Source organism: Arcobacter sp. YIC-80, assembly GCF_044841725.1.
Taxonomy (GTDB): domain Bacteria; phylum Campylobacterota; class Campylobacteria; order Campylobacterales; family Arcobacteraceae; genus Arcobacter_B.
The window spans coordinates 634,384-692,054 of sequence record NZ_JBJBSI010000001.1 but is presented as its reverse complement, the minus strand read 5'-3'; the positions used below and the strand labels follow the sequence as shown (position 1 = coordinate 692,054).

The following is a 57,671-nucleotide window of genomic DNA, read 5'->3' as shown; positions in this document are numbered from 1 at the left end:
CAAAGTGAAGACCAGTTGTTGGTTCATCTAATACATATAAGGTATTTCCTGTATCTTTTTTAGATAACTCTTTTGATAGTTTGATTCTTTGAGCCTCACCACCTGATAGTGTAACTGCATTTTGTCCCAATGTAATATATCCTAAACCTACATCACAAAGTGTTTTTAGCTTTGCATGAATTTTTGGAACTTTTACAAAAAACTCTAAGGCTTCATCTACACTCATATTTAAAACATCAGAAATATTTTTACCTTTGTATAAGATTTCTAAAGTTTGAGGATTATATCTTTGTCCTTGACAGTCATCACACTTAACCATAATATCTGGTAAGAAGTGCATTTCAATTTTTATTTCACCTTCACCTTGACATTTTTCACATCTACCACCTTTTACATTAAATGAGAATCTTCCTATTTTATATCCTCTAAGACTAGCTTCTTTTGTTTTAGAAAATAGTGTTCTAATTTCATCCATTAATCCTGTATAGGTTGCAGGGTTACTTCTTGGAGTCCTTCCAATTGGGCTTTGGTCAAGATAGATTACTTTGTCAAGACTTTCTAAACCTTCAATCTCAACACCATCAACTTTTTTAACTTTTTTAGCATGATTTAAAAGCTCTTTTGCAACAGGAAGAAGAGTTTGTAAAATAAGTGATGATTTACCACTTCCTGAAACTCCTGTAATTGAACAAAGGTTTTTTAAAGGAATTTGAACATCTAAATTTTTAATATTATTAATAGTTACATTTTTAATTTTTATAAACTCTTCTTGTGGTCTATTATATACGTAATCTATTTTTTTCTTTCCTGTCATATATTGAGCTGTTAGAGTTTTTGCTTTTTGCATTTGTTTAAGTGTTCCTGCAAAAACAACTTCTCCTCCATATTTACCTGCATTAGGCCCAATATCAACTATAAAATCAGAAGCTTCAATTGTTTCTTTATCATGTTCTACAACTATTACAGTATTTCCTTTTTCTTGTAGGGCTTTTAGTGTTTTTATAAGTTTATTTGTATCTCTTTCATGTAAACCAATTGAAGGTTCATCAAGTACATACATAACTCCCGTAAGTCCAGAACCAATTTGAGAAGCAACTCTAATTCTTTGAGCTTCACCACCTGAAATAGTTCTTGCATCTCTTCCTAATGTAATATATCCAAGTCCTACATCATGCAAGAAGAAAATTCTTTCTTTTATCTCTTTCAAAATTGGTGCAGAGATCATTTTTTCTTGATCATTAAAATATTCAAAATTCTTATCATCTTGGAAAAAAGCATGAGCCTCTTCAATAGGTTTGTTTATAATATCTCCAATTGTTTTATTTGCTACATAAACACTTTGAGAAGAGGGTTTTAATCTATTTCCATTACACGAATCACAAACTTTTTCAGTCATATATTCAGCCATGTCTTTTTCATCTTTTATCATGTCGTAGGCAAGTTTTACAATTCCTTCCCATTTTCTAACTAAGTTGTGTCTTTTCCATGTAAATTTTGCTTCTTCAACTCCACCATGTAATACAGCTTTTCTTTGATGTTCTGGTAAATCTCTAAATGGAATTTTTACATCAATATCTGCCGCTTCACAGTATGCCATAAGCATTTTGAAGTAAAAACCTTTGTTGAAACCATAGATAATTCTAATAGCTCCATCTTCTAAAGGTAAGTCATCATTTACAACTTTTTTCATATCTAAAGCATATCTAATACCTAAACCATCACAAGAAGTACAAGCACCTTTTGGTGAGTTAAAAGAGAAAGATAAAGGCTCTAAAGGTTCAAACGAAATTTTACATGAAAAACAAGCCATGTGCTCACTATAATGTATATGTTTTTCAACTCCTACATCCTCATGGTTTAAAACTTCTATTTCAAGCTCTCCATAAGACTCTTTTAGTCCTTTCTCAACATCTTGGGCAATTCTATCTTTATTTTCTTCTTTTATTACAACTCTATCAATAACAACTTTAATAGTGTGCATTTTATTTTTTTCAAGTTCTATGTCTTCATCAAGTCTTGCCATAACTCCATCAATCATGGCTCTTACATAACCTTTTCCTCTAAGACTTTCTAGTAAATCAGTAAATGTTCCTTTTTTTCTATTGATAAGAGGAGCTAAAATTACAACTTTTGAGTTTTCAGGAAGTTTAAGTACTTGATCAATAATATCAGAAGCACTCATTTCTGAAATAGGCTCTCCACATTGATGACAGTGCTGTTTTCCTACTCTTGCATATAAAAGTCTAAAGTAGTCATAAACTTCTGTAATAGTACCAACAGTTGATCTTGGGTTTTTTGATGTTGTTTTTTGATCAATAGCAATTGCAGGTGTTAATCCCTCAATTCTTTCAACATCAGGTTTTCCAACTTTATCTAAAAATTGTCTAGCATAAGCAGATAAAGACTCAATATATCTTCTTTGACCTTCTGCATATAGAGTGTCAAATGCTAAGGTTGATTTCCCTGACCCTGAAAGTCCTGTAAATACAATAAGTTTATTTTTGGGTATTTCTAAATCAATATTTTTTAAATTGTTTTCTTTTGCGTTAAAAATTTTAATAGTATCTTTCATATATATAACCTTTGAAATTTTGAAGCTAGTATTATATGATAGATATGTATAATTATCGATAAAGGAAGTTTTATAAAATAAAATATATAATAGTAAAGAATAAATGAATGGTAGAAAATGAACTTAAACACTAAGATACAATGGTTTTATGCTTTGATAGCAATGATACCATTAAGCATTGCAATTTTTCAAATATTAGATTATTCAACATTTAAAGCATTAGGTATTACATCCTTACTTATATTAGTATGTTTTAGTATGTTTTTCTTTTTAAGAAGAAATTATTATTTTTCTTATAAAACTATTATATATTTTTATTTTATAGGTTTTGTTGGAGCATTTTTAGTAGCTTATTTTAAACAAGATTGGTTATTACTACCTATGGTTTTGGCTTTTTGGATATCTTTACTTAAAACTATTTCCTATACATCTGTAGGTAAAATCAACTCCTTGAAAATTTATAAAGAAGAACAAAATAGTAGCTTTTTTAAAAAGTTTTTTATCTCAAATACTAGAAGAACTCAAAATAAATTAATTTTAATTGATATCCTTATTACTATTATTTTTTTCCTTAGTGTTATTATTATTTATACAAGCTTAGCAAACATTTTTAAATAGTTATTAAACATAACTTAGTTATCGTATATTATATTAGTTATATAACATAATTTAAGGACTACTTTTGAATAAGTTTGTAAATAGTTTTACTTTTAATGAAAATGTTTTTTATTATTATGATTTAAAAAATATTTTTGATTCACATTTTGAATTAAAAAAATTACCAGTTTCACTTAAATTACTTTTAGAAGCAAATATCAGAAATGAAAATGAAGAAGAAGTAAAATATATAATAGATGCCTTTATAAAAAGAAATAACTTTAGAAAAATAGGTTTTTATCCAACTAGAGTTGTTATGGATGATTATCATGGCGTACCTATTTTAGTAGATTTAAGTTCCTTAAATGAAGATTTAGAAAACTACAAAAAAGAAGATTTTATAAGCCCTAAGATTCAAGTGGATTTAATTGTAAAAGATAGTGTAGATGATAAACAAGAAAAATCGATACAAAGAAATAAACAAAGACATCATTTTATAAAATGGTGCCAAAATAGATTTGATAATTTTACAGTTATTCCTCCTGGTTTTGGAGTTTATCATCAAGTAAATTTAGAATATTTATCTACAATAGTTAATATTAAAATGCAAGATGAAAATGTATTTATATATCCTGAAACTCTTGCAGGAACAGATAGTAAATCTACTATGATGAATGCTTTAGGGGTTTTATCTCTAAAGTTTAATACTTTAGAAACACAAGCTATACTTTTAAAGCCTTATTCTAAAATACATATTCCAAAAGTTTTAGGAATTGAAGTTGTAGGTTCTTTAGCTCAGGGAGTTAGTATTTTAGATACAACATTAAATTTGACGAACTTAATTCAAAATGAGGATTTAACAGCTAGTATTATAGAGTTTTATGGCCCAGGGTTAAAAAATATATCTGTAGAAGATAGAGCATATTTATCTGAAGTGGTTATTCGTAGTGGGGCTATATGTGGATATTTTTGTATTGATGATAATAGTATAGATTTTATTGAAAAAACAAGAGGAGTAGATGCTACTTTAATTAAGACTTATTATCAAAAACAAGGTATTTATAATGATTCTATTCAAAATTGGGAGTTAGATTATGATAAAAAATTTATATTTGAATTATCAAAAGTAAAACCTTTAGTAGTAGGGCCTAAAAATTATGAAGAAAGATATATAGTTGAAAATGTACCTTCTAAATTACAATCTTTTAAAATAGGAAACTTTGTAAAAGATAATGATATCGTCTTAGCAAATATAATTTCATGTACCTTTACTTCAAATCCAACTCTTTTAATTCAAGCAGCACTACTTGCTAAAAAAGCTTGTATGTTGGATTTAAGAATAAATAAAAATATAAATAGCACTTTGACCTTAGGTTCTATTATTATAAAAAACTATTTAGAAGAGTTGGATTTATTAAAATACTTTAAACAATTAGGTTTTAAGATTTTAGATGTTAATTATTTAAATTCATCAACAAAATTAGAAGAAATCAGACAAAGTGTAGTTTTAGATATTCAGAAATTTAATTTAAATGTATCTTCTGTTAATTCAGGTAAGGATTTAGAGTTAGTCTCTAGGGATTTAGTTAAATCAAATTGGTCAATGTCTCCTGCTTTGGTTGTTTCTTATGCCTTAAAAGGGAATATGAATTTTTCAATTACAAAAGAGCCTATAAGTACGGATATATTTTTGAGTGATTTATGGCCTAGTATCTCAGAAGTAAATGAAGAATTAGGAAAAATAAGCAGTAAAATGTACGCTGATGTATATAAAAATATATTTATAGGTGATGATTATTGGCAAAATATTAAGTGTGAAGATACGGATATTTATCCTTGGAATGAAGAATCAAGTTATATTCAAAAGTCTACATATTATAATAAAGTAGAAAATAAAAACTCTATTGCTAATGCAAGAATAGTTGCATTACTTTTTGATGATGTTTCAAGTGAGTTAATATCTCCAGAAGGAAATATCCCACCTTATTCTCCTGCTGCTTTTTATCTTTTAGATAAAGGCTTAAGACCTGATGAATTTAATACTTTTTCAAAAAGAAGGTCTAATACAGAGCTATTACAAAGGGGAGCTTTTTCGGATATAGAAGTTAAGAATAAAATAGTATTACCCAAAGAAGGTGGGTACACTAAAGATTTTGATTCTTATGAAGTATTACCAATTTATGAATATTGTCAAAGAATGAAAAAAGAAAATATTGATTTAGTGATTTTTGCAGGTGAAAACTATGGAGTAGGAAAGGGTACTGATTGGGCTGCTAAGGCTACAAATTTATTAGGTATTAACTGTATTATTGCAAAATCTTTCGATGAAAATCATAGATCTGATTTAGTGAAAATGGGTATCTTGCCTTTATGTTTTATCGATGATGATATTGATAGTTTAAAATTAAAAGGAAATGAAACTATTACAATAGATTGTGAAAATCTAACTTCAAATAGTAAAATAGATATAAAAATAAAAAGATTTGATGAGGTTGAGAGCATTGAAGTTCAAGTAAAACTTTTAAATGACTTAGAGTTAGAGTATTTTAGGAATAAAGGGGTTATAAATTACTTGTTGAGTGAAGTAGTGACAGGGGAGTGACTAATTCCCCCTTTTATTAATATAATTCAATTGCTAAAACTGAAAATATTAAAACTAACACTACTAATTTATACAACATTGAAACTCCTTTCAATGAACACTCCCACCCAACACTACCCGCAAAAAAAAAGGTAAGGTTTTACCCTTACCTTCAGTGTAAATCTAGTAGGTAGTCACTCCTACAAGAGTTTCAATGTATTGTATAAATTAGTGTAATTATACAAAAAAGTAATTAGAAAGTCAATTGGTTGTACTGATCCAATATATATTTAGAGAATAAGGAGCAGGCTATTAATTTCCACTTTTAGAAAAATCAAATTCAAAGAAATAGAGAAATAGGGGCAGGTCATGAATTTCCACTTTTCAAAACTAAATTCACAATTCAAAACCTGACCCTTTATACTGTAGGTTATGATTATTACTCTGGTGAGAATTTTATTACTTACCCAACGAGGTATAGGTTTCGCGGTAGGGAATGCTGATAAACAAAAAGAAAATGGAATGAAAGAAGAGGAAATATATGAATAATGTATCAAATGTTCTATTAGGAATATTTTTTATTTTTATGGGTGTTGCTATAAATTTTAATCCACATTTAATAGTAAATAAATTTAATCAGCCTATTGATCTATCATCTTATTATACAATAGGTTTTATAGTAGTAGGGGTTATTATAATAATATTTTATAGAAAACTAAAATAAAAATGATATTCATTCACTTCCAATTTCTAGTTTGGTAGTGTACATGGAAGAATAGTTACAAAAAAGAAGTAAAACAAGAATCTCAAACAATAGCAACATATACTTATGATGCATTAAATAGAAGAGTAAGTAAAACACTTATAAATGAGAATAAAACTATTACTTATATTTATCATAAAAATCAAGTAATACAAGAGTATGAAAATGATAATCTAACAAACTCTTATGTTTATGCAGACTATATAGATGATCCAATAGCATATAGCTATAACAGTAGTATTTACTACTATATTAAAGATAGACAATATTCAATAAAAGCATTAGTAAGTTCAAATGGAAATGTAGTAGAAAGATATTCTTATAGTTCATTTGGTAAAATAACTATCAAAGATAGTAATAACAATGTTCTTTCAAAATCAAAATATAATAATACAATCACATATACAGGAAGAAGATATGATGTAGAGACAGATATGTATTATTATAGAAATAGAATGTATTCAGCAGATTTAGGAAGATTTATATCAAAAGATCCTAAGGGATATGTAGATGGTATGAATCTTTATGCTTACGTGATGAATAATCCATTGAAGTATTTAGATCCTATGGGGACTATGGCTAGGGATACAAATACTAGTTTTATAAGTGGTTTTATAGATAGATCTAAAGATATAGTATCTAGTACAATAACAGGAATAAAAAATCTACCATCATCTCTTATGGGAGTAGGAAACTATTTAGCAGAAGTAAGTGGATTAAGAGATTTCCAAAGTTCATCAGTTGTAGAATCAAGCTTTATTCAAAATCAAGCACTTGATTCTACTAAAGAATTTTTAAGTATATTTGCTAATAATTATCTTACTGTAGATGGATTAACTGAAAAGTATAGTGAGGCTAAAAATTATATAGAACAAAGTCCTGGTGCTTTTGCTTCTGATGTAGTATTTATGGCTTTACCTATTCCTAGTAAGAGTTTGAAAGTTTTTGATGTTGGGGAATATAGTACTTTATTAAAAAATCATAAAGTTGAAGGTGGAACTGTTCATCATGTTGGACAAGGTGCTTTAATGAAAAAATATTTAGGAAATGACTATAACTATAAAGATGGAGCATCTATTATAGTTCCTAGAAAAGGACATACTCAGTTAAATGATTTTGGTGATAGATTAACTACAAAAACAAAGTTAGAAATTGTAAATCCTAATACAAAATCTCCTGTAAGATCCGTAATTGCAAGGGATATAAGTGAGTTAAGGAGAGTTTATCCTGAGATATCGAATAGGAAATTACAAGAGCTTATTCAGTTGAATAAAAATAAATATCCAGACTATATGAGGAAATAGCAATGAAAAATAAAGAATTTATAAATATAATTTTAAAAGAGGTTTTCTTTTCACAAAAAAATATAAATTTAGAAAGATTTTGTGATTTAGAGATTGATAAGACAAGGAATATCATTAGAAATATAAAAAAGATATTTAATAAGTTAGATGAAAAAGAAAAAGAAACATTTTTATTATATTTAAACATTAATACTGATGAAACAATTAGTAGTATATTATCAATAGTAGATCAATGGGGAGGTGGATATTATGATGATGGAAAATATAATGACGGTCATTTTGAGTTATATTATGTAAGTGATGAAGAAGGAAAATATAGTTATCGAGTAGATGAAGATTCTACAAGTTTATTTCTTGAAAAAATGGAAGAGATAAATGAAAACAAAGGTTAATTAATATATTTTTTCCTTGTTCCCATCGTCCCAATGGGAATGTATAGCTAAATAACAAACTCATATGTATATGGAGAATATATAGATGATGTCTTAGCCTATACAAATAATTCTAATACATACTACTATATCAAAGATAGACAATATTCAATAAAAGCATTAGTAAATTCAAATGGAGATGTAGTAGAGAGATATTCTTATAGTTCATTTGGTAAAATAACTATCAAAAATAGTAATAACAATGTTCTTTCAAAATCAAAATATAATAATACAATCACATATACAGGAAGAAGATATGATGTAGAGACAGATATGTATTATTATAGAAATAGAATGTATTCAGCAGATTTAGGAAGATTTATATCAAAAGATCCTAAGGGATATGTAGATGGTATGAATCTTTATACTTACGTGATGAATAATCCATTGAAGTATTTAGATCCTATGGGGACTACGGCTTATGAAAAGTTTGAAGATGAGTATGGAAGGGGAACAGTTAGTTATAGTATTAGTGGAGACACGGATAGTTATAATGTGACCTATGAAGATAATACAGGGTTTGGGAAGAATAATGATTACTTCTACTCTTTTGAATCTTCAGAAGTAAGAGTTAAAGAGAATAATAGTTATTTTGGAATTATAAATGATATATCTTATTCTTTTGAAATTAAAGATAGCCATTTGCCACAAGATGAGCGAAGTCCTGATAGATTAACAGCACATGTTGCATACAGACCATTAATGGATGTTCTTTTATTTGGTGAAAATAATCCCATTGATGAAAAGCTTAATACAGTGATAGCTCATGAACATATATGGTGGAATGATTTAAGTAATATTGGATTTCATAAGAATGATGCTGGAATTAGTGAAATTTTTAGAGAAGAAGATAAAGATATCTTTAAATATACAGTATGGAAAGATAAAGAATATGAAGGTAATGCTATGAAACAAGCTGTTAAAGTAACAAGAATAGGTATCTATGATCTATTGGATAGTCCTTTTGATAAATGTGATATTCAAAATAATTGTCAAGACTTTGTAGATAGAGTTGATAGAAACTATAATAAAATGGTAAATATTTATGAATAAAAATTTATTAATAAAAATAGTTGCCTTTTTTATTCCTTTGTATCTTATATTTGGGTTGGGGTATCTACCTAGCTTTTATGCTAAAGTAATGCATTTTAGATATTTCTTCTCTACTCCTGATGATTACTTTATAAAAGTAGTAGATGATAATAAATTTGATTTTTATACAAAAGATTATAGTAAAACATATAAATTAAATTATAAATATTTTACTCTTTATTCTATTCAAATAGAAGATAAAAATAAAAAAATATCCTCAGTTTTTTTTAATAGTAGGGAATATCAATTTGATGGAGAATTAATTGTTGAATATTTTTCTAAAGATATTCGAATAAGTAAGCAAGTTTTATCTAGTGTAAGTAGAGCATTTTATAGCAAAAATTCTTTAGAATATTTTTCTTCATTCGAGTTAACAACTTTTCCTATTCCAATAGCTAATAAATTTAAAGATTTAAGTATTAAACTTACTGTTCTTAAACCTATTAAATTTAATAGTGAAAATAAATTAAAACTGTCTATAGGGGCTACATTGAAAGAATAGATGTAATAACAATGTTCTTTTAAAATCAAAATATAAAAATACAATCACATATACAGGAAGAAGATATGATGTAGAAACAGAAATGTATTATTATAGAAATAGAATGTATTCAGCAGATTTAGGAAGGTTTATATCAAAAGATCCAAAGGGGTATGTAGATGGTATGAATCTATATGCTTATGTGATGAATAATCCATTGAAGTATTTAGATCCTATGGGGACTACGGCTTATGAAAAATTTGAAGATGAGTATGGAAGAGGAACAGTTAGTTATAGTATTAGTGGAGACACGGATAGTTATAATGTGACTTATGAAGATAATACAGGGTTTGGGAAGAATAATGATTACTTCTACTCTTTTGAATCTTCAGAAGTAAGAGTTAAAGAGAACGATAGTTATTTTGGAATTATAAATGATATATCTTATTCTTTTGAAATAGATTTGAATAATTCAAATAGATTAACGGCTCAAACAGCTTATAGAAGTTTAGCAGATATTCCAAATCTAGCTAGACCTATAGTAGAACACTATTTTCCTATATATGCTTGGGTAGCTGATAAGTTAAATATTGAATTAGCTCATCAGCATATGTGGTATAGTGATAATTCAAATATAGGGTTCACCGAGGAAGATGATATTAGTAAAACATTTGATGAACCATATACTATGAAAGAAGAATATTATAATTGGAGCGATGAAATTTTTGAAGGAGTAGCAATGAAAGAAGCTGAAAAGTAACTATATCAGGTGAATATAATTTAATTGGTAACCCTTTTAATAATTGTGATATACAAAATAATTGTCAAAGTTACATGGATAGATTAATTAATAATTATAAAAAAATGGTAAATGTTTATGAATAAATTAAAAAAAAAATTGTTCATAGTTCTACCTTTAATTGTTATATATATAGTATTTAAACAAGGTTATGTACCTAATTCAATTATATATTTTAGTGGGATTAAACATGCTTTATATACTCCGTCTGATTTTTATAATTATAATATTGAAGATGATAATTTTAATTTTTATAAAAAAGGATATTCTAAAAAATATGATATTGATTTTAAATACTTTACACGATATACAATACGTATGATGGATAAGAATAAAAGAATCCCTAGAAAAATTGATAATAAACAATATGAATTTCAAGGAATAATTAGAATTGATTTCTTTTTAAAAAATAAATTAATTAAAACTGATTATATGAATAATCGGAATCGTTGTATAATAGAAGATTCTTTATATTATAGTAGTTGTGAATTATTTGATTTTTTATTCCCTATAGAAAATACATACAAAGATTTAAGTATTAAATTAACAGTTATTGAACCCATAAAACTCTCTAATAGTAATGATTTATATCTTTATATTGGTGCAAGTAAAGTTTATAGATAAAGATAATAGATTAGTTAAAACAAAACTATCAAATGGAATAACACAAGATGTAAATTATGATGATAGATCAAGAGAAGAGAAAAGAGAATATACAAGAAATGGACAAATAGTATATTCTCAAACAACACAGTATGATTCAAACTCAAATGTTGTAAGAGAAGATATAGTAGAACAAAATACAAATATCATAAAAGAGTATTGGAGTGGTAACTTAAATTCAGACACGTAGTTTTCACTTTTAATAAATAAGGGTCAGGTCATGAGTTTCCACTTTTTAAAACTAAATTCACAATTCAACACCTCGTATCTACATGATATAATAAATTTAGAAGATGTTTTATTTCAAAGATTGATTAAAAGTGATAATAAAACCTAGAAAAAGGTAGATGTTATCTTCTATTCTTTTTTAGTAGATAAATCTAAAGCCTCTATTTCAACTCTTTTTACTTATTGGAACAAGTATTTTAAAAGCAACTCCTTTTTCTTCTTCTTTTTGTATATTTTCTACGCTAATACTACCATTTAGTCTATCCTCTATTATTTGCTTAGACATATAAAGTCCAATTCCTGTACCTTGACTTTGGTGTTTTGTTGTAAAATAAGGTTCAAAGATTTTATCTATTATATTTTCATTAATTCCACCTGCATAATCTTTTATTATAATACAGGCATTTAATAACTCTTTTTTTGATTCTATTTGAACTATTTGTTGGTTTTTGGTTTTATCTTTATATGCATCTTTTGCATTGTTGATGATATTTAATAAAACTTGAATTAATTCATTTTTTATTCCATATATTTCACAATTGTCATTAAATTGTGTTTGAATAGAAATATCATAGCTTTTTAATGATGAATCAGTTAGCTGAATAGCTTTTTCTATAACATCATTTACAAGAAAGATTTCCTTATCAGAACTATTTTTAAAATAGTTTGAAAAGTCATCTATTGTTTGAGATAAATAGTTTGTCGATTTTAATATTCCTTCTGCAAATTCACTAAAGTCTTCATCACTTAGTATTCCAAACTCTTTTTTTAGTTTCAAACCAGATGCAGATGAAGTAATAACAGATAAAGGTTGTCTCCATTGATGGGCAATGTTTTTCAACATTTCTCCCATTGAAGCCATCTTTGATTGCTGGAACATGATTTTATCTTTTTCTCTTAATAACTGCTCTTGCTCTTTTAATTTTGTAAAATCAGTAAAAACAGAGATATAATTAATAGGTTTATTATTTTCATCATATACTGTATTAATAGTTACCCATTGATGAAAGAGTTCACCTTTTTTATTTCTATTTGTAATCTCACCTTCCCATGAACCTTTTGATTTTATTGAAGACCATAGATTATTATAAAAAGCTTTTGAATGTTTATTTGATTTTAATATTTTTACTTTTTTATGTAGTACTTCTTCTTCTTTATATCCTGTAATATCTTCAAAAGCTTTATTTACAGATAAAAATCTTGTTTCTAAATCTGTAATAAAAATACCTTCTTTTGTATTTTCATAGATAGTATCTGATAGTTTTAATTTCTTTAAAGCCTGCTTTCTTTTTGTAATATCAAAAACAATAGAATAAATAAGGTTTTCTTTTTTTAGACTTATTGGTCCTGTATAAACTTCAACATCAATTATTTTTCCTGTTTTGATTTTATGTTTAAAGTTAAAACACTCTTTTTCATCAGTTAAAGCTTTTTGGATATCTTTTTGTAAGTCTTCATAAGGTAGGGTATTTATATCAGTAATATGCAGTTTTTTAAACTCTTTTGATGTATAACCATAAAATTTATTAGCAGCTTTATTTGCTTTTATAATTTTACCTGTTTTTAGAGAGGTTACAAGTACTGGAATTTTATTAGCTTCAAAAAGTTTTTGATATCTTTTTTTACTTCTTTTTAGTTCAAGAGATAATTTTTTGTAATTGATTTTACAAACACCAAATATTTTGTTTCCATCTTTTATAAAAGTATCAATCCATTCTTGGAATTCTTTATTATTTTTTTTGATTTTATACTTTATACTTCTTTTTTCAGTATCATTTATAGTAAGTTTTTCCAAAAAAATATTACGATGACTTTTTTTTATTATTTGAATAAAAGAGTTGATATCTGATAAATTTTTACTCTTATCATACTCTAATAAGGCATTTAAGTCTTTATGCCAGTTTATTTCTTTAGTTTCTAAATTGATTTCGTAAGCAATATCACTACTATTTTCTATTAAGAACTTTAAAAAATTATTTTTCAAATTTAACCCTAGATAATTATTTAAAAAGAATACTACAGTAAAGAAGATTACAAATCAATTTTTCTTTGGATTTTAGATAGTTTTATACAACATTGTTATTAAAATAATTGTATTTAGTATTAATATGTACTTTTTATATGAGTTTGAATGAACTAAATGTTTTACTTTTATTCCAAAATAAACACCAATTAGTGAAGCTAAACCAATAATAGCACCTTCTTGAAATAACATGTGACCATTTAATGATAAAGATGTAAAACCAGCAATAGAAGAAAACACAACAAAAAATAAACCTAAAGCTGTAGCTGCTTTTAAATCATATTTTAAAAAGCCTATTAAAATAGGAGTTAATATAACAGAACCCCCAACCCCAATACTCATAGCTATAATTCCTGTAAAAAAACCAATTAAAAAAAGAGTTAGTTTATTTTTAGAATGTGGTTCTTCATCGTTTAAAGCAGGTGTTATAAATATCTTTATAATTGAAAATATTAATATAGCAATAAATAGATATTGAAGTGTTAAGTTTGACACATTTGAGACAATAAGTCCACTTTGTAGTCCTCCTACAAAACCACCAATACCAATTATTAAACCATCTTTTAAAAAGTTTTTAGCTTTTCTTGAATTTAAAAAAGTTCCATAAATCGATGAAAAAACCATTTGCATTATTGAAATAGCAATTGCTTCTTTCATTACAAATCCAGACATTAAAAGTAAAGGTACAAGAATCATTCCTCCACCTACACCAAAGAATCCTGATATGAAACCTGTTAATATTCCAAAAGATGCTAGCTCTAACATTTTATTTCTTTTTTATAGAGTTCATTGCATTTATAAATTTATTATAATCTTCTTCAAGCTTTTTATCTTTATCACTTACATCAATACCATCTTGTTCTTTTAAAGCAACTTCAAGAACATGAATTCTCTCAATTAGATATTTAAACATTTCTTTATTGATATCAGGTAAATCTCCATGAGCTAATTTGCAGTTTTTATTATCTCTTTTTATAATCTTTGCAGGAACACCAACAGCAGTTGAGTTTTTAGGTACATCACAAACTACAACTGAGTTAGCTCCTACTTTTGAGTTTTTACCAATTATTAGATTTCCTAAAACCTTTGCTCCACTACCTATAACTGCATTTGCTCTTACTGTGGGGTGTCTTTTTCCTTTATCAAGACTTACACCTCCTAGTGTAACACCTTGGTAAATAAGTACGTCATCTTCAACAACTGCTGTTGCTCCAATTACTACACCTATTGCATGATCAATAAATACTCTTCTTCCAATAGTAGCAGCTGGATGAATATCTGTTTTTGAAAATAGTGAAACAATTCCAGATAGAACTCTTGAAAGTTTAGTCCAACCTTTAAGATACAGTCTATTAGCAAGTCTATGTGTAGCTATTGCCCAAACACCTGGATAATTAAAGAAAAGCTCAAAACTTGAATTTAGAGCAGGGTCGTTTTGTTTTGGTACAGAAAAATCTTCTTTTACTTGTTGCCAAAGGCTAATATTTTTTTGTTCATTTAGAATCTTTTCTTTTATTTGTTCATGTATGTTTTTTTCTTCACTCATTATTAACTCCAAGTTGTCTTTAAATAACTATTTTCATTTAGATATTTTTTTAATATTTGATATGTATTAATATCTAAATTTTCTTTTAATTTATCTTTTATCTCTCTGGTATCATAATCAATATCTTCAAGTATATCAATAATTTTTTGTGATTCGATTATCTTTTCAAGTTTTACTTCATCATCTTCAAAAACAATATTTACTTCTGTTGGTTGAGAAAATAAATTATGTTTCATTCCTAAAGTATCTTGATATGCACCTACATTAAAAAAACCTAAAAAATACTCTTCTTTACTAAGATTTACATCATGTAAATATAAAGGTCTTTGAGAGTCAAAAGGAAGTTCTCCATCACTATCACAAGTGATATCCCATAAACTAGCACTTCTTGTTGGTTTTTTATCAAGATGAGTTAAAGGCATTACTGGAAACTCTTGATTTATTCCCCAATAATCAGGAAGAGACTGGAACATTGAAAAGTTTAAAAGGTATTTTTCTTGAATATTTTCATCAAGTTTTTTTAGATCTTCATAATCTTCAACTTCAAGTAAAGCAATAGCTTTTTTTATAATTTGATGAGTTAGAATCTCTGCATTTGATCTATCTTGTAAATCTATATAACCTAAATCAAATAAAGTTAAAAGTGATTCCAAGTGATCCATTGCATCATGCATATATTCATAAGCTGTTCTTTTAATCATATCTGTATATAAAGCATTTAACTCAGCAATTAAAGGTGGATTTGTTTCTTTTAAATTTAAGTGTTTTAAATCATATTCAGAAGAAAAAAGTTCAAGAACAGGAGTAATTAAAATAGTAGAAGCAGCTGAAATAAATCTTCCAGATTCTGTAAAAATATTTGGTTCTTCAACGTTTTTTTGTTTAGCAATATCTTTTAAAGTAAAAATTACATCACTAGCAAACTCTCTTAAAGAATAATATCTTGTTCTTTCATAAGATGAATACTCTACAGCTAAGCCTCCACCAATATTTATATTATTTAGGTTTTTAGCTCCTAAGTTTTTAAGCTCTGCATAAATATGACCTGATTCTCTTAAAGCTTTTTTCAAAGGCTTAATAGAGTTCATAGCTGAACCAATATGAAAATGTATCATAGTTAGATATTCTAGTATATTGTTTTCTTCAAGTAGTTCATAAGCTTCAATAATTTCAGTTGATGATAAACCAAATTTTGAGTTTATTCCTCCACTTTTAGCCCAAAGACCACTACCTCCACTATGAAGTCTAACTCTTAAACCTATGTTTGGACAAGGAAGGTTTGTTTCTTTTTGAACTTGAATAATAGTTTCAAGTTCATTTAATCCCTCAATTATAACAGTGATATTATGACCCTTGCTTTTTGCGATAAAAGCTAAGTGAATCATTTCTTTATCTTTAAAACCATTTACTGTAATAGGGGAGTTTGTATTATTGTAAGTCATTGCTATAACTAACTCTGCTTTACTTCCAGCTTCTAATCCATAATTAAACTGTTCACCATTTTTTATTAAAGGGTGTATAAAGTTTGGTAGTTGATTTACTTTTAATGGAAAAACAGCATTAAAACTACCTTTATAATCATACTCTTTAATACTTTTATTAAATGTATTATAAAGAGTAGTTATTTGCTTTTTTGTAATGTGTGGAAATCTTAAAAGCAAAGGACCTTTGAAGTCCTCTTCTCTAATTTGTTTTACAAGTGAAATTAAAGATGGTCTACAGTTGTAATTTACTTTTGCTAAACCATCTTCAATTATGAAGTTATCATCACTCCAAATATCAATACCATAATTATTCAATATTAAAAATCCTCTTGTTTGATAGTACTTTCTTCTCTTTTTTCTATGTTTTTAACAAAAACTGTACCTTCATTTAATTCTTTTTCACCAATTAAAGCAACAATATTTGCACCTTGTTTTTCTGCTAATTTAAAGTGTTTCCCAAATCCTCTTGGTGTATATTCAACAAAAGTTTTTGTAGTTTTTCTTTTTTGAATAGCAAGTTTAATAGCTGTATTTAATGAAGCTTCATCTAAAGCACCAATATAAACTACATCTTCTTTTTCTTCTTTCATTTTAACAAGTTCTAGTAGTCTTTCAATTCCAATAGCAAAACCAACCCCAGGAGTTGGTCTTCCACCCAAGAACTCTACAAGTCTGTCATATCTTCCCCCACCTGCTATTGCACTTTGAGCTCCAATTTCATCACTTACAAACTCAAAAGCAGTTTTAGAGTAGTAATCTAAGCCTCTAACCAAGTTAGTATCTATCTCATATTCTACACCATTGAAATCTAAAATTTCTTTTAATTTTTCAAAATCAGTATCACAAGACTCACATAAATTATGAGTAATTTTTGGAGCATTTACTAGTTTTTCTTGACAAGACTCTACCTTACAGTCTAAAACTCTAATAGGATTAGTTTCAATTCTTTTTTGACAATCTTCACAAAGTTCATCTTTAAATGAATTTAAGTGCTCAACTAGTTTTTCTTTATATTGAGGCATACAATTATGATCACCAAGAGAATTTAATTGAAGTTTAAAACCAATACCAAAGAAATCTAAAATATCTTTTAACATCATAATAATATTTGCATCTTCAATAACAGAATCAACACCAAATACTTCACAACCAAATTGGTGAAACTCTCTTAGTCTTCCTTTTTGAGGTCTTTCATATCTAAACATAGGCCCATAGTAATACCATCTTTGTACTCCACCAGCTCTATCAAGCTTTTTTTCTACAAAGTGTCTTACTACACCAGCCGTTCCCTCAGGTCTCATACAAACATTGTTTTCACCTTTATCAACAAAGTTATACATCTCTTTGTTTACAATATCAGAACTTTCACCAACTGATCTTTTAAATAGTGCAGTCTCTTCTAAAATAGGAGTTTCTATATATGAAAAACCATATTTTTTTGCAATCGCACAAGCATTATCTACAAAATATGTAAAAAGTTTGCTCTCATCATTTACGATATCTTTCATTCCTCTAAGACTTTGAATAGTTTTATTATTTTGCTTATTTGCCATTTAAAAAATCCTCTATTTGTTTTTCTATTTCTTCTATACTTAAACTTGCATCAATAAACTTGTGATTGATACCTAGTTTTTTTATTGTTTCTTTCATTCTATTTTGAATGTTTAATAAATAGTTTATTCCTCTAAGCTCAATGGCATCATTTTGCTTCTGAGATAATCTATGTTTTAATTCATGGGGTGTTAACTCAAGTAAAATTGCATGAGTTGGTAAAGTATTATTAGTTGCTAATAAATTCAATTCAATCATTTTATCAAGTTCAAAAATAGAAGCATAAGCAATTCCTGAAATCATAGATCTATCAGAAATCACTATATTGTCTTTGTTTTTTACAACGACTTCTTCAATATGTTCAGCTCTATCTGCCAAAAATAAAAACATTTCAGCAATATTTGATTTTGCTTCACCATTTAGTGCCATAGTTCTAAGTTTTTGGCCAATTTGTGTTCCACCTGGCTCTTTTGTAAAAATTGCCTCTTTATATTTTTGTTCTAATAATGCAAGTTGTGTTGATTTACCTGCTGTATCTATTCCTTCTATTACTACATACATTCTAATACTTCTTTTGGTACAAGATGTTGAAACTTACCATTAAACCTAATGATTTCTCTTACAATTGTTGATGAAACAAAAGCATTTTCTAAAGTAGGCATTAGATATAAAGTTTCAATTTTATTGTTAATTGATGAGTTTGCATATCCCATTTGAAGTTCATATTCAAAATCAGATACTGCTCTTAAACCTCTAATAATTGTATTAACTTTTAGTTGTGTTGCAAACTCTACAAGCAAGGTATCAAAACCTTCAACTCTAACATTTTTCAAATGTGCTGTTGCAGCATGAGTAAATTTAACTCTATCTTCATGGGAGAACATAGGACCTTTTCTTTCACTTTTAGCAACTGCAATAATTACTTCATCAAAAATATATGAAGCTCTTCTTATGATATCTAAATGGCCATTTGTAATAGGATCAAAAGTTCCACTATAAATAGCCTTTTTATATGTTGTATTATCTTGTGTTTCAGACATTTTTATTCCCATCTTTTAAATAAATTATGTTCTATTTTTAATAAATCAAACCATTTTCCAATTAGAAAATTTTCCATATCACTTAAGCTTTTTTGTTCTGAATAGTAGCCTAAAACAGGAGGTGCAATAGTTACACCAATTTTTGAAAGTTTTAACATGTTTTCTAAAGCTATTGGATTAAAAGGCATTTCTCTTGGACATAAAATAATTTCTCTTTTTTCTTTTAGCATAACTGTAAAGGCTCGTGTAATCAAAGAATCAGAAATTCCAACAGAGCATTTTGCTAAAGTATTCATAGAACAAGGCAGTATAATCATCTTATCAACTTGAAAAGAACCAGATGCAATTGGTGCTGCTATATTTGAATCTTCAAAAATAGTTATGTTATCTCTTTGTTCAAGCTCTTTTTTTAAAGATTGTCCTGTTTCTAGTTTTAGTGCAGTTTTTGCACTCTTTGAAACTACTAAAAAAACTTCAATATTTTCTGGGATTTTTTTAATAAAGTTTAACCCAAGATTAGACCCACTAGCCCCAGATATAGCAACTGTAATTTTCAAATGAAACCTTTCTGTTGTTTATAAAGTAAAAAAATAATATCAAAAAAAAGCTTTGAATTCAAACAAAGAAATTAAATAACAAAAAGCACTTGTTTATAATAATCTTTTAAGTAAAAATTAAGAATTTATATAATAACATTTTGTATAAATTTTAAATATCTATATATTAACATAGTGTTTTTATATTAATTTAAATAATATACTTATTGTAAAGGTTTAAATATGTCTAAGAATTTCACATACATAAGAATTAATAAAAATAATGAAAAATATACAGAGGCTCAAAAAGATAGTTTAGATGCATACATCAAAAAGAATAAAATTGATGTTTATAAATGTATTGAAATAGAGATAAATAGTTCTGCTGATGAAAAAAATATTCTTGATCTTTTGAAAAATTGTGAGAGAAACTCTACAATCATAGTTGCTGATTTAAATGTTTTTGGACGTACTGTTGAAAATATTTTAGAGATTGTGAAATTCTTACTTTCTAATAAAATAAGAATACTTGTATCAAATCAAAATTTAGATTTAGTAGATGATAAAGATATGCTAACTCAAATGATTTTAGGTGTTATTTCGATGACAGTTAATTTAGAAAAAGAACTTATGAGCCTTAGAACAAAAGAAGCTTTAAGTGCAAAAAAATTAAGTGGAGTTAGTCTAGGGAAACCAAAAGGTACTATTCAAAAATCTAAATTTGATAAGCAAAGAGATAAAATAGAAGAACTTTTAGCTGTAGGTTTATCAGTTCGAAAAATAGCAAAACTACTAGGATACAATAATCATATTGGCTTAAATAATTATGTTAAAAAAAGAAAGATAAGAGAAAATTTGCCAAACACCCTTGATATTGCTAGTTAAAAACAAATATCAAGGGTTTAAAAGATTTACTTTAAAGTAAATCTTTTCTCTCAATAAAGATAAATAAACAACTCCATAAATCATAATAAATCCCTAAATTAAGCACTTCTATGATAAATAAAGATAATAAAAATAGTATAATAAGAGTTATACAATTGAAAATAATATGTATCTTTTGTATGGCAAAAAATAAAGTAATGTAAAGTTTTAAAGATATTAAAAGTTTATATTTTGGAAAAATTGTATAAGTTTTATTTATGAAAAATCAATGTTTACTTTCATTTACTTTCTATTAAATCTTTATTTAATGAACTTAGTTAAGATTTAGTTATAATAAATAAAAGGATTAAAAAATGATTGATTCATTATCTGCTTTAGGTTCATATAGTTACACTTCACAATCAACTAATAAGAATACTTCTGAGTCTTTGTCTTTAGAACAACAAGAAACTATTCAAAATATTTTATCAAATTATGATTCTTCTAATCTTACAAATGCTGATGCTTCTGATATTGTAAATGCATTTAAAGAAGCAAATATACAACCTTCAAAAAGTTTTGAAAATACTTTAGATAGTTTAGGGTTTGATGCAAAACAAATAGGTGACCTAGCTGGTGTTACTCCACATGGACAAGGTGGAATGCCACCTCCACCACCACCTCCAAAAGAAAGCGAAGATGAAATAAGTGATATTTTAGCTGAACTTTTATATGGTGATGACGACGATGACTCTTCTAATACAAATAGCTTAAATGCTTATAATAGTAACAATAGTACAACATTTAATAGTCTTTTAGATTATACAAGTAGAATTTTAAATTTAAATGATGAAGCAAAGGACCAAGTAATGGATTTATTTGAAAACTATAAACCTGATAATACAAATTTATCATCAAATGATGTTAGTAATATTGTAAAAAATTCTTTACAAAATATTTTAAGTAATGAAGACAACTACAACAAAACTTCATTTTATGCCTAAACTAAATAAGAAAGATTAATTTGATGATTAAAATTCTTATGATTGAAGATGATCCTGAATTTTCAATATTCTTAGGAGAATATCTGTCAAAATATAATATGGATATTACAAATTTTGAAGATCCATATTTAGGCTTGTCTTCTAATATAAATTCTTACGATATATTGATATTAGATTTAACTCTTCCTGGTATGGATGGACTAGATGTCTGTAAAAAAATATCAGAAAACTTTGATATTCCTATTATAATATCAAGTGCAAGATCAGATATCACAGATAAGGTGTTAGGTCTTCAAATAGGGGCAGATTATTATTTGCCTAAACCTTATGATCCTAAAGAAATGTATGCGGTAATACAAAGTTTATTAAGACGAAAAAAGAAAAATATAAATAAATCAAACTTTGACGAATGTACTACTTTTAATTGGGATAAAAGTAAACAAAAAATAGTTTTTAAAAAAGAAGAGTTGACTTTAACACAAGCTGAATATGAGGTTTTAATAATACTTTTAGAAAATAAGAACTCTATAGTTTCACGAGAACAAATAGTAAATGCAACGGTTAGTTTAAGTGACAGTTATAGTAAAAGTTTAGATGTAATTATAGGTAGATTAAGAGTTAAATTAAAAGATGATTCTAAAAATACAAAATATATACATTCAATTCGTGGACTTGGATATAAGTTAACCCAATGATTTTCAATTCTTTAAAAACAAACATAACTATAGGGTTTTTTATTGCTTTTATACTCTTTTTAGCTGCATTTATTCCTTTTTTGAAATTTCAACAAGATTCAATTTCTAAAGATATACAAAAAAAGTACAGTGATATTTCTAATTATGCTCATTTTTATAGACTAAATCCTTTTGATTTGGAAAAATATGTTTTAAGTTTAAATTTTAAAAAAGTCAATGATGTAAGAAGAGTTTTAGATGGTAAGAAAACAGCTTTTTCTACAGCAGGATATGAAAGTTTTAGGTTTGATGATAAATTATATTTTCATATTAGAACACCACATTTTAGAATCTTATTTGAAGATGTAAATAAATATGAAAAAAAACTATATCCTTATGTAATATTTTTACTTGTTTTTTTCTTATTAGTATTTATTTATATTTGGATTTTAAAAGCTTTAAAACCTTTATCAACTTTAAAAAAACACATTAGTGAATTTTCTAATAATCAAATAGAGGTTTCTTGTAAAATTAATGGGAAAGATGAAATAGCACAAGTAGCAAATGAGTTTGATAAAACTGCTAAAAAAGTTTCACTACTTTTAAATTCAAGACAACTTTTTTTAAGAACAATAATGCATGAGTTGAAAACTCCCATTGCTAAAGGAAGAATTGTTAGTGAATTAATTGATGATGAAAAACAAAAAAATAGAATGGTTATTATTTTTGAAAATTTAGATTCTTTAATAAATGATTTCTCAAGAATAGAAAAGATTATTTCAAAGAGTTATAAAATAAATACTAAAGAATATACTTTACTTGAAGTTTTTGATAAGTCTTTTAAGTTTTTAATGCTTGATAAAAATGACAACAAAGTATTATTAGACATAAACGACAAGCATAAAGTTAAAGTTGATATAGATTTAATGGCAATGGTTTTTAAAAACTTAATTGATAATGCTTTGAAATATTCAAGTGATAGAAAAATAAAAATTCAATTAGATAGAAATTCAATTTTATTTATTTCTAATGGGAATAAATTAGAAAAAAATCTTGATGAATATTTTAAACCTTTTCATAATAGTACAGAGAATAAAAATCATGGAATGGGTTTAGGTTTATATATAGTTAAATCTATTTTAGATTTACACAAAATGAAATTTTCTTATAACTTTTCAAATAATAAAAATATTTTTGAAATAACTTTCAATTAAATTTAAACTATCTTTCATAGTTACTTCATGGAATTTATAGTAAAATAATTGCTATTTATTTATATGGAGATAATATGAAAGTTTTATTAATTAAAGATGTAAAAGGTTTAGGAAAAACTGGAGAAGTAAAAGAAGTAAAAGATGGTTACGGTAAAAACTTTCTAGTTGGAAAAGGTTTAGCAAAACATGCAACTCCTGAGGTACTAAACAGATATAAAGCAGAACAAAGAAAAAAAGCTGAAATAGAAGCACAAGAGATTAAAACAGCAAATGAATTAGCTGAGAAATTAAATTCTACAAAATTAACAATTAAACATAAAATAGGTGCAAATGGACATTTAATTGGTTCAGTAACAAATAAAGAAGTTGCAGAAGCTTTAAAATCAGAGTTTGATATTGAAATTGATAAGAAAAACATCTCATTAAAAACTAAAATTAAAGCTGCTGGAATTTTTGAGGCAGATTGTAAGTTAGGTCATGGAATTCATGCAACATTAAAAGTAGATGTTATTGGAGTTGAATAGATGTTTGACGCTACTACGATACTAGCATATAAAGGTAAAAATAAAGCAGTAATTGGAGGTGATGGTCAAGTTACTTTCGGAAATGCTGTTTTAAAAGGTAATGCTACTAAAATTAGAAAACTATATGATGGTAAAATTCTTTCTGGTTTTGCTGGAAGTACTGCAGATGCTTTTAATCTTTATGATATGTTTGAAACTCACTTAGAAAATACAAAAGGTGATTTACTAAAAGCTGTTATTGGTTTTTCTAAAGAGTGGAGAAAAGATAAAGTTCTAAGAAGATTAGAGGCTATGATGATTGTATTAAATAAAGAACATATTTTTATACTTTCAGGAAATGGTGATGTTGTTGAACCAGAAGATGGAGCAATTGCTTCTATTGGTTCAGGTGGAAACTTCGCAATTTCTGCTGCACGTGCACTTGCTAAACATGCTGATATGGATGAAGAAGATTTAGTTAGAGAGTCTTTAATGATAGCAGGTGAATTATGTATTTATACAAATCAGAATATTAAATTATTAAAAATAGAGGACTAATAAAATATGGATTTAACACCAAAGCAAATTGTTGCATATTTAGATGATTATGTAATTGGTCAAAAAGATGCTAAAAAAACTATTGCCTTAGCTTTAAGAAACAGATATAGAAGAATGAGAGTAGAACCAACTCTTCAAGAAGAAATTATGCCTAAGAATATTCTTATGATAGGAAGTACAGGTGTAGGTAAAACAGAAATTGCTAGAAGACTTGCTAAAATGATGGGATTACCATTTGTAAAAGTGGAAGCTTCAAAATATACAGAAGTAGGTTTTGTAGGAAGAGATGTTGAATCTATGGTTAGAGATTTAGTTTATGAGTCAATAAATATCGTAACTAAAGAGTTTGAAGAGAAAATTAAAGATAAAATTGAAGATGAAGTAAACAAAAAGATTATTGAGAAGCTTGTTCCTCCTCTTCCTGAAAGTGCTACAGAGAGTGCAAAAGAGTCATTTATCAAAACATATAATTTAATGGAATCAAAGCTTTTAAAAGGTGATCTTGATGAAAAGAAAATTGAAATAGAAGTTCCTAAAAAAAGCCATGTAGAAATTATTGATTCTGGTATGCCAATGGATATGAGTTCTATGCAAGAAAGCCTTAATAAAATGCTAGGTGGACTTAATAAAGAAAAAATCAAAAAAGAAGTTACTATAAAAGATGCAAAAATTCTTTTAAAAGGTGAAGCAAGTGAGTCACTACTTGATCAAGAAGCTATTAAAATTGAAGCTATAAAGAGAGCTGAATCAGGTGGTATTATTTTCTTAGATGAAATTGATAAAATCGCTTCTGGTAAATCAAATCAAAACCAAGATCCTTCAAAAGAGGGTGTGCAAAGAGATTTATTACCAATTGTTGAGGGAAGTAGTGTTCAAACTAAATTTGGTCAAATTAAAACTGATCATATTTTATTTATAGCTGCTGGAGCATTCCATGTATCAAAACCAAGTGATTTATTACCAGAGTTACAAGGAAGATTCCCTTTAAGAGTTGAATTAGAATCATTAGATGAAGAAGCACTTTATAAGATTCTTACAAATACTAAGAACTCATTACTTAGACAATATAAAGCATTATTAGAAGTTGAAGGTGTTGAGTTAGAGTTTGATGATGAATCAATTAGAGCCTTTGCTAAATATTCTGAAACTGCAAATGAAAAAACAGAAGATATTGGTGCAAGAAGACTTCATACAGTTATTGAGAAAGTAATTGAAGATATCTCTTTTAATGCAGATGAAAAACAAGGTGAAAAAGTAACTGTAACAAAAGAATTAGTAGAAGAAAAACTTGATAAGATTGTTGATGATGAGGATATTGCGAGATATATTCTTTAATATTTAAAAAATTAATAATTTTTTAGTTAGAATAAAGAATAATTGATTTTTTTGGGAGAAATAATATGAAAATAGTTACATTTTGTGAAGTAGAAGAGTCTTTATTTGGTGATAATCATGAGGTTGAGCACTTTCATAGTGGTTCATCAGGTGAAGCCCAAATTGTTGTGTTAGATATTAATTCTATTTTTGAGTTTGAAGAAAATAAGTCTAAAGTTTGTGCTGATAAATTTGTATCAATAGCTGTTGTTGAAGATGATGGAGATTATGATGCTTTTAAAAATTTTGGTATTGACGCATGGATAAAAGTAGAAGATATTTCTCAAATTAAAAATCTTATAAATTTAGTAGAAAAAAGATTTTTATCATAAAAAGGATTTAATATTATACTTGACACACACTGTCATTTAGACAATGAAAAATTTTATGAAGATGTTCATGAAGTAATACAAAATGCACTATCTCATGGAGTTAAAGGTTTTTTAATTCCAGGTGCAGATTTTAAAGATTTACCGCAGGCAGTAAAATTAGCAGAGCAATATGATGAAGTATATTTTTCTGTGGGTATTCATCCTTATGATGTAGAACAGTATGATGAAGAAGTATTAGAACAATATATAAAACATCCAAAATGTATTGCTGTTGGTGAGTGTGGATTGGATTATTTTAGACTCCCTGAAAATGAAGAAGAAAAAATAGCATATAAAAAAAAGCAAAAAGAGGTTTTTATTTCGCAAATACAATTTGCTAAAAAAGTAAATAAACCTCTTATTGTTCATATAAGAGATGCTTCAAATGATTCAAGACAAATTTTAGAAGAGTATCAAGCCAAAGAAGTTGGAGGTGTTCTTCATTGTTATAATGCAAGTGAACATCTTATTCCTTTAGCTAATCATGGTTTTTATTTTGGAATAGGTGGGGTTTTAACTTTTAAAAATGCTAAAAAATTAGTTGAAGTACTTCCTAAAATTCCTAAAAATAAATTAATTATTGAAACAGATGCTCCATACTTAACACCACATCCTCATAGAGGAAAAAGAAATGAACCTTACTATACGGTTTTTGTTGCAGATAAAATGGCAGAACTTTTAGATATGTCAAGAGTACAAATAGAAGAACTTACTACAACTAATGCAATAAGATTATTTAAAGAGTTTTCTAGTATATCTTAGATATAATGTTTACTATTTAAACAATAGTAAACTCTTTAAGTAAGATAAATATTCATCTTATGCATAAACTTTAATAAAATTTTATAAAGAGTCTTAATAAAACATAGGAGAAGACTTGAGTTTTCTTAATAAAACAATAAAGTATAGTATAAACACTAGTTTAGTTATAAGTGCAGTGATATTTACTGGATGTTCTTCAAAACAAAGCTCTTATTCTGGTGGTGGATATAGCAGCCAAGCAGATATTAGTACAGTATATAAGCCAACTACAAATACAAAAATTAGAAATTCTAAAGCAATGCATAGGGCAACTCTTAGACCATACAGTGTATTTGGTGTAAGATATTATCCAAAAGTAGAAAAAGTAGGACAACAGTTAAGAGGTATTGCTTCTTGGTATGGGCCTAAATTTCATGCTAAAAAAACTTCAAATGGTGAAATTTACAATATGTATGCAATGACAGCAGCACATAAAACATTACCAATGAATACCATGGTTAGAGTTGATAACTTAGAAAATGGGAAAAGTGCAATTGTAAGAGTTAATGACAGAGGTCCTTTTGTAGCAGGAAGAATTATTGATTTATCAAATAAAGCAGCTCATGCAATTGGAATGGTAAGAAAAGGTACAGCACAAGTAAAAGTAACAGTATTGGGTTATAATGGAGAACTTCAAAATCACAATGCACCAATAAAAGAGTCTGTATTTACAAATGTAGCAAAAAAACAAGAAGAAAAAATAGGTATACCAATCGTAAAAAATCAACCAGTTATAGAAAAAATAGAACCTATGCAAATTGAAGAGAAAACTATTGCGAATGTAGGAAAGTATAATATTCAAGTGGGAGCTTTTGGTAGATTAGAAGGTGCTATGCAGACTAAAGCAAAATACGAAGCATTAACTAATGGAAACTATAATGTAAAAGTAAAAAAAATTCTTTCAGGTAGTAAATATTTACACAAAGTTTTTATTACTGGATTTGATTCATATAATCATGCACAACTATTTAAAGATTCAAATAGTTTAAACGGTTTGATATTAGAAAATTAAGGTTAAGATAATGGTAGAAATTGATAGAAAAACAAGAGAAACAGATATAAAGTGTAAATTAGAAGTTAATGGTGAGGGAAAATCTAATATAAAAACTGATGTAGGTTTTTTTGATCACATGTTAGAAGCTTTTTCAAAACATAGTGGGATAGATTTAGAACTTTCATGTGATGGAGATTTACATGTTGATGCACACCATACAGTTGAAGACTGTGGAATTGTAATAGGACAAGCTTTAAAAAAAGAAATTTTTCCTATTCAAGCTGTTGAGAGATATGGAAATGCAACAGTTGTAATGGATGAAGCCGCTGTTTCTTGTACTTTAGACTTATCAAATAGACCTTATTTAGTATATGAAGTAAATGTTGATGGAAAAGTAGGAGAGTTTGATGTTGAACTTGCAGAAGAGTTTTTTCATGCAGTTTCAAAAAATGCAGGTTTAACAGTACATATTATAGAAGATAGAGGAAGAAATAAACACCATATTTTAGAAGCTGCTTTTAAGGCTTTTGCAGTAGCATTAAGAAGAGCACTTGTAAAAAATGAAAGACTTGGCATTCCAAGTACAAAAGGTGTTTTATGATTGAACTTATAGTATTAGATGTTGATGGTACTTTAACAGATGGAAAAATTACTTATACAAATAATGGTGATGAATTAAAATCTTTTGATGTTGCTGATGGTTTAGCAATTGCTACTTGGACAAAAAAGCTTGGGAAAAAAGCAGCTATTATTACAGGTAGAACATCTCTTCTTGTAGAAAGAAGAGCAAAAGATTTACAAATTACACATTTATATCAAAAAGTTCATAATAAAGATGAAATATTAGAAAATATTTTAAAAGAAGAGAATTTAAATTGGGACCAAGTTGCAGCTATAGGTGATGATTTGAATGATTATAAAATGCTTAAGAAAGTAGGTTTCTCAGCAACTCCTGCAAATGGAACTCATTATTTAAAGGGTTTTGTTGATTTTGTTTGTGAAAATAAAGGTGGAGAGGGTGCTGTAAGAGAAATGCTTGAATATATAATTAAGCATGATGGATTAGAAGAGGAATACCTTGCAGCATGGGTGTAAATATATTTGTAAATGCTTTATTGGTTTTAGCTGTAGGTATATATTTTATTCCAGTTGAGAATAAGAAGACAAAAGAAAATATAAAAGATATTCCTTTAGTAGTGTTTGAAAAACCAAAAATGTTTACTCTTTCACAAGAAACTTTAACTAGAGTTGTAATTGCTAATAAAGCTATAAAATATAAAAATAGAGATGAAATGTTTAATGCAAATATTGTAATCAAAAATGAAAAACCTCAAAGAGGTTTTTTTGTTGAAAAAGTTAAAGCTGATTTAATAATAAGTCATGGAGATATTTTAACATTTAAGGATAATGTTAACTATCAAAAAGACTCTTTTATAAATCTTAATACAAGTAAATTATACTATAACACGAAAGAAAAAATTGCTTATAATGATGTATTATATGATGGAAATTATTATAAAAATACAGTTAAAGGAACTGATTTATATTTAAATTTAATGAATAATTCATTAAAGTCAAAAAATGTACATTTTGAAATAGATATGAAAAATTAAAGAAAAGGTTTATGATGAAATATTTAGCTGGTTTACTAGTTTGTTCAACACTTCTTTTTGCACAAACACAAAAACTTGTTATAGATGCTCAAAAATTTGAAGCTAGTGATTCTAAAGGAATTTCTACATTTACAGGAAATGTTAAAATTCAAATGGGAAAAGATAGGTTAGAAGCAAATAAGGTGGATATATATTTTGTTTCAAAGAAAGGAAGTTCTGTAAGAACTCCTTCAAAATATATTGCCACAGGAAATGTAAAGTTTCAGTTAATAACAGCTCAAAAACATTATGTTGGAAAAGGTAATAAGATTATATATTCTCCTTCAAAGCAAGAATATACAGTACTTGGAAATGGATTTTTACAAGAAAAAAATGATAATAGAAAAATATATGGCGACAAAATTTATGTAAATCAATTATCAGGTGAGGCAAAAGTTAGTGGTAGTGAAGATAAGCCAGTTAGATTTATCATAAATATTGAACAAGGTAAGGAAATTAAATAATGAAAATAGTTGAAGCTTCATTTATGAAGTCAGCACAAAGTATAGGAGATTCTCCAAGTCCTGATATGGCAGAAGTAGCCTTTTTAGGAAGAAGTAATGTTGGAAAGTCATCTTTATTAAATACTTTAACAAATAGAAAAGGTTTAGCAAAATCTTCATCAACACCAGGTAAAACACAGTTAATTAATTACTTTGCTATTAAGTTTAAAACAGAAAATGAAGAGATTCCATATCTTTATGCAAGGTTTGTGGATTTACCTGGTTTTGGATATGCTAGAGTATCAAAAAGTTTAAAAGCTGCATGGAATAAAAACTTAACAGGGTATTTAGAAGAGAGACCAAATTTACAAGTATTTGTTCATTTAATTGATTCAAGGCATCCAAACTTAGAAATTGATAAGAACGTGGATGAGTTTTTAAAAACTCATAAAAGAGGCGATCAAATTATTATCAATGCTTTTACAAAAACTGATAAATTAAAACAAAATGATTTACAAAAATTAAAAAGAGCATATCCTGATGGAATATTTGTATCAAACTTAAAAAAAAGAGGGATGTTAGACCTTCAAAAAGCAATAACGGATCATTTATTTGGAAATCAAATTTTTTAAACCTAATGTAACTCATATAGCTTTAATGCAAGAGTTAGTAAAAGAAGAGGTTGATAATGGAAATATTCTTTTACGTACAGAAGATGAAATGGCTAATACTATTAGATCATATACTGTAGTTGAAGTAGATGGTGTAATGGCTGGATTTACAGCTTTACATATACATTCAGCAAGACTTGCTGAAGTTAGAAGTTTAGTTGTTTCAAAAAATTTTAGAGGCCTTAAGCTGGGACAAAAACTAGTTAGTGCCTGTATCGAAGAAGGTAAGAAGTATAAATTAGAGCAAATTTTATCACTTACTTATGAACAAGGCTTCTTTGAAAGTGTAGGTTTTAGGAAAATAGAAAAAGAAGATATTCCAGAACATAAAATATGGGCAGATTGTATAAGATGTAAACATTTTCCTATTTGTGATGAAATAGCGATGGTTTATGATTTATAAGAGATTAATTTAAGTATTTAGTTGAAAATTTATTAGTATGTTGATACATATCAATGATACTAATTCTCAATTATTATAATATTCCTAAAAAAAGGATTATTATGAAGTTTTCACAAAATAAAAATGCTTTCATACCTAAACAATCTTGGTGGGAAAGATATACTTCTCAATCCCATCAGCTTTTCTTTTCAAGTGCCATAGTATTTTCAATATTTATCATGCTTTTAACTTTTTTGAGTTTAAAGGGTATTATAAGTATTGATTTTTCTCTTATTCATAGCTTTGGTTTAAACTATGCAGTTTTTACAAATGCTTTCTTAGGATTTTTAGTTACAGTTATTCCAAAATATAATGCTCATCCTGAAATAAAAAAAGATGAATATCTTATACCTTGGGCTTTATTTCAAATCTTTGTTTTTATTACAATTTTTGTTAGTGCTATGTTAGGAAAAATTTTAATAGCTTTTGTTATGATGTATTTTTCATATATTTTTTATAAGATAATTAAAAATTCAAAAGCAACAGATAGAAAAGATTCTATTTTAATAAATAGTATTTTCATAATTGGAGCTTTAATTTTACTAATAGAGGCTTTTACTTCTATCTCTTTATCATATTTATCTTTTTATGCTTATTTGTTTGCGATGGTAATAATTGTAGCTTTAAGAATGGTTCCTATGTTTTATTTTAATGTAACAGGAGTAAGACCTTGGGTGAAGCCTAAGTATACAAGAGAAGCTATAGTAGTATTACTTTTTCTTTTAGGAGTTAGTGTTCAATTTAATTTAATTCTATTTTCAATAATTGTAAGTTTTTTTTGTTTAGTTCTTTTTACTTATATAGTATTAAAGTTAAATGTATATAAAAAAACACCGGCAATTATGAGTGTACTTTCTTTTGCTTTTTTATATTTACCAATAGGATTTTTAGTTTTATTCTTTGAGAGTTTATTTGAACTTTCAACTTTAAAACTTTCATTTCATATATTTGCTATAGGTTTTATAACTACACTACTTATAGGATTTGGAAGTAGAGTTACTTTAGGTCATGCTGTACCTGCTCAAACTATATATGCTGATAGATTAACAACAGCACTTTTTGTATTTACTCAAATTGTCTTACTTCTTAGAGTTGTTGCTTCTGTAAGTTTTATGATGGATTATACTATTTTTGTGAATTTACTATATGTAAGCTCTTTTGCTTGGATAGTACTTTTTGTAGTGTGGACTTTTAGATATGGTAAGATTCTTTTAAGATTTTAGAAATAGAAATAAGGATAAGTTTTATACTTATTCCTATATTTCTAACTTTTTATTTTTAGTCTTAAATATACTTTATACTTTAACTTATCAAGCTTGATTGATAACTCTTCAATATCTTTTGCTTCAAGTTTTACTAGCATTTTCTTAAAGTCTCTGATTTTTTCATCAGTAATATCAACTATTAATAAATCTTTACTTGAAAAAGAGTTGCTGTTAACAACATCAATCATCTCTTGAATACTCTCTTTAGTAACCTTTTTATAAAGCCTTCCATTTCTATGGTAAACCTTATCAAAATAACCTTGTTCTTCAAAACTCATGGTTTTACCTTTATACTTTTGATTTTCTTTAATTTGTATATAAATTATAGTAAAAACTATATAATGGTTTTATTATTTAGAAGATTACTTTAAATTATAAATTCTACCAAGCTTCTGACATGAAGTAATAAATGCAATAAAAGAGCATAATTCTGATATTTCTTTATCTGTAAAGTATTGTTTTAATATTTTAAAATGTTCATCACTTATACTTTTATGGTCAATCGCAAAATATTGTGCAAAAGCAATAGTTATATTAGTTTTCTCATCTAAATTTTTATCTATATTTCCAGCTTTTACTTTACAATATTCACACTCATTTTCAAAAGCTAAAGCTCTTCTAATTTGTTCTAACATATTTTTATCAATAGAAGATGAATTAAAAAGTGCATTTTCTAAATTATTCCAATTTTCTAATATATCTTTATTATGACCTATTAACTTTTCAAAGGGTGTACTTCCATTCTTTGATAATTCAATTCTCATTTTAAACCTTTAGATAAAATAATGTATTTTATCATAAAAATCATGTTGACAAGATTTAATCAACCCACCACATTCTTGCACAAAGTCCAAGTGTTGAAGTGTATCCAACTTCGCTAAATTTTAGTGTTCTATTTTCATCATAGATTAGTGTTGTTGGAAAGGCTTTGATATTGAAAGTTCTTGAGTAGAAACCATCTTCATCATTTACTACTTTGAAACTTAGATTATGTTTTTTTAGGTAGTTTTGTATCTCTTGTGTTGAGCCTGATTGAGTTGCTATTGTGACTACTTCATAATCTTTTGAGATTTTTTCTATATTACTTGCTTCTACTTCACAAATAGGACACCATGTAGCCCAAAAGTGAACTAATACAGGTTTATCTTTTGGTATATCATATTTGCTATTGTCAAGTAGTTTGTAACTTGTGTAGATTAAGTCATCTTTGTTTAAATTTTGTGATTTGTAGTAACTTAGTACATTTAAAACTATAGCTAGAATGATTATAAATTTTATTGATTCTTTTAAATATTTTTTTAGTTTGGGATTCATTTATTACCTTGTTTATTTGCTTTCATATCAAAGTTTGAAACTTTGATATGATTTTAGCTTTTCTTTGTAAAAAGATTGTTTATTAGATGATTTTATGTAAGTGGTTTTTGATAATAACAGGTACAAAAAACATAGATACCACATAAGATATAAGTGTCCCACCAATAAGTGCAACTCCAAGACCACCAAACACTGCATCAGTTGCTAAAAGTGAAGAAGCAAACACCATTGTTAAAACTGTAAGGATGATAGGTTTTGACCTAGTTGCAGTTGCTTTTGCTATTGCTTTGTTTATTTCCATCTTTTCTTCTATAACTAACTGTTTTGAAAAGTCTATTATAAGAGTAGAGTTTCTTGAGTTAATACCAATAAGCCCAATAAATCCTATCAAAGATGTAGCTGTTAAATAGAAAGTATCAGTAGTGAAAGCATCCATTATTATATGTGCAAAAATAACTCCTATGATTGATATAAAACTAGCTAAAACTATTCCTCCTGATAGGGCAAAACTTTTATAATACATAACCATTAAAAAGAAGATTAAAACAAGAGCTATTATAAATGCTCCTCCTAAATCTCTGAAAGTATCAAGTGTTACTTTGAGCTCTCCATCAAATACTAAATCAAATCTTTCATTTGTTTTTTTATCTATGAAAGCTAGGTTTAGCATATTTGTTTTGATTACTTCATAGTCACTACTTAAATCTTCAAGCATTTGTGTTCTAGCATCTAAAAGAGGATAGATTTGGCTATCTTTATTTGTTTCTGCTATTACATTTATCATTTGATTTAGATTTTTAGATGTAAGCTCTGGTTCTTTTATCACTTCTTTTATTGTCACAAACTCAGATATACTTATCATAAATCCATTTTGATTCATAACTTTTAAGTTTTGAAGTTTACTATTTAAAGACTCTTTATTTTTAGCATTAAGTAGCCTTGAATTATCAAGTCTTAAAAATATTGGTATTTGATTTTCAGCTTTGTTTTCATTTACAACTGAAATAGGTATACCCTCATAAGCTATATAAAGTATATTTTTTATTTGCTCTAAGCTTACGCCACTTTTTATGATTTTGTTGTTATCAAGTTTTAGTTCATACTTTATAAAATCACTACTAGCCATAATATCAATATCAACTAAAGTTGCTTGTTCTTTTAAGATTTTTGCTATTTTTACAGAAAAATCTCTTCTATTTTCAAAGCTATCTCCCCCATAAATCTCAGCAACAATAGAAGCCAATACAGGAGGGCCAGCTGGTAGTTCTATAAACTTGATATTTGCTTCATATAGTGAACATTTTGCTTTTACTTCTTCTCTTAGACTTGATACAAGGTTGTAGCTTGTGATATCTCTATTATCAGCTTTTTTGATGTTTACCATCATTTCTGCTTGCCATTGTTTATTTTTTAAGGCACTTTGTTTTACAAGTGCTGCAAAGTCTAAAGGTTGTCCTTCGCTTAAAAATACAGAAATATTAGTAATATTTTCATTTTTTTGAAGTTCTTGAGAAATACATCTAGTCACTTCTTTTGTATGATTTACGCTATATCCATCTTTTAGGTTTACATATACAGAAAAAGTATCTGAATCTTTACTTGGAAGCATTTTAGCTTTTGTAATTTCAATAGGAAATGTAGCTACACTTAAAATAAAAAGTATAAGTGTAATAAGATAAACTAAGTTTGATTTACTTTTTGATTCAAGTATTTTATTTATAAAGTTTTCTAATTTTATCATTTAAATTCCTATAAAAATTTTTTAATTAAATATGGAGTAAAAGCATAAGCAATCACTAAAGAAAATATTAAGGCAATAGGCACAAATACAGGAAGAGGGTGCATAAATTGTCCCATCATTCCTCCAACAAAGAACATAGGTAAAAATGTAAGAACAATAGCTATTGTAGCTATGTTTGTTGCATTTCCAATCTCATTTGTTGCATTGATTGAAACTATAGTTATATCGCTATTTGGTTTTTCTTTTCTATGTCTATGTATATTTTCTATTACAATAATAGCTGCATCGACTAGCATACCAAGGCTTACTATTAATGCAAAAAGTGTAATTCTATTGATTGTTTCATCAAGTAAAAAACCTGTAAAAAGTGTAAGTGATAAAATCATAGGAACAGTAAGTGATACAATCATAGCTTCTTTAAACCCAAGTGTAAAAATAAGAAGAATTGCTATAATTACTATAGAAATAAGTAGATTTTGCACTAAAGAATTTACAGCATTATTTGCAGTATAACCATCATCTCTTGTGATTGTATAAGCTATGTTTTTTTTAGCTAAATTTTCTTTGATACTATCCATATATTCAAATATTTTTTTATTAATTATAACTGAGTTAGTACCTTTTAGTTTTGAAATCATCATAGTTACTTGTTGTAGCTCTTCAAACTCTCCATCTTGATTTTTTTGATAAAGTAGGGCTTCTTTTTTGTTTTGAATATCAAAAGTTCTTTCAACTTTTGCAACATCTTTTAGATAAATAGCAACACCATTAACATAAGATACTATAATATTTTCAATATCTTTTTTTGATTCAATTGCTTGTTTTATAGAGAAAAGCACTAAATTTCCAGTTGTAGTATTTCCTTGGATATTTGGTGTTTTATATGATAAACCTTGAACTTGTTGCATGATTTGTCCAAGAGATAGATTATAAGAGCCAAGTTTTTTTGAATCTACCAAGATATTATATTGCTCTTTTTTCTCACCTTTTAAATCAATCAATGCAACATTTTCTATTTTGTTTATCTCTTTTGTGATTTTATTTACTTCTTTAAAAAGTTGTGTTTGGGATATGGCGTCTTTTCCATTTGTTTTTTTTGCATAAAAAGCAATAGTTGCTATTGGTATATCTGTATCAATATCCATAGTTTTGATAATAGGCTGCATAGCACCTTTTGGCATTAAGTCCATATTTCTCATAACTTGGTCGTATAGTTTTAGGTTTGATTCTTCTTTATCTTCCCCAATAAAGTATTGAACTTGTACAATTCCAACTGAGTCTTTTGCAAAAGAGTAAATATGCTCAACTCCTTTTATCTCTCGTATTTTTTTCTCTAAAGGCTCAATGATTACTTTTTGTATTTCACTAGGTTTTGCTCCTGGCATCGCAACTATTACAGCACCTCCACTTACTTTGATTTGTGGATTTTCTTCCCTTGGCATAATAATCAAAGAGATATAACCCAAAGCCAAAATAAAAAATATAGCAACTGCAGTTAAAGGGTGGTTTATAAAACCTAAAGATAATCTTCCTGCTATGTTTAGATTGCTATTTATATGTTTTGAAAAATTTTCTTCATTCATATTTTTTCCTGATTTAAAGGCTTAATTAAAAGTTTTGTATACATACCAGGATAAATAGTGTAATCTTTTTTATCAAAAGCAATTTTTAAAGTAAAAGAGTGGGTCATAGCATTTACACTTGGGATAATTGCAGATATTTTTCCAAGACTTTTAAAGTTTATAGAAGGAATTGAGATATTTACATCTTGTCCAAGTTTTATACTATTTAGATTACTTTCACTAACTTCTGTTTTGATTTTTAAACTACTTAAATCAGATAAAACAAGTGCAGGAATACTAGGTGTTGCCATTTCTCCTGTTTTTATTGATTTTTTTATAATAAGCCCATCATTTGGAGCTTTGATTTTTAAGTAGTCATATTGTGCATTTACTTCTTTTAGTTTTGATTTTGCTATTGAAATCATATTTTTTACATTTAGTAATTCTAACTCTAATTTTTCTACATCGTATTTAGCAACTAAATCTTTTATATATAATCTTTTATATCTTTCATAATTTGTTTTAACATTGTTATATATATTTTGCTGTATCTCTAAGCTTAACTGAGCTTCTTGTTTTTTAGAATCTAAGCTTGAAGAATCAATCTCATAAAGTAAATCACCTTTTTTCACTGATGACCCCTCTGATACATAAACTTTTTTTATAAAGCCCATGCTTCTGCTAGTTATCACTTTTTCATTGTCAGATATAACAGTTCCAGTTAGTTCTATTTCATTTGCTTGTGTATATAAGAATATTGAAATTATTAGTAAGATTTTTTTTATCATTTTTAGTTTCCTTTATTATAGTTAGTATCTGAAAAGTCAATACCTAAAACAGTAGCGATTTTAGCTAGAGCTAAACTTTTTTGATATTTAGCTACTATAAGTTCAGCTTCATTTTTTCGTAGGTTTGCTTCTTGTTCCAATAGGTTTGTCATAGCAATCAATTGGTTTTTGTACATAAGGTTTGATTGATCAAAAACTTCTTGTGCTAACTTTTTTGCTTCATATTTTTCTTTTAATATTTTTTCTTTAGATTTTAAATCAAGTAAAGCTTTTTCAAGTTGTAGCTTTACAGCGTCCTTTAGTTTTTCATAATTAAGAACAGATTTTTGATAGGCTATCTTGCTTTTTTGTTTCTCAATACTTCTTGTGTTATCAAATAAATCATAGTTTAGACCTATCATTGCTGTATAGTAGTCTTTATTTTCATCAAGTGTAAATTTATCATCATTAAAACCATACTCTAAGTGAGAGTAGACAGTTGGGTAGTATGAACTTTTTGTAATATCAATATTTTTTTTCATGGCTTGTTTTTGGATATTTTGCATTTTTAGTTCATCTCTATTTTCTAAAGCTTTTTTATAAAGTCTTTTCTTATTTGAAATATTATAAGAGATGTATTTAAGGTTTTTTACATTTGAAATAGAATCATTTGAAGTTAGAAATCTAAGATATGCTAAGGCTAAAGCAAAATTGCTTTTTGCTTCTATTAGTTTACTGTTTGTATTTAGTTTATAGACTTTTGCTTGTTTAACATCTATTTTTGTAACAAGTCCTTCATCATGAAAAGCACTTGCTGATTTTACTACATAAGAAATAGCTTCTTTTGCTTTTTGGGCTGCTTGTATAAATTCTTTTGCTACTACTGCATTATTATAAGCTTTTAGAACTTCAAAAGCTAACTCTTTTTTATTAAGATTATATTTTACTTCATTTGCTTTTTGTTGTAGTTTTAAAATCTCTTTTTGCTTTTGCAGTTTAAACCCTGTAAATAAAGGTAAATCGTAAGTAATTTTATTTGTGATATTTGTTCTAGCTTTGGGGTAGTTTAAATTTGTAGGTTCTATATTTACTTTTGATGGGTTATTATATTGTAATGCCCCAAAGTCATTAAAACTAGCTTCCCTTGAAGATAGTTTTGAATTAAAAACATATCCTGCATGATTTGTTCTACTTGTTTCATTTATAAAAGAAAGTTTTCCAAAGTTTACTGCATCTATTTTTTGACTATTTAATTTTGATAGTTCTATATCAAGTTTTGTATTTTGTAAATCTTTATTATTATTTAATGTTAAATCTAACACTTCTTGAAAATCTACACTTTTTGAAAAGCTTAAAGATCCAATTAATAAACATAAATAAAGTTTATTCATATAGTTCTCCATATATTGTTTTAAAGTAGATTGTACTTAATTTATTTAAAATATTTTGTTAAAATTTAAAAGAAATATTATAAATAAAAGTTATATATATGAAGCTTATATTATAAATAAAAAAATATTATAAATCATGAAAAAATATTTGTTGTACTTATACTTTTAATATAAATTTAATATAAGTAAAGTTAATATTAAATTCAAAAAAATTATAAGGAAAAATTATGAAAATTAAATTATTGATTGTTTTAACTATTTTACTATCATCATTAAGTTTAAGTGCAATGGATATACAAAAAGCACAAACTCCAAAAAAGAAAAAAGCACAAACAACTTTAGGTTTATATGTTACTGCTAAAAATGCAGGTGAGTATATAGCTAAAAATAAAAATGCTACTTTAATTGATGTAAGAAGTCCTTCTGAGATTATGTTTATAGGAAGTGCCTCAAGAACTGATATTTATGTTCCTTTTATGACTTTAGATACTACAGCTTATGGTAAAAAGCATAATAATTATGCTATGAAGAAAAATAAATATGCTTTAAAAGAGATTATTTATGAACTTGATAAAAAAGATGTAAAAAAAGATGAACCTATTTTTATTACATGTAGATCAGGGTCTTCAAGAGCTGCACCTGTTGTAAATCAGTTAGCTTCAAAAGGTTATACTAATGTGTGGACTATTATTGATGGTTTTGAAGGTGGAAAAGTAAAACAAGGTAAATACAAAGGTGAAAGAGTTAAAGATGGTTGGTTACATAGTGGATTAGCTTGGACTTGGAAAGTGCCAGTTGAAAAATTATGGTTTGAATGTAAGTATAAAGATTTATTCTCAAAAGAAGATGCTTTAAACTGTAAGTAAAAGCAGGGAAACCTGCTTTTATTTTTATAGTAGTGAGTCTATTTTTACACTATATTCCATATCTTTACCTGCAAGAGGGTGGTTATAATCTATAGTAACTTCTGTATCTGTAATTTTTTCTATTAAAACTTGAATAGGCTGTCCTTCTTCATCTTCCCCTTGTAGCTGCATACCAACTTTTAAATCAGGAATTCCAGCCACTTCCTCTATAGGTAAAGTTTGTTTTGCATCAGGGTTATACTCTCCATAAGCTTCTGCTGCTGGAACTACAAAACTAGCACTCTCACCAGCTTGCATATCTTTTATTCTAGCTTCTAATCCTGGTATTACTTGTCCTACTCCAAAAGTAAATTCAAAAGCTTTATTTGAAGTTGTACCATCTACAACTTTCCCATTAATCTTTACTTCAAAAAATATTTTAACATTTTGATTAACTTCAATTGCCATATATTATAGTCCTTAATTTGTGTAATAATTTATAAAATTTGTGAATTATACTAGATTTAGACTAAATAATTAGATTTTAATCTAATATTAAGAAATGAATAGTTATAAATAGCTTATTAATTTTCCTAAGAGGTTTTTATGGAATATATTTTATTATTACTAATACTAGTTTTTGGTTATATATTTGTACATGAAAAAGTAGAAGAAAGAAAAAAGATACCTTTTTGTGATACATACAGTAAACTAAAATAGTATTTTTTTATTATTTGATACTTTAAATATGATATACTAATTGGATGAAATAATGCTTTAGGCATTAAAAGGTCCAGTTATGAATGATAATATTGATTTAAACTTAGACAAGAAAGCAAATAAATATAATAAGTATTTATATTCTGTTTTTTTGATTATACTTATTTTAGTTTTTACTTCTACATATATTGATTTACAATCAAAAAAATCAAATATTGAAAATCATCTAAAAGCTACTGAAGAAAACATCATTCAGGAGTACAAACAAAGACTTAAAGAGTCAATTCATACTACTATATACTTCATTGATAAAATACATAGATTTTATATAAAAAAACAAAAACAAACTGGAAAGAATTTTGAGTTTTTAACAAAATCAAACTATAAACTTTTTGAAAATGAAGTGCGAGAATACTTATATAATAGTATTTTTGAAAAACAAAGGTATACTTGGATTAATAAAATTGAAAACATTAATGATAAAGAAAAATATGCAAAAAGATTAATTCATCCAAATCTAAAAAATACTGAGGGTATTTATTTATCATTGAGTACAAAAGATATAAAAGGTAATCTTCCTTATAAAGAAGAGCTTGAAGGTATACTAAAAAACAATGAAGTTTTTTACTCATACTATTTTAAAGAGTTTACATCTCAAAAAATCACAAAAAAAATCTCATATGCTAAGTTATATAAAAAATATAATTGGATTATTGCCACAGGAATACCTCTGAATATTTTAGATGACAAAATAAACAATTTAAACAGTGAACTAATAAAGGAATATGATAACTATCTTATTAAAACAATTTCTATAAAAGTCTTTATTTTACTAGTCATTTTATTTGTTGTGTATTATTTAAAAAACAATACAAGAAAGTATCTTTTTAAAAGTCTTGAAAAGTCATATAATAATCTAAAAGAAACAACCTTAAAACTATCAGAAGCTACAAAATCAGCACAAATTGGTATTTGGAAATGGGATATAACTAAAGATATTTTAGATTGGGATGAAGAGATGTATAAACTTTATGAAGTTGAAAAAAAAGATGGTAAATCGGATTATCAGCTATGGGCAAGCGCTTTATATGAAGATGATATGCAAGAAGCTCAAAGTAAACTTCAAGAGTCTATTAATAAAAGAATTAAATTTGAAGCAACTTTTAGAATAAAAACAAAAAAAGGCTTAAAATATATAAAAGCATCTGGAAAAGTAGTTTATGATGAAAATGATAAACCTTTATTTATGATAGGTGCAAATTATGATATTACAAATTTAAAAGAGTTTGAAAAACAACAGTTACAGCTTTTAGAGCAAGCAAAGATGGCATCTTTAGGTGAAATGATAGGAAATATCGCTCATCAATGGAGACAGCCCTTAAGTTTAATCAGAACTGCTTGTACAGGTATTAAGTTTCAAAATGAGATAGGAGTTTTAACTGATAAATTACTTCTTGAAGAGTTAGAAAGTATTGATAAAAGTACGATGTATTTAAGTGAAACAATTGATACTTTTAGAAACTTTATTAAAGAAGAAAAAGAGTACAAAAGTGTAATTCTTCAAGACAGGATAAAAGAGACTATCAATCTTTTAAATGCAACTTTAAAGAATAATTATATAAATTTAAAAACAAATATTGAGCAGATAGAACCAATAGAAATAAAAATCATAGCAGATGAACTCTCTCAGGTGATTATAAATATCATAAATAATGCAAAAGATGTCTTCAAAGAAAGAGAAGTTCAAGACCCAAAAATTATATTAAATCTTTACAAAGAAGATAACAGAGTTATTTTAACTATTGAAGATAATGCAGGTGGAGTTCCATCTAAAGTTATAAATCATATTTTTGAACCGTATTTTACAACCAAACATCAATCTCAAGGAACAGGTTTGGGGTTATATATGAGTCATAAAATAGTTACTGAAAGTTTAAAAGGAAAACTATTTGTTGAGAATACAAAAGATGGAGCAAAATTCTTTATTGAATTGCCTTTATAAAATCGTCACTTAAAGGACTGGGCGAGGTTTCCAATAATCAATTGCCAACCATCAATTACAATAAAAAAGATAATCTTAATAGGCAAGGAGATCATAACAGGTGGTAACATCATCATACCAAGACTCATTAAAATAGAAGCAACAATAATATCAATTACCAAAAATGGTAAGAAAATTAAAAAGCCTATTTCAAAGGCTGTTCGAAGCTCACTTACAATAAATGCAGGCATTAAAAGTGTTAAAGGTACATCATCAATATTTTTAGGATTTGGTTCTTTTTTGATTCTATAAAAAAGTGCAAGATCAGATTCTCTTGTGTTTTTTATCATAAACTCTTTAAAAGGTTGAACCCCTTTTTCAAAGGCTTCTTCATATCCTATAGTTTCTTCCATATATGGTTTTATACCATCTTCCCAAGATTTTTTTGCATAAGGTTCCATAATAAAAATTGTCATTATTAAACCTAAAGAAATTACAATTTGAGTAGGTGGAGTTTGTTGTAAACCCATAGCTTGTCTAAGAAGTGAGAATACTATAATAATCCTAGTAAATGAAGTAACCATCAATAAAAGTGATGGTGCTAAAACAAGTAAAGCTAGAATTAGTGCAATATTTATTGTTTTTACAAATTGTGCTGGTTCTTCAAGTGCTGCTACAGATAAATTTACAATTGGTAAATCATCTGCTCCTAAAAGTGTAATGCTTAAAATTAATAAACTTAAGAGTATCTTCAAGTATTTAGTCCTATGGAAAATTAGAAATTATAATAGCTAAAGAATCATTAAAAACTTAATAAAATAAAAATAGCATTTAAGTTATGATAATTTGTCTTTAAAATTATAAGTTAGTTATAAATAATTTTATGTTATTTTGTTTTAATTTAAGGATATAAACTTGAATTATAAACAAACTTTATTATCAGCACTAAAGAGTGCATGGATAATTATTAAATTAATTATTCCTATTTATATACTTGCAGAAGTTTTATATTATTATAATATTTTATCTTATATCTCTTTTTTAGTAGAACCTTTAACTTCTTTATTAGATTTACCAAAAGAGGCTGCTTTAAGTATTATAAGTGGTATGTTTCTAAATTTATATGCAGCAATTGCTTTTGCAGCTCCTTTAGATTTAACAGCTAGAGAGTGGACTATTTTAGCAGTCTTTTTAGGAATATGTCATGCTTTAATAGTCGAAACGGCAGTGATGAAGAAATTAGGTATTTCTAATATTTATTCTATTTCTTTAAGAGTAATAAGTGGATTTATAGTAGCTTATTTAGTAACTCTTTTACCTAAAGACACTTTTTCAAATATTGTTTCAAATGCTAGTGTAGATGCAAGAGTCTATGATAGTTTATGGGATGTTTTATCCACATCTTTTATAAATTCTATTGATTTAACAGTTAAGATAATAATACTTATTTCTATAATAATATTTATAATGGATTTTATTAAAACAAGAAAATTTATTGTTGAGTCTCAAAAAAATGTTTCTAAAGGATTCTCTTTACTTGTTGGTGTTTTTTTAGGTATTACTTATGGAGCAGGGCTTCTAATAAAAGAAGCTCAAAACTCTTCTTTAAGTAAAAGAGATATTTTTTATGTTGGTACTTTTTTGATGATATGTCATGCAATTATTGAAGATACTTTACTTTTTGTGATTTTTAATGCGAACTTAACAGTTATTGTAATAGCAAGAGTAGTTTTTGCTATAATTTTTGCGTATGTTTTATTAAAATTATACGATTTAAAAGTAGAAAAGAGTTCTTAAAACTCTTTCTTACTTTTCTTTGATATATCCTAATTCAACTAGTTTATCAAAGATTTTACTTACCATTTTCCCTGCTACACTACCACCATGTCCACCATGTTCTACAAGTATAGTTACAACATATTTGGGATTTTTATAAGGTCCATAAGTTGTAAGCCAAGCATGAGATCTTTGGTAATATTTTAAATCACTCTCTTTCATTCTTACTTTTTCTGATTGAGGAATAGAAACCACTTGTGCTGTTCCTGTTTTTCCTGCTATTTTAACTTTAGAGTTAATATGTCTTGAAGCTGTACCTTTTTTATGATACATAACTTCATACATTCCTTTTCTCATAAGATTCAAATGCTTTTCAGGGAAATTTAAACTAATAGGTTCTTTATAATTCTTTTTATAAAAATGAGGAGTTGGAAGTTTTCCATTTGCAATATATGCTGTGTATCTTGCCATTTGCATTGGTGTTACTAGCATATTTCCTTGTCCTATTGATGTAATAACAGTCTCACCTACATACCAAGGTTTATTATATTTTTTTTGTTTCCAGTCTTTATTTGGATTTATTCCATAAAACTCATTTACTTGATCTACTCCTGTTTGTTGACCAAACCCAAACTTATCAAGAGTTTTTGAGATTTTGTTTATTCCTACTCTTAAACTTCCTTTATAAAAAAAATCATCACAACTTTCTCTAATTGCTTTATTAAAACCAACCTTACCATGTCCATGCCTTTTCCAACATCTAAAGTTTCTATTTCCTATTTTTATAAAACCAGAATCATTTACTGTATAACTCTCTTTTATTCCATTTTCTAAAAAAGATAGGGCAACTCCCATTTTTATGATAGAACCAGGAGGATAAAGTCCATTTATAAGTTTATTTGTAAAAGGATGATTAAAATCATTTCTCATTTCATTCCATTCTTTTACTGAAATACCTCTTGCGAAAATATTATTGTCAAATTCAGGGAAAGAAGCTGCTGCTAATAGTTCTCCATTTGTGGAGTCCATTACTATTACCGCACCACCTTTGTAATTAAATATTTCTTGAATATATTTTTGAAGTTCAATATCTAGTGAAATTTTAATATTATTATTTGATGAAGGCTCTTTTTGTTCAAGTACTTCAATCTCTTCATTTAAGGCATTTACTTTTATATCTTTATATCCCATTTTACCTTGTAGTATATCGTTATAGTATTTTTCTAAACCATTTTTTCCAATAATCCCACTAAATGCAGATAAGTCATTTTTTACTATATCTAGTCTTGAAGCTTTTCCAACATATCCTATTATATGAGAAGCTACATTTTTATAAGGATAATACCTTTTTACAGCAGATTCAACTTTGATATTTTCTTTTGAGGCAAAAAGTGTATATTTAGGAAAAAAATCTTCATAAGCGATATAATCAACTACTTTTACATAATCATGATTATATGCAGAATCTTTTCTTTTATAGTTTTTTAGTAGTTTCTCTTTTTTGTATTTTGGGAAATGTTTTTCAATAAATTCAATAGCACTATTTAATTTTTCTTTATTTTTATAAGATCTTAAATGTGGTTTTATTAAGATAGAAAATCCCATCTGATTTATTGCTAGTTTTTTACCATTTCTATCTTCAATAACACCTCTTACAGGTACTTTATTTATTCTATTAATATAATTTCTTTTTGATAATTCTTCATAGTAAGTATTTGATTTAATACTTAGAAAATAAACTCTTACAAGTAAAGTAGTCATAATAGCAAAGATAATTATAAATATGATATTTAATCGTATATTCATATAAAAGCTCCAATAAATAGTAAATCAATAAATATATTAGCAATTATCGCTTTTATGATAGTTTCATTTATATTTGTAGATAAAGACCAAATCAAAAGAACACCTAAATAAAATAAAATTACATAAATATAGGTATTTATAGAACTAAAGGATAAGTTTCTTCTGATATGTGGTGTTACAAAAATATATAAAAAAAGTGATAGTAATGTAAGAGATAGAGGTTTAAGTCCTGAATTTATTTCGATAAATAAAAATGCAATAATTATAAAAAATAAAGAGTACATTCGTCTATTTTTTAAACTAACAAAAAAAGCTGTAAATAAAACACCACTAAGCATAATAATCAAAAAATAAATAGAAGAAATTAGGTTTAAAATAACAGCAATAACTATTAATGTAAATAAAAAAATAGGACTATCTAAGTTATTATATTTCATGGGATTTATATTACTTTATATTTAATTTTGGCGATTATAGTATAAACTCTCTTATATATTTATCAATCTCTTTTTTCTATTTTTTCTTCAAGTTTCTCATCAATTTTTTTACCTTGATTGGTCATATCATAAATAAAAGAGAATATTTCAGCCACAGCTTTATACATACTTCCAGGAATTTCTTTATCTAAATCAAGTTGAGATAAAAGTTCTACTAAATCTTCATCTTTTTTAATTGGTATATTATTTTCTCTTGCGATTTTGATGATATTATTAGCTGTTTCTCCTTTTCCTTTTGCAGTTACTTTTGGAGCACTATCATTATTGATATCATATTTTAAAGCAGCAGCTTTAGTAGTATAGTTTTCTTGTTTTATTTCTTTTTGCATTTTAAACTCTTATATCAATGCCAGAGTTAAAACTAGAATTATCATAGGCATTTTTGTTATATGTTTGTGTTTGTTTATCTTCTTGGTTATTCTCTTCTTTTAAATCAAGAAGTTTTATATTTACAGGAATTAAATCTACATTATTTAATGACTTTTTTAATCCTTGTAAATTATCTCTTACTTTTTCTTTAAAATGTTCTCTTTGTGCATAGATAGTTATATCAATCTTATTTTTATCATAAAGTCCCATCATTAAGTCAACTTTACCAAAATCTTTTAATGTTAGATGAATTTGACAATAAAACTTTTCTTCATCTTTTGATTTTTTTATTCCAATACTTCCTTCTTCTAACATATCCCATAAAAAAGGTACATAAACATAGTTTGACTGTGAACTTAGTGATAATAGTTGATGATAATCAATTTGCATTAGCATTTTATCAACTTGTTTAAATAACTCTTGAGATTTCTGATCTGTTTTGGAAACTAACTCATCTTGCATTTGAAGAAGTATGGATTTCATATCATTTGAAAGGGCAGAAGCATTTTCTTTACTTTGGTTTGGATTTATAGCTTGGTTTAGATTTGAATTTTGAATATTTTCTTTTATTGTTGCTTCAATTTTTTCAACCACTTCTAAAATCTGATTTTGAATAGCTGGTGCATTTGGATTTACTTGATTAGCTGATAAGTTTGTAATACTCTCTTTTAAAAGTAAAATTAGACTATTTAAATTGTTTGAAAAATTATTAGGAAAACTAGTTGCTATATTACTTTGATTATTATTTAGATTAAGGTTTGATAAAGGGTTTGTTTTAGTATTTTCTGTATTAATATTTGGATTTTGTATTTTAGCAAATAGATTTTCTAGATTTTCTAGTTTTGAAACTATTTTATTTGATACACTTAAATCAATATTTTTAATATTAGATAATTCTGTTTTCAATGAAACAATATTTTCTTTTAAATTTGTAAGAACAGAGCTTTTTTCATTGCTAATATTAACAAAATTTTGAACTTTTGTTTCTAGGTTTGAAATATTTTCAGATATATTTTTTAAGTTTAATATCAAGTTTGAAATATTTTGATTTTGATTTGATGCTTGTTTTATTTCATTTGAATTAAGTAGATTATTTAATAAAGCTTTTGGTTCTATAAGTTTATCATTTTTTGTAAATAAGTCATTTGACTTTAACAGATTATCTATTTGCTCATTAATAACTTTACTAGCATTTGGATTATTTGTATTTGACAAATTAAACTGTGTTTTAATCTCACTTAATAGTTGTTTTGTTTCGATATTTACTTGCTCTTTTGTATTAAGAAGGGCATTTGTTTGATTTGTAGAAGTTTGTGGGGCTTGTATGTTATTTGAGCTAATTGTTTTTAAATTATCAAGTTTTGATTCAAGAAGTGCTCCTTGTGAAACAATAGCTTTTAATTGATTAGTCAACTTTGATAAGTCTTTTGTAGTGCTATTTTCAAGAGTACTTACTAAATTTTGTAGCAAAGGTACAAGTGTTTTTAGATTTTCTGTGCTTTTATTTGTTGTAGAAGTAGGGACTTGCTGTAATGTTTTGGTAATAATTTCATTTACTTGCTTAGCTATTGGCGTATTTATATCTTTTATTAAGTTTTGTATTTGATTTAAAAGTTTTTCTATATTTGGAGAAAGCAAGGTTTTTGATTGAGTATTTTGAGCTATTTTAGCTTCTAAAAAAACCCCTGATTTATTTATTTGTTCCTTTAGACTATTTTCATCAATATTTACAATGTTTTTTAAAAAAGATTCAAGGCTTGGTTTAAATTTATTTAGGTTTGAATTAGAATCAATTTGAGATAAAACTGATGTTAATGATTTTGAAAAAGAGCCTAAGTCTTTAAAAGCATTTGTATTTTTTAAAATATTTTCTATGTTTGTATTTGTTTTAGTACCATTTCTTATATCATCAAAAAGGTTTTTTAAAACATCATTTACAGATACTGATTTATTTTTTATCATATCTTGTAAAGTTTTTGAGTCAGCCTCTTTTAAAACCTCTTTTAAGGCTTTATTATCATTTGGTAATAGTACATTTAAAAGTGAATTATTTGATACTAACATCTTAAAAGTATATCATAATTTAAAATATTTTTACTTTTACTACTATTTGGGTAAAGTATGTTTATGAAAAGAAGAGAATTTATCAAATTTAGCACATTTACTTTTATTGCATTTAAAAGTACAGAAGTTTTTGCAAAGGTTTTTACAAAAGAAGATTTACTAATACTTGAAAATCTTTTTGAAATTTTATTTCCAAAAACAAAAGAGATGCCAAGTTCAAAACAGTTTGGGGCTTTGAGTTTTTTAGTAAAGACTATTAATCATTCAAGTTTCAATAATAGTGATAAGTCATTTGTATTACAAGGTTTAAAAGATTTTAATTCAAGTTTTCCAAATTTTATTAACTTAGAAAAACAAAAAAAAGAAAAGTTAATCTATGAAATAGTAAATTCTAATGATTATGCTCAATCATGGCTATCTAAACTTGTATATTATGGAATAGAAGCATTATTGGGTGATCCAATTTATGGTGGGAATAAAAATCAAATAGGCTGGCAAAGTCTAAGACATAGTGTAGGTTACCCAAGACCAAAATTGAAATATGGACAAAAGTTATGATGTATGATATTTGTGTAATAGGAAGTGGAGCAGGTGCTGGACCTATAATCTATGAATTAAGTAAAGCAGGGTTTAAAGTATGTGTTTTAGAAAAAGGTGAAGTCTATAAAAGAAAAGATTTTTCAAAGGATGAAATAGCAACAGTAAGAAGGGATATTTATACACCTAAATTAGATGAAGAGTATCATACAATTGAAGAAAATATTGATGGAAAATGGATAAAGTTTCCTACTTATGAAACAGGCTGGAGCTTTTGGAATGGAAATATTCTTGGCGGCTCTTCAAATTTTATGAGTGGTTTTTTTTATAGACTTAAGCCTAATGATTTTAAATTAAAAACTATTTATGGAAAAGCAAAAGGCTCAAATATAGAAGATTGGCCTATTTCTTATGAAGAACTTGAACCTTTTTATGATAAAGTTGAAAAAATTGTAGGTGTTTCAGGAGAACCTAGTTTTTATAAACATCAAGAACCAAGAAGTTCAAAAAATTTTCCTTTTAAACCTTTAGATGAACACCCAATTGTAAAACTTATAGATAAAGCCTCAACTCAATTAGCTTACTCTATAGTTAAAACACCAAGAGCAATAATCAGTAAAAACAGTAATCATAGAAGTGCTTGTTATTACTCTAATTATTGTGGCTCTTATGCTTGTTCTAGTGGAGCAAAAGGAAGCAGTAGAGAAGCATTGATTCTTCCCTCTTTAAAAACAAATAATGTGACAATAATTCCTAATGCTTTTGTTTATAAGCTAAATGTAAACAAAGAGAAAAAGATTATATCAGCAAATTATTATACAAAAGAGAAAAAAAGTAAAGAAATTAAAGCAAAACTTTTTGTAGTAGCAGCTCAAGCTGTTGAAACTTCAAGACTTTTATTAAATTCAAAGTCAGAAACATTTCCTAAAGGCTTAGCAAATAATAGTGGAAATGTAGGGAAAAACTTTCTTTCAACAGCAGGTGGAGTAGTAAGTGGAACATTTGATGAAACTAATATGGAGTTAAAACAGCTTTTAAAACCTGGACTTTTTGTAAATAGAGCTATAAAAGACTTTTATTATACAAAGGATTTTAAAGGTGGAATGATAGAGTTAGTTTTTGATCATGCAAATCCTATTAAAAGAGCAAATAGCTTAAAATGGGATGGCTCAAAGCTTTTAATAGGTAAGGCTCTACAAGACAAAATTTATGAAAAATTTACTAAAACAAGAACATTAAATATAGAAATATTTGTAGACTGGACTCCAAATGATAACAGTTTTATTAGTGTAGATGAAAAATATAAAGATAAATATGGAGTTCCTGTTGCAAATATAAGAATAGGTGCATTTAAAGATGATATTAAAATATCAAAATTTTTAGAAGAAAAGGCCATAGCTTTATTTAAACAAATGAAAGTGAAAAATATAAACTCAAATATTTCTGAATTACCAGCACAAAACTTACTTGCTGGGGGATGTAGATTTGGAGATGATCCTAAAACTTCTGTTTTAAATAAACATTGTCAAGCTCATGAAATAAATAATCTTTTTATAAGTGATGCAAGTTTTATGCCTACTGGTGGTAGTGTTCCGTATACTTTTACTATTTATGCTAATTCCTTTAGAGTTGCAGAATATATTAAAAAAAATTATGATAAAATAATGACCTAAATTTATTTTGGAGATTTAATGAAAAAACTACTTTTATTTACTATTACACCTTTTATTTGTTTTGCTCAAATGGATGATTATATGCCATTAAGTAAGTTTTCTAATGAAAAAAAGATTGAATACAACTTTGTAGAAAAAAAACAAAAACAAAAAAAAGTAAAGCCACTCATAAAAAAAGTAAAACCATTCATAAAAAAAGAAAAAAATGAACAAAAAGTTCTTCTTTCACCTATGAAAAAAGAAGTAGAAGTAATCAAAGTACGAGAAAATATTTTAAATGATGAAGTAAAGCAAGAAGATATTTTAGAAGAGAAAAATAGTATAACTATTGATAATACTATTGTTGAAGTAAGATTTGAATACTCACCCATTGATATTGACATCTCAAATGCAACTACATCATTATCTGAAAATGCAAATGCTTTTTCTCCTATACTTTCATATCAAAATAATAAAAATAAATTTACTTTTGAATTTTTTATGACAGATAAAAAGTTTGAGACTAAACTTTATAAATTAAATTATAAAAGAATATTTGATAAGCTTCAATTAGGAGTAGGATTAAATAGATATGAACTTACTGCAAATTCACAAAAAGCAAAAGAAAATTATTTTGATATTCAAGCAAATTATAGAAATGAAATCCAAGCTATAAATAATTTATGGTTTGATGTTGAAGGCTCTATTGGAACAGGGGATAAGATTGATGCACTAGAGTATAAGTTTACACTTGGCTATCAAAATAATCAATTTAAAGAATCCTCTTATATCTTAGGTTATAAGGGCAAAGAGTTTGAATCAGATGGAATTGATATGTCTTATAAAGGGCCTTTTATAGGTATTCAAACACAGTTTTAATTAATACTTTTCTTACAAATTGTAATATTTCAAGCTTTGTAAAATATTTTTGGATATAATCGTTTAAAATTATGAATAAGGTATAAAAAGTATGGAAGATATTACAATTTGGCATAATCCAAGATGTTCAAAATCAAGAAATGCACTTAATCTACTAGAAGAAAAAAATATTGAAGCAAAAGTTGTTAAATATTTAGATGAAACTCCTTCAAAAGATGAACTAAAAGATATTTTAAATAAGTTAAATATGACAGCTCAAGAACTTATGAGAAAAGGTGAAACTATATATAAAGAGCTAGCTTTAGAAAATGAAACAAATGAAGACAAACTTCTTGAAGCAATGATAAACAATCCTAAACTAATTGAGCGACCTGTTATTATAAAAGGTGATAAAGCTGTAATTGCTAGACCTATAGAAAATTTAGAAGAGTTACTTAAATAATGCATGAAAAACAACAAAGAATAAGATATATTAGAGTTTTAGAAAAGTTTTTTACAAGAACTGTATCTTTACTTAAACTTGATAACTTTGATGTTGAATTATTCAAACAAAGAACAAAAAAGAACTACGAAGATTTAAAAAGAGTAGAGGCTGTACCTTTGCATTCTGCTTATCTTACTTCTTTAACAGAATTTTTAAATACTACTTTACAATATATTGAAAATCATACAGAAGATTTTGAAGATGAAAAATCTACTTTATTAAAGCAAGCAAATTTAATTCAAAAAGAAAAAAAGAAAAAAACATATACAAAAGATAAGCATAAAAAACATAAGTTTAATGATGGATATTAATGGCAAGTAATCAAGAAGAATATAAAACTTTTAAATTATCAGGGGTTCTAAAAAAAGTATTATATAAAAACGATGAAACAAAATATATCATAGCTGTATTGGAAAATAATCAGAAAGTATGTGGTACATATTTTGATACTGATATCGAAAAAATGGTAGGTGAAGAAATAATTCTTGTTGGAAACTGGACTACACATAAAAAATATGGAGTTCAATTTGAATTTGATACCTTAGAATTAAAAGAAGCTGAGATATTTTTCTTTTTAACAAAAATTGTAAAAGGTATTGGAAATAAATTTGCCCACGAACTTTTGGAAAAATATAGTGAAGAAGAATTAATTGAAATATTAAATAATAATCCTAAAGAACTTCTAAAATTTAAAGGTATAAAAGAAAAGAAACTAGAAAAAATAGTTTCATCTTGGCAAAAATTTAAGCACTTAAGAGAATTAGGTTCTTTTTTAGCCAAATTTGGAGTGACTTCAAATCTTATTACAAAAATATATTCAGCTTTTGGTGAAGTTGATAACTTAATTGAAAAAATCAAAAAAAATCCATATATGTTGATAAGTATTAGAGGTATAGGTTTTAAAAGAGCAGATGAAATAGCAAAAGCTATAGGAATTGATCCTAGAAGTGAATTTAGAATAATGGCTTGTTTAAACTATACTTTAAGAGAGTATTGTGATAATAATGGAAATTCATCAATAGATAAATTTCATTTATATAAACTTCTTGATGAGTCATTAAACTTTTCTAATGAAAATGCTTTATATGAAGAAGCTCTATCAAAAATGCTTGTTGAAGAAGAAATATATGTAACAAAAGAGAATAGATATGCTTTATCTATGCTTTTTAATGCAGAAAAAAATATTTTAGATTTCTTTCAAAGAAGAGAGGATGAAAAAAACAAAAAAATAATTGCAGATTTTGATTCATATTTAGAAAAAAAAGAAAAAACTTTAGGCTTTGAATTAAGTACAGAGCAAAAAAAAGCAGTTGAACTTATAAATGAAGGACATAAAACACTTTTTTTAATAGGTTATGCAGGTACTGGTAAGTCTACATCAAGTAGGGCTATTTTAGAACTTCTTGAAGAAGTTGTATCTTATGATGATATTATAACTATTGCTTTAAGTGGTATTGCCAGTCAAAGAATTTCAGATACTACTGGATATAACTCTTCTACTATTCAGTCTTTATTAGTAAAACATAAAGAAAAAGATTTTTTTCCTCATAAAGTTATACTTTTAGATGAGGCATCGATGGTAAATTCTGTAACATTTCATCAAATAATATCAAAAATATCAGATGAAACTATATTTATCATAGTTGGTGATGATGGTCAATTACCTGCAATTGGAGCTGGTAATATTCTAGCTGATGCTATTAAATATAAACTTGCACCAATTTGTAAACTTACAAAAATTTATAGACAAAATGAAAATCAGGCAATAGCTGTAATAGCAAATGATATAAGAAAGGGTGAAATTCCTAAATATAATGAAAAATATGAAGATTTTAGTTTTCAAAATGTTTCAATTTCAAACTATTATGCTCAAAAAAACTCTGTTTCTTCAAATGAGTTTTCAAATATAAGGGGAGAAAACTCTACACTTATTTTAAATAATATTTTAAATATTTCAGCTTCTTATATTCAAAAGTATTATGATTTAATAAAACAAAAAGACATAAATAAAGCTTTGATTTTATTTCAAGTAATAACACCAATGAAAAATGGTATTTTGGGTGTTGAAAATTTAAATATGCAATTACAAAAACTTTTTAATCATACAAAAGGAAAAGCTTTTCAAACCAAGCTTTATGAGTATAAAATTACAGATAAAGTAATTCATGTAAAAAATGAAAATATGAGAGCTCAAACTATGCAAATGTATAAAAGTGGCTCAACAGACTTTTTGGAAAAAAGAGTATTTAATGGTCAATTAGGGCTTATTATAAAGCTTGATTTTGATGAAGAGAAATGTATTGTTTTATATCCTAATGATGATATGGTAGTATTTTATGATTTTGAAAATGTTTCTTCTTTATTATCTTTAGCTTATTGTCTAACAATTCATAAAACACAAGGTATGGAATATGATAATGCTTTAATTCCTATGAGTTTTTCTCACTATATTATGCATAATACAAAACTTCTTTATACTGCAATAACAAGAGCAAAAAAAATGTGTTTTATTGTTGGGGAAGAAGAAGCTTTCAAAAGTGCATGTAAAAAAATAGAAATAACAATAAGAGAGTCTGTAATCAATGATTTACTAAGTAAACAAGACTTAATAAAAAATGAAGTTTTACCTCAGTTATAAATTTTGAATACATAAATTAACTTTAACTAACTTAAAAGAAATTTTACAGTAATATATTTAAAATTTTTAAGAGGATTATGTTTTATGATAAGTTGGATGCAAAGACACAAAAAATGGCTAGTTATTACTATTTGGATAAGTACAATAGCATTTGTTGGAGCTGGCTTTGTTGGTTGGGGTTCATACGAGTATGGCAAACAAGGTGGAGTAGTAGCAGTAGTAGGTGACAGAGAAGTATCTGTTGAAGAGTATCAACAAGAATATTCAAATTTATATGAACAGTATGCAAGACTATTTGGTGATAGTTTTAATCAAGAAATGGCTGATAAGCTTAATTTAAAAGATGTTGCTTATAAGCAAGTACTACAAAAAAATCTTATCTTATCTTATGGAGATTCATTAGGTTTAAAAGTTACAAATGAAGATATTGCTAAAGAGTTAGTAAAATATCAAGCATTTTTAAAAGATGGAAAATTTGATAAAGATACTTATATCAAAGTTTTATCTCAAAATAGAACAACTCCTGTTAAGTTTGAAGACTCTTTAAAAAGAGGAATTTTATTAACTAAAATTCAAAAACTATTTGATATAAAAGCAAATCAAAAAGAAGTTGAGAATTTAAGTAAATTACTTTTCTTAGAAGATGATATTTCAATGAAAATTTTAACATTAAATGATGTCAATGTTGAAGCTAAGGAAGAAGATATCAAAAAATACTGGGAAGAGAACAAAAATGCTTATATGTCAGAAGTTAAATATCAAGTAATGTCTTTAGATATGCCACTTCAAGCATCAAACCCAAGTGAAGAAGAAATTAAAAACTATTATGATAAATTTAGATTAGATTTCAAAAAAGAAGATGGAAAAATAAAATCTTTTGAAGAAGCTAAAGCTGATGTTATTAAAAAATTAGATGAAAAGTTTACTAAAAAAGAAGCACTTAAAAAGTATCTTAAAATTAAAAAAGGTGACGAGCAGTTAAAAAATGTTGCTACATTTACAACTTCAACTATGCCTTATTCACAAGAGAATAATAATGAAATTATTAACTCAAAAGTAGGTTCTTTAAATAAGCCATTTTTTGAAAATGATAAGTTTGTAATTACTCAATTAGTTAAAATTGAAAAAGCTAAACCTTTATCTTTTGAAGATGCAAAACAGATGGCTAAGAAAGATTATATTTTTGTAACAAAACAAAAAAATCTTGAAGAAATGGCTCAAAAACAAGCTTCATCTTTCAAAGGTATTAAAATAAAAGGTGTTACAAGAGAATCAATTGATAAAATCACTTTATTAGAAGCACAAGAAGCTGCACAATTTTTAAATCAGTTATTTTCATCAACTAAAAAAGAAGGTTTTATTAAACTAAATGATAAAGTAGTATTATACAGAGTTAATAATTCTAAATTGGGTTCTTATAATAAAGATAGAGATAATGCTGTTAGGTCTACATTAACACAGTTACAATCACAAGAGTTAATGACTAATTTAGTAAATGCTTTAGAAAATACTTACGAAATACAATCTTCAATCCAAACAAAGGAATAATAATTGAGTAATACTATCTTAGCAATTGATATTGGTTCATCTAGTATAACAGCAGTTATTGCAAAACATGATTTAGAATATAATATTAGTATTCTAGGTACTGGTATCCAAAATAGCGAAGGTGTTAATAAAGGCTTAATAATTAATATTGAAGAGGCATCTAAAGCTATTAAAAATGCTGTTACATTAGCAAAAAGAAATACAACAGAAACAATTGAAACTTCAATAGTTTCTGTTTCAGGAAGTTATACTAAAAGTATAAGAAGTTCTGGTTCTGTAAATGTACCAAATGGACTTATTACTGAAACCGAAATTAATCAAGTAATGCAAATGGCTTTATATAATGCAACTATTGTTCCTGAATATGAAGTGGTTCATGTAATACCAATTTTTTTCAAGGTTGATGATTCTGTTGATGTTGATAACCCTCTTAATATGAATGGTTCGAGACTTGAAGTATCTGTTTATATTGTTACTGCAAAAAGAACTGCATTAACAAATATAAAATCGGCTTTAAAAGTATCAGGTATTGATATGACTACTTTTGTTTTAGATGGTTATGCTTCTGCTATTTCTATT

General features: G+C 26.5%; 59 protein-coding genes and 1 pseudogene (2 of these 60 only partly in view). 38 read left to right on the top strand and 22 right to left on the bottom strand.

The genetic code is table 11. From position 1 onward, the window contains the following. On the bottom strand, positions 1-2,572 hold the 5' portion of the coding sequence (uvrA, locus tag ACH5BK_RS03240; protein WP_404304371.1) for an excinuclease ABC subunit UvrA. 251 nt of this gene lie to the left of the window's left edge; only the first 2,572 of its 2,823 coding nucleotides appear in the window; it begins with the start codon at positions 2,570-2,572; the stop codon falls past the left edge of the window. A gap of 117 nt (positions 2,573-2,689) precedes the next feature. Here uvrA and ACH5BK_RS03235 point away from each other — a divergent pair, with 117 nt between their 5' ends. The 10 genes and pseudogenes from ACH5BK_RS03235 (at position 2,690) to ACH5BK_RS03190 (ending at position 11,473) form a co-directional block, all read left to right on the top strand. Next, positions 2,690-3,190: a hypothetical protein gene (locus tag ACH5BK_RS03235; RefSeq protein WP_404304369.1), complete on the top strand. Its 501-nt coding sequence runs from the start codon at positions 2,690-2,692 to the stop codon at positions 3,188-3,190. A gap of 64 nt (positions 3,191-3,254) precedes the next feature. After that, positions 3,255-5,771 carry an aconitate hydratase AcnA gene (gene acnA, locus ACH5BK_RS03230; RefSeq protein WP_404304367.1) on the top strand — a complete coding sequence of 839 codons (2,517 nt, stop codon included), beginning with the start codon at positions 3,255-3,257 and terminating at the stop codon, positions 5,769-5,771. A gap of 520 nt (positions 5,772-6,291) precedes the next feature. Next, complete coding sequence (locus ACH5BK_RS03225) at positions 6,292-6,474, top strand: hypothetical protein (protein ID WP_404304365.1); 183 nt, start codon at positions 6,292-6,294, stop codon at positions 6,472-6,474. 89 nt (positions 6,475-6,563) lie between these two features. Next, complete coding sequence (locus tag ACH5BK_RS03220; RefSeq protein ID WP_404304666.1) at positions 6,564-7,817, top strand: RHS repeat domain-containing protein; 1,254 nt, start codon at positions 6,564-6,566, stop codon at positions 7,815-7,817. Positions 7,818-7,819: 2 nt separating this feature from the next. Then, entirely contained in the window at positions 7,820-8,209 is a 390-nt protein-coding gene (locus tag ACH5BK_RS03215) for a hypothetical protein (protein WP_404304363.1), read from the top strand. A gap of 51 nt (positions 8,210-8,260) precedes the next feature. Beyond that, on the top strand, positions 8,261-9,301 hold the full coding sequence (locus ACH5BK_RS03210) for an RHS repeat-associated core domain-containing protein (RefSeq protein ID WP_404304664.1): 1,041 nt from the start codon (positions 8,261-8,263) through the stop codon (positions 9,299-9,301). Beyond that, positions 9,294-9,842 carry a hypothetical protein gene (locus ACH5BK_RS03205; RefSeq protein WP_404304361.1) on the top strand — a complete coding sequence of 183 codons (549 nt, stop codon included), beginning with the start codon at positions 9,294-9,296 and terminating at the stop codon, positions 9,840-9,842. Before ACH5BK_RS03210 ends, ACH5BK_RS03205 begins: the two co-directional genes overlap by 8 nt. Positions 9,843-9,882: 40 nt before the next feature. Then, a pseudogene (locus ACH5BK_RS03200) lies at positions 9,883-10,581 on the top strand (RHS repeat-associated core domain-containing protein); the annotation flags it as partial. 117 nt (positions 10,582-10,698) lie between these two features. Beyond that, a complete protein-coding gene (locus ACH5BK_RS03195) occupies positions 10,699-11,244 on the top strand; it encodes a hypothetical protein (protein WP_404304359.1) in 546 nt (181 codons plus the stop codon). Next, positions 11,219-11,473: a hypothetical protein gene (locus ACH5BK_RS03190; protein WP_404304358.1), complete on the top strand. Its 255-nt coding sequence runs from the start codon at positions 11,219-11,221 to the stop codon at positions 11,471-11,473. Before ACH5BK_RS03195 ends, ACH5BK_RS03190 begins: the two co-directional genes overlap by 26 nt. Before the next feature lie 204 nt (positions 11,474-11,677). Here ACH5BK_RS03190 and ACH5BK_RS03185 read toward each other — a convergent pair whose 3' ends face one another. The 8 genes from ACH5BK_RS03185 to ACH5BK_RS03150 all read right to left on the bottom strand — a co-directional run bounded on the left by ACH5BK_RS03185 (position 11,678) and on the right by ACH5BK_RS03150 (position 19,712). After that, positions 11,678-13,495: a PAS domain S-box protein gene (locus tag ACH5BK_RS03185; protein ID WP_404304357.1), complete on the bottom strand. Its 1,818-nt coding sequence runs from the start codon at positions 13,493-13,495 to the stop codon at positions 11,678-11,680. A gap of 72 nt (positions 13,496-13,567) precedes the next feature. Continuing rightward, the gene (locus tag ACH5BK_RS03180; RefSeq protein ID WP_404304356.1) at positions 13,568-14,299 is read right to left on the bottom strand and encodes a sulfite exporter TauE/SafE family protein; all 732 of its coding nucleotides are present in this window, start codon (positions 14,297-14,299) and stop codon (positions 13,568-13,570) included. A gap of 1 nt (position 14,300) precedes the next feature. Beyond that, positions 14,301-15,017 carry a serine O-acetyltransferase gene (cysE, locus tag ACH5BK_RS03175; protein ID WP_404304662.1) on the bottom strand — a complete coding sequence of 239 codons (717 nt, stop codon included), beginning with the start codon at positions 15,015-15,017 and terminating at the stop codon, positions 14,301-14,303. A 65-nt stretch (positions 15,018-15,082) separates the two neighbouring features. Continuing rightward, positions 15,083-16,882 carry a biosynthetic arginine decarboxylase gene (gene speA, locus ACH5BK_RS03170; protein ID WP_404304660.1) on the bottom strand — a complete coding sequence of 600 codons (1,800 nt, stop codon included), beginning with the start codon at positions 16,880-16,882 and terminating at the stop codon, positions 15,083-15,085. Further along, positions 16,882-18,117: a histidine--tRNA ligase gene (gene hisS, locus ACH5BK_RS03165; protein WP_404304355.1), complete on the bottom strand. Its 1,236-nt coding sequence runs from the start codon at positions 18,115-18,117 to the stop codon at positions 16,882-16,884. The genes speA and hisS overlap by 1 nt, the downstream gene beginning before the upstream one ends. Continuing rightward, the gene (gene tmk / locus ACH5BK_RS03160) at positions 18,107-18,676 is read right to left on the bottom strand and encodes a dTMP kinase (RefSeq protein ID WP_404304354.1); all 570 of its coding nucleotides are present in this window, start codon (positions 18,674-18,676) and stop codon (positions 18,107-18,109) included. Before tmk ends, hisS begins: the two co-directional genes overlap by 11 nt. Beyond that, positions 18,667-19,155, bottom strand: coding sequence for a pantetheine-phosphate adenylyltransferase (coaD, locus tag ACH5BK_RS03155; protein WP_404304353.1), 489 nt, complete (start codon positions 19,153-19,155; stop codon positions 18,667-18,669). Before coaD ends, tmk begins: the two co-directional genes overlap by 10 nt. A 2-nt stretch (positions 19,156-19,157) precedes the next feature. Then, on the bottom strand, positions 19,158-19,712 hold the full coding sequence (locus ACH5BK_RS03150; RefSeq protein WP_404304352.1) for a UbiX family flavin prenyltransferase: 555 nt from the start codon (positions 19,710-19,712) through the stop codon (positions 19,158-19,160). 222 nt (positions 19,713-19,934) lie between these two features. On the opposite strand from ACH5BK_RS03150, the gene ACH5BK_RS03145 reads away from it, so the two are divergent. The 17 genes from ACH5BK_RS03145 (at position 19,935) to ACH5BK_RS03065 (ending at position 32,479) form a co-directional block, all read left to right on the top strand. Further along, complete coding sequence (locus ACH5BK_RS03145; RefSeq protein WP_404304351.1) at positions 19,935-20,576, top strand: recombinase family protein; 642 nt, start codon at positions 19,935-19,937, stop codon at positions 20,574-20,576. 353 nt (positions 20,577-20,929) lie between these two features. After that, positions 20,930-21,559 (top strand): hypothetical protein, encoded by a 630-nt coding sequence (locus ACH5BK_RS03140; protein ID WP_404304350.1) that lies wholly within the window; start codon positions 20,930-20,932, stop codon positions 21,557-21,559. Between the two features lie 23 nt (positions 21,560-21,582). Then, positions 21,583-22,254, top strand: a complete 672-nt coding sequence (locus tag ACH5BK_RS03135) for a response regulator transcription factor (RefSeq protein ID WP_404304349.1) — start codon at positions 21,583-21,585, stop codon at positions 22,252-22,254. Continuing rightward, on the top strand, positions 22,251-23,447 hold the full coding sequence (locus tag ACH5BK_RS03130) for an ArsS family sensor histidine kinase (protein WP_404304348.1): 1,197 nt from the start codon (positions 22,251-22,253) through the stop codon (positions 23,445-23,447). The genes ACH5BK_RS03135 and ACH5BK_RS03130 overlap by 4 nt, the downstream gene beginning before the upstream one ends. A 74-nt stretch (positions 23,448-23,521) precedes the next feature. Beyond that, a complete protein-coding gene (gene rplI, locus ACH5BK_RS03125) occupies positions 23,522-23,971 on the top strand; it encodes a 50S ribosomal protein L9 (protein ID WP_404304347.1) in 450 nt (149 codons plus the stop codon). Beyond that, the gene (gene hslV, locus ACH5BK_RS03120) at positions 23,972-24,508 is read left to right on the top strand and encodes an ATP-dependent protease subunit HslV (RefSeq protein ID WP_404304346.1); all 537 of its coding nucleotides are present in this window, start codon (positions 23,972-23,974) and stop codon (positions 24,506-24,508) included. Between the two features lie 6 nt (positions 24,509-24,514). Beyond that, entirely contained in the window at positions 24,515-25,843 is a 1,329-nt protein-coding gene (gene hslU / locus ACH5BK_RS03115) for an ATP-dependent protease ATPase subunit HslU (RefSeq protein ID WP_404304345.1), read from the top strand. A 65-nt stretch (positions 25,844-25,908) separates the two neighbouring features. After that, positions 25,909-26,214 carry a hypothetical protein gene (locus tag ACH5BK_RS03110; RefSeq protein WP_404304344.1) on the top strand — a complete coding sequence of 102 codons (306 nt, stop codon included), beginning with the start codon at positions 25,909-25,911 and terminating at the stop codon, positions 26,212-26,214. Positions 26,215-26,226: 12 nt separating this feature from the next. After that, positions 26,227-27,015 carry a TatD family hydrolase gene (locus ACH5BK_RS03105; protein WP_404304658.1) on the top strand — a complete coding sequence of 263 codons (789 nt, stop codon included), beginning with the start codon at positions 26,227-26,229 and terminating at the stop codon, positions 27,013-27,015. 115 nt (positions 27,016-27,130) lie between these two features. Next, on the top strand, positions 27,131-28,066 hold the full coding sequence (locus tag ACH5BK_RS03100; protein ID WP_404304343.1) for a septal ring lytic transglycosylase RlpA family protein: 936 nt from the start codon (positions 27,131-27,133) through the stop codon (positions 28,064-28,066). A 10-nt stretch (positions 28,067-28,076) separates the two neighbouring features. Next, complete coding sequence (gene hisB / locus ACH5BK_RS03095; RefSeq protein ID WP_404304342.1) at positions 28,077-28,649, top strand: imidazoleglycerol-phosphate dehydratase HisB; 573 nt, start codon at positions 28,077-28,079, stop codon at positions 28,647-28,649. Then, positions 28,646-29,143, top strand: coding sequence for a KdsC family phosphatase (locus ACH5BK_RS03090; protein ID WP_404304341.1), 498 nt, complete (start codon positions 28,646-28,648; stop codon positions 29,141-29,143). The genes hisB and ACH5BK_RS03090 overlap by 4 nt, the downstream gene beginning before the upstream one ends. Further along, positions 29,134-29,661: a hypothetical protein gene (locus ACH5BK_RS03085; RefSeq protein WP_404304340.1), complete on the top strand. Its 528-nt coding sequence runs from the start codon at positions 29,134-29,136 to the stop codon at positions 29,659-29,661. Before ACH5BK_RS03090 ends, ACH5BK_RS03085 begins: the two co-directional genes overlap by 10 nt. A gap of 14 nt (positions 29,662-29,675) precedes the next feature. Next, positions 29,676-30,164 carry a lipopolysaccharide transport periplasmic protein LptA gene (lptA, locus tag ACH5BK_RS03080; protein ID WP_404304339.1) on the top strand — a complete coding sequence of 163 codons (489 nt, stop codon included), beginning with the start codon at positions 29,676-29,678 and terminating at the stop codon, positions 30,162-30,164. After that, the gene (gene yihA, locus ACH5BK_RS03075; RefSeq protein WP_404304338.1) at positions 30,164-30,775 is read left to right on the top strand and encodes a ribosome biogenesis GTP-binding protein YihA/YsxC; all 612 of its coding nucleotides are present in this window, start codon (positions 30,164-30,166) and stop codon (positions 30,773-30,775) included. Before lptA ends, yihA begins: the two co-directional genes overlap by 1 nt. Beyond that, positions 30,756-31,217, top strand: a complete 462-nt coding sequence (locus tag ACH5BK_RS03070; RefSeq protein WP_404304337.1) for an N-acetyltransferase — start codon at positions 30,756-30,758, stop codon at positions 31,215-31,217. Before yihA ends, ACH5BK_RS03070 begins: the two co-directional genes overlap by 20 nt. Positions 31,218-31,318: 101 nt before the next feature. Then, the gene (locus tag ACH5BK_RS03065; RefSeq protein ID WP_404304336.1) at positions 31,319-32,479 is read left to right on the top strand and encodes an NnrS family protein; all 1,161 of its coding nucleotides are present in this window, start codon (positions 31,319-31,321) and stop codon (positions 32,477-32,479) included. A 41-nt stretch (positions 32,480-32,520) separates the two neighbouring features. On the opposite strand, the gene ACH5BK_RS03060 is transcribed toward ACH5BK_RS03065, so the two are convergent. The 7 genes from ACH5BK_RS03060 to ACH5BK_RS03030 all read right to left on the bottom strand — a co-directional run bounded on the left by ACH5BK_RS03060 (position 32,521) and on the right by ACH5BK_RS03030 (position 39,296). After that, positions 32,521-32,799 (bottom strand): hypothetical protein, encoded by a 279-nt coding sequence (locus ACH5BK_RS03060; RefSeq protein WP_404304335.1) that lies wholly within the window; start codon positions 32,797-32,799, stop codon positions 32,521-32,523. Positions 32,800-32,883: 84 nt separating this feature from the next. Continuing rightward, the gene (locus tag ACH5BK_RS03055) at positions 32,884-33,285 is read right to left on the bottom strand and encodes a carboxymuconolactone decarboxylase family protein (RefSeq protein ID WP_404304334.1); all 402 of its coding nucleotides are present in this window, start codon (positions 33,283-33,285) and stop codon (positions 32,884-32,886) included. Positions 33,286-33,340: 55 nt separating this feature from the next. Further along, positions 33,341-33,835 carry a redoxin domain-containing protein gene (locus tag ACH5BK_RS03050; protein ID WP_404304333.1) on the bottom strand — a complete coding sequence of 165 codons (495 nt, stop codon included), beginning with the start codon at positions 33,833-33,835 and terminating at the stop codon, positions 33,341-33,343. Between the two features lie 82 nt (positions 33,836-33,917). Then, positions 33,918-35,576: an efflux RND transporter permease subunit gene (locus ACH5BK_RS03045; RefSeq protein ID WP_404304332.1), complete on the bottom strand. Its 1,659-nt coding sequence runs from the start codon at positions 35,574-35,576 to the stop codon at positions 33,918-33,920. Between the two features lie 8 nt (positions 35,577-35,584). After that, a complete protein-coding gene (locus tag ACH5BK_RS03040) occupies positions 35,585-37,159 on the bottom strand; it encodes an efflux RND transporter permease subunit (protein WP_404304331.1) in 1,575 nt (524 codons plus the stop codon). Then, complete coding sequence (locus tag ACH5BK_RS03035) at positions 37,156-37,923, bottom strand: efflux RND transporter periplasmic adaptor subunit (protein ID WP_404304656.1); 768 nt, start codon at positions 37,921-37,923, stop codon at positions 37,156-37,158. Before ACH5BK_RS03035 ends, ACH5BK_RS03040 begins: the two co-directional genes overlap by 4 nt. A 5-nt stretch (positions 37,924-37,928) precedes the next feature. Beyond that, entirely contained in the window at positions 37,929-39,296 is a 1,368-nt protein-coding gene (locus ACH5BK_RS03030) for a TolC family protein (protein ID WP_404304330.1), read from the bottom strand. A gap of 227 nt (positions 39,297-39,523) precedes the next feature. Here ACH5BK_RS03030 and ACH5BK_RS03025 point away from each other — a divergent pair, with 227 nt between their 5' ends. Further along, the gene (locus ACH5BK_RS03025; RefSeq protein WP_404304329.1) at positions 39,524-40,162 is read left to right on the top strand and encodes a rhodanese-like domain-containing protein; all 639 of its coding nucleotides are present in this window, start codon (positions 39,524-39,526) and stop codon (positions 40,160-40,162) included. 24 nt (positions 40,163-40,186) lie between these two features. Here the strand turns inward: ACH5BK_RS03025 and ACH5BK_RS03020 are convergent, their stop codons facing one another. Then, positions 40,187-40,609 carry a peptidylprolyl isomerase gene (locus ACH5BK_RS03020; protein ID WP_404304328.1) on the bottom strand — a complete coding sequence of 141 codons (423 nt, stop codon included), beginning with the start codon at positions 40,607-40,609 and terminating at the stop codon, positions 40,187-40,189. Between the two features lie 331 nt (positions 40,610-40,940). Here ACH5BK_RS03020 and ACH5BK_RS03015 point away from each other — a divergent pair, with 331 nt between their 5' ends. Continuing rightward, on the top strand, positions 40,941-42,863 hold the full coding sequence (locus ACH5BK_RS03015) for an ATP-binding protein (RefSeq protein ID WP_404304327.1): 1,923 nt from the start codon (positions 40,941-40,943) through the stop codon (positions 42,861-42,863). A 5-nt stretch (positions 42,864-42,868) separates the two neighbouring features. Here the strand turns inward: ACH5BK_RS03015 and fliP are convergent, their stop codons facing one another. Next, positions 42,869-43,597: a flagellar type III secretion system pore protein FliP gene (fliP, locus tag ACH5BK_RS03010; RefSeq protein ID WP_404304326.1), complete on the bottom strand. Its 729-nt coding sequence runs from the start codon at positions 43,595-43,597 to the stop codon at positions 42,869-42,871. Between the two features lie 160 nt (positions 43,598-43,757). On the opposite strand from fliP, the gene ACH5BK_RS03005 reads away from it, so the two are divergent. Next, entirely contained in the window at positions 43,758-44,639 is an 882-nt protein-coding gene (locus ACH5BK_RS03005) for a nucleoside recognition domain-containing protein (RefSeq protein WP_404304325.1), read from the top strand. A gap of 9 nt (positions 44,640-44,648) precedes the next feature. On the opposite strand, the gene mrdA is transcribed toward ACH5BK_RS03005, so the two are convergent. The 4 genes from mrdA to ACH5BK_RS02985 form a co-directional block, all read right to left on the bottom strand. Continuing rightward, positions 44,649-46,424: a penicillin-binding protein 2 gene (gene mrdA / locus ACH5BK_RS03000; protein WP_404304324.1), complete on the bottom strand. Its 1,776-nt coding sequence runs from the start codon at positions 46,422-46,424 to the stop codon at positions 44,649-44,651. Further along, positions 46,421-46,861: a hypothetical protein gene (locus ACH5BK_RS02995; protein ID WP_404304323.1), complete on the bottom strand. Its 441-nt coding sequence runs from the start codon at positions 46,859-46,861 to the stop codon at positions 46,421-46,423. Before ACH5BK_RS02995 ends, mrdA begins: the two co-directional genes overlap by 4 nt. 62 nt (positions 46,862-46,923) lie before the next feature. After that, entirely contained in the window at positions 46,924-47,250 is a 327-nt protein-coding gene (locus tag ACH5BK_RS02990) for an EscU/YscU/HrcU family type III secretion system export apparatus switch protein (RefSeq protein WP_404304322.1), read from the bottom strand. Position 47,251: 1 nt separating this feature from the next. Continuing rightward, a complete protein-coding gene (locus ACH5BK_RS02985) occupies positions 47,252-49,354 on the bottom strand; it encodes a flagellar hook-length control protein FliK (protein WP_404304321.1) in 2,103 nt (700 codons plus the stop codon). A 63-nt stretch (positions 49,355-49,417) separates the two neighbouring features. On the opposite strand from ACH5BK_RS02985, the gene ACH5BK_RS02980 reads away from it, so the two are divergent. The 8 genes from ACH5BK_RS02980 to ftsA all read left to right on the top strand — a co-directional run. Beyond that, positions 49,418-49,912, top strand: coding sequence for a gluconate 2-dehydrogenase subunit 3 family protein (locus tag ACH5BK_RS02980; RefSeq protein WP_404304320.1), 495 nt, complete (start codon positions 49,418-49,420; stop codon positions 49,910-49,912). Beyond that, complete coding sequence (locus tag ACH5BK_RS02975) at positions 49,909-51,564, top strand: GMC family oxidoreductase (RefSeq protein ID WP_404304319.1); 1,656 nt, start codon at positions 49,909-49,911, stop codon at positions 51,562-51,564. The genes ACH5BK_RS02980 and ACH5BK_RS02975 overlap by 4 nt, the downstream gene beginning before the upstream one ends. Before the next feature lie 18 nt (positions 51,565-51,582). Beyond that, entirely contained in the window at positions 51,583-52,422 is an 840-nt protein-coding gene (locus ACH5BK_RS02970) for a hypothetical protein (RefSeq protein ID WP_404304318.1), read from the top strand. 91 nt (positions 52,423-52,513) lie between these two features. Beyond that, positions 52,514-52,864: an arsenate reductase (glutaredoxin) gene (arsC, locus tag ACH5BK_RS02965; RefSeq protein ID WP_404304317.1), complete on the top strand. Its 351-nt coding sequence runs from the start codon at positions 52,514-52,516 to the stop codon at positions 52,862-52,864. Further along, positions 52,864-53,217, top strand: coding sequence for a hypothetical protein (locus ACH5BK_RS02960; protein ID WP_404304316.1), 354 nt, complete (start codon positions 52,864-52,866; stop codon positions 53,215-53,217). The genes arsC and ACH5BK_RS02960 overlap by 1 nt, the downstream gene beginning before the upstream one ends. Beyond that, on the top strand, positions 53,217-55,544 hold the full coding sequence (locus ACH5BK_RS02955; RefSeq protein WP_404304315.1) for an AAA family ATPase: 2,328 nt from the start codon (positions 53,217-53,219) through the stop codon (positions 55,542-55,544). Before ACH5BK_RS02960 ends, ACH5BK_RS02955 begins: the two co-directional genes overlap by 1 nt. 84 nt (positions 55,545-55,628) lie before the next feature. After that, on the top strand, positions 55,629-57,092 hold the full coding sequence (locus ACH5BK_RS02950; protein ID WP_404304314.1) for a peptidylprolyl isomerase: 1,464 nt from the start codon (positions 55,629-55,631) through the stop codon (positions 57,090-57,092). Between the two features lie 3 nt (positions 57,093-57,095). Continuing rightward, positions 57,096-57,671, top strand: partial view of a cell division protein FtsA gene (ftsA, locus tag ACH5BK_RS02945; RefSeq protein WP_404304313.1) — the beginning only. It continues 822 nt past the right edge of the window; 576 of the gene's 1,398 nt are visible here — the first part of the coding sequence; its start codon is at positions 57,096-57,098; its stop codon lies beyond the right edge, outside the window.

What these genes read in the sequence shown, in the direction of transcription:
- ACH5BK_RS03135 (WP_404304349.1), top strand. Translation starts at nt 21,583, where the DNA reads ATGATTAAAATTCTTATGATTGAAGATGATCCTGAATTTTCAATATTC.
- ACH5BK_RS02995 (WP_404304323.1), bottom strand. Translation starts at nt 46,861, where the DNA reads ATGAAATATAATAACTTAGATAGTCCTATTTTTTTATTTACATTAATA.
- ACH5BK_RS03025 (WP_404304329.1), top strand. Translation starts at nt 39,524, where the DNA reads ATGAAAATTAAATTATTGATTGTTTTAACTATTTTACTATCATCATTA.
- ACH5BK_RS03045 (WP_404304332.1), bottom strand. Translation starts at nt 35,576, where the DNA reads ATGATAAAATTAGAAAACTTTATAAATAAAATACTTGAATCAAAAAGT.
- coaD (WP_404304353.1), bottom strand. Translation starts at nt 19,155, where the DNA reads ATGTCTGAAACACAAGATAATACAACATATAAAAAGGCTATTTATAGT.
- ACH5BK_RS03065 (WP_404304336.1), top strand. Translation starts at nt 31,319, where the DNA reads ATGAAGTTTTCACAAAATAAAAATGCTTTCATACCTAAACAATCTTGG.
- ACH5BK_RS03215 (WP_404304363.1), top strand. Translation starts at nt 7,820, where the DNA reads ATGAAAAATAAAGAATTTATAAATATAATTTTAAAAGAGGTTTTCTTT.
- hisS (WP_404304355.1), bottom strand. Translation starts at nt 18,117, where the DNA reads ATGGCAAATAAGCAAAATAATAAAACTATTCAAAGTCTTAGAGGAATG.
- arsC (WP_404304317.1), top strand. Translation starts at nt 52,514, where the DNA reads ATGGAAGATATTACAATTTGGCATAATCCAAGATGTTCAAAATCAAGA.
- ACH5BK_RS02950 (WP_404304314.1), top strand. Translation starts at nt 55,629, where the DNA reads ATGATAAGTTGGATGCAAAGACACAAAAAATGGCTAGTTATTACTATT.
- ACH5BK_RS03195 (WP_404304359.1), top strand. Translation starts at nt 10,699, where the DNA reads ATGAATAAATTAAAAAAAAAATTGTTCATAGTTCTACCTTTAATTGTT.
- ACH5BK_RS03235 (WP_404304369.1), top strand. Translation starts at nt 2,690, where the DNA reads ATGAACTTAAACACTAAGATACAATGGTTTTATGCTTTGATAGCAATG.
- ACH5BK_RS03040 (WP_404304331.1), bottom strand. Translation starts at nt 37,159, where the DNA reads ATGAATGAAGAAAATTTTTCAAAACATATAAATAGCAATCTAAACATA.
- ACH5BK_RS03015 (WP_404304327.1), top strand. Translation starts at nt 40,941, where the DNA reads ATGAATGATAATATTGATTTAAACTTAGACAAGAAAGCAAATAAATAT.
- tmk (WP_404304354.1), bottom strand. Translation starts at nt 18,676, where the DNA reads ATGTATGTAGTAATAGAAGGAATAGATACAGCAGGTAAATCAACACAA.
- ACH5BK_RS02985 (WP_404304321.1), bottom strand. Translation starts at nt 49,354, where the DNA reads ATGTTAGTATCAAATAATTCACTTTTAAATGTACTATTACCAAATGAT.
- ACH5BK_RS02960 (WP_404304316.1), top strand. Translation starts at nt 52,864, where the DNA reads ATGCATGAAAAACAACAAAGAATAAGATATATTAGAGTTTTAGAAAAG.
- ACH5BK_RS02955 (WP_404304315.1), top strand. Translation starts at nt 53,217, where the DNA reads ATGGCAAGTAATCAAGAAGAATATAAAACTTTTAAATTATCAGGGGTT.
- hslV (WP_404304346.1), top strand. Translation starts at nt 23,972, where the DNA reads ATGTTTGACGCTACTACGATACTAGCATATAAAGGTAAAAATAAAGCA.
- hisB (WP_404304342.1), top strand. Translation starts at nt 28,077, where the DNA reads ATGGTAGAAATTGATAGAAAAACAAGAGAAACAGATATAAAGTGTAAA.
- ACH5BK_RS03050 (WP_404304333.1), bottom strand. Translation starts at nt 33,835, where the DNA reads ATGAATCCCAAACTAAAAAAATATTTAAAAGAATCAATAAAATTTATA.
- ACH5BK_RS03060 (WP_404304335.1), bottom strand. Translation starts at nt 32,799, where the DNA reads ATGAGTTTTGAAGAACAAGGTTATTTTGATAAGGTTTACCATAGAAAT.
- ACH5BK_RS03225 (WP_404304365.1), top strand. Translation starts at nt 6,292, where the DNA reads ATGAATAATGTATCAAATGTTCTATTAGGAATATTTTTTATTTTTATG.
- mrdA (WP_404304324.1), bottom strand. Translation starts at nt 46,424, where the DNA reads ATGAATATACGATTAAATATCATATTTATAATTATCTTTGCTATTATG.
- rplI (WP_404304347.1), top strand. Translation starts at nt 23,522, where the DNA reads ATGAAAGTTTTATTAATTAAAGATGTAAAAGGTTTAGGAAAAACTGGA.
- ACH5BK_RS03020 (WP_404304328.1), bottom strand. Translation starts at nt 40,609, where the DNA reads ATGGCAATTGAAGTTAATCAAAATGTTAAAATATTTTTTGAAGTAAAG.
- hslU (WP_404304345.1), top strand. Translation starts at nt 24,515, where the DNA reads ATGGATTTAACACCAAAGCAAATTGTTGCATATTTAGATGATTATGTA.
- ACH5BK_RS03085 (WP_404304340.1), top strand. Translation starts at nt 29,134, where the DNA reads ATGGGTGTAAATATATTTGTAAATGCTTTATTGGTTTTAGCTGTAGGT.
- ACH5BK_RS03055 (WP_404304334.1), bottom strand. Translation starts at nt 33,285, where the DNA reads ATGAGAATTGAATTATCAAAGAATGGAAGTACACCCTTTGAAAAGTTA.
- ACH5BK_RS03110 (WP_404304344.1), top strand. Translation starts at nt 25,909, where the DNA reads ATGAAAATAGTTACATTTTGTGAAGTAGAAGAGTCTTTATTTGGTGAT.
- ACH5BK_RS03090 (WP_404304341.1), top strand. Translation starts at nt 28,646, where the DNA reads ATGATTGAACTTATAGTATTAGATGTTGATGGTACTTTAACAGATGGA.
- ACH5BK_RS03140 (WP_404304350.1), top strand. Translation starts at nt 20,930, where the DNA reads ATGATTGATTCATTATCTGCTTTAGGTTCATATAGTTACACTTCACAA.
- ACH5BK_RS02990 (WP_404304322.1), bottom strand. Translation starts at nt 47,250, where the DNA reads ATGCAAAAAGAAATAAAACAAGAAAACTATACTACTAAAGCTGCTGCT.
- ACH5BK_RS03145 (WP_404304351.1), top strand. Translation starts at nt 19,935, where the DNA reads ATGTCTAAGAATTTCACATACATAAGAATTAATAAAAATAATGAAAAA.
- ACH5BK_RS03205 (WP_404304361.1), top strand. Translation starts at nt 9,294, where the DNA reads ATGAATAAAAATTTATTAATAAAAATAGTTGCCTTTTTTATTCCTTTG.
- ACH5BK_RS02975 (WP_404304319.1), top strand. Translation starts at nt 49,909, where the DNA reads ATGATGTATGATATTTGTGTAATAGGAAGTGGAGCAGGTGCTGGACCT.
- ACH5BK_RS02980 (WP_404304320.1), top strand. Translation starts at nt 49,418, where the DNA reads ATGAAAAGAAGAGAATTTATCAAATTTAGCACATTTACTTTTATTGCA.
- ACH5BK_RS03030 (WP_404304330.1), bottom strand. Translation starts at nt 39,296, where the DNA reads ATGAATAAACTTTATTTATGTTTATTAATTGGATCTTTAAGCTTTTCA.
- ACH5BK_RS02970 (WP_404304318.1), top strand. Translation starts at nt 51,583, where the DNA reads ATGAAAAAACTACTTTTATTTACTATTACACCTTTTATTTGTTTTGCT.
- ACH5BK_RS03130 (WP_404304348.1), top strand. Translation starts at nt 22,251, where the DNA reads ATGATTTTCAATTCTTTAAAAACAAACATAACTATAGGGTTTTTTATT.
- yihA (WP_404304338.1), top strand. Translation starts at nt 30,164, where the DNA reads ATGAAAATAGTTGAAGCTTCATTTATGAAGTCAGCACAAAGTATAGGA.
- ACH5BK_RS03180 (WP_404304356.1), bottom strand. Translation starts at nt 14,299, where the DNA reads ATGTTAGAGCTAGCATCTTTTGGAATATTAACAGGTTTCATATCAGGA.
- lptA (WP_404304339.1), top strand. Translation starts at nt 29,676, where the DNA reads ATGAAATATTTAGCTGGTTTACTAGTTTGTTCAACACTTCTTTTTGCA.